The 57,671-nt window shown below is 70.5% G+C and carries 41 protein-coding genes (1 of these 41 cut by a window edge); 12 read left to right on the top strand and 29 right to left on the bottom strand.

The window, feature by feature from the left end:
* Nucleotides 1-116: 116 nt before the first annotated feature.
* From O1R50_RS09685 to gsmA, 4 genes are all read right to left on the bottom strand, one after another.
* Nucleotides 117-329 (bottom strand): hypothetical protein, encoded by a 213-nt coding sequence (locus O1R50_RS09685; RefSeq protein WP_270109788.1) that lies wholly within the window; start codon nt 327-329, stop codon nt 117-119.
* Nucleotides 330-470: 141 nt separating this feature from the next.
* On the bottom strand, nt 471-1,079 hold the full coding sequence (locus O1R50_RS09690; protein ID WP_270109789.1) for a prepilin peptidase: 609 nt from the start codon (nt 1,077-1,079) through the stop codon (nt 471-473).
* Between the two features lie 165 nt (nt 1,080-1,244).
* The gene (uvrA, locus tag O1R50_RS09695; protein ID WP_408612668.1) at nt 1,245-4,154 is read right to left on the bottom strand and encodes an excinuclease ABC subunit UvrA; all 2,910 of its coding nucleotides are present in this window, start codon (nt 4,152-4,154) and stop codon (nt 1,245-1,247) included.
* Nucleotides 4,155-4,495: 341 nt separating this feature from the next.
* The gene (gene gsmA / locus O1R50_RS09700) at nt 4,496-5,590 is read right to left on the bottom strand and encodes a sporangiospore maturation cell wall hydrolase GsmA (RefSeq protein ID WP_270109792.1); all 1,095 of its coding nucleotides are present in this window, start codon (nt 5,588-5,590) and stop codon (nt 4,496-4,498) included.
* A 144-nt stretch (nt 5,591-5,734) separates the two neighbouring features.
* Here gsmA and typA point away from each other — a divergent pair, with 144 nt between their 5' ends.
* Complete coding sequence (gene typA, locus O1R50_RS09705; protein ID WP_270109793.1) at nt 5,735-7,606, top strand: translational GTPase TypA; 1,872 nt, start codon at nt 5,735-5,737, stop codon at nt 7,604-7,606.
* Between the two features lie 93 nt (nt 7,607-7,699).
* On the opposite strand, the gene O1R50_RS09710 is transcribed toward typA, so the two are convergent.
* The 5 genes from O1R50_RS09710 to mraZ all read right to left on the bottom strand — a co-directional run bounded on the left by O1R50_RS09710 (nt 7,700) and on the right by mraZ (nt 12,903).
* Nucleotides 7,700-8,614, bottom strand: a complete 915-nt coding sequence (locus O1R50_RS09710) for a proteasome assembly chaperone family protein (RefSeq protein ID WP_270109794.1) — start codon at nt 8,612-8,614, stop codon at nt 7,700-7,702.
* Between the two features lie 89 nt (nt 8,615-8,703).
* Nucleotides 8,704-10,902 carry a peptidoglycan D,D-transpeptidase FtsI family protein gene (locus O1R50_RS09715; RefSeq protein ID WP_270109795.1) on the bottom strand — a complete coding sequence of 733 codons (2,199 nt, stop codon included), beginning with the start codon at nt 10,900-10,902 and terminating at the stop codon, nt 8,704-8,706.
* 8 nt (nt 10,903-10,910) lie between these two features.
* Nucleotides 10,911-11,489, bottom strand: coding sequence for a hypothetical protein (locus O1R50_RS09720; RefSeq protein WP_270109796.1), 579 nt, complete (start codon nt 11,487-11,489; stop codon nt 10,911-10,913).
* Entirely contained in the window at nt 11,486-12,454 is a 969-nt protein-coding gene (gene rsmH, locus O1R50_RS09725; RefSeq protein ID WP_270109797.1) for a 16S rRNA (cytosine(1402)-N(4))-methyltransferase RsmH, read from the bottom strand. The genes O1R50_RS09720 and rsmH overlap by 4 nt, the downstream gene beginning before the upstream one ends.
* A 17-nt stretch (nt 12,455-12,471) precedes the next feature.
* Nucleotides 12,472-12,903, bottom strand: a complete 432-nt coding sequence (gene mraZ / locus O1R50_RS09730) for a division/cell wall cluster transcriptional repressor MraZ (RefSeq protein WP_270109927.1) — start codon at nt 12,901-12,903, stop codon at nt 12,472-12,474.
* Between the two features lie 570 nt (nt 12,904-13,473).
* Here mraZ and O1R50_RS09735 point away from each other — a divergent pair.
* The 6 genes from O1R50_RS09735 (at nt 13,474) to O1R50_RS09760 (ending at nt 20,637) form a co-directional block, all read left to right on the top strand.
* Nucleotides 13,474-14,718, top strand: a complete 1,245-nt coding sequence (locus O1R50_RS09735) for a Mur ligase family protein (RefSeq protein ID WP_270109798.1) — start codon at nt 13,474-13,476, stop codon at nt 14,716-14,718.
* Nucleotides 14,719-14,743: 25 nt separating this feature from the next.
* Entirely contained in the window at nt 14,744-15,460 is a 717-nt protein-coding gene (locus O1R50_RS09740) for a type 1 glutamine amidotransferase (RefSeq protein WP_270109799.1), read from the top strand.
* Between the two features lie 147 nt (nt 15,461-15,607).
* Nucleotides 15,608-17,518 (top strand): beta-galactosidase, encoded by a 1,911-nt coding sequence (locus tag O1R50_RS09745; protein ID WP_270109800.1) that lies wholly within the window; start codon nt 15,608-15,610, stop codon nt 17,516-17,518.
* A 62-nt stretch (nt 17,519-17,580) separates the two neighbouring features.
* The gene (locus tag O1R50_RS09750; protein WP_270109801.1) at nt 17,581-19,188 is read left to right on the top strand and encodes an MDR family MFS transporter; all 1,608 of its coding nucleotides are present in this window, start codon (nt 17,581-17,583) and stop codon (nt 19,186-19,188) included.
* A 33-nt stretch (nt 19,189-19,221) separates the two neighbouring features.
* Complete coding sequence (locus tag O1R50_RS09755; RefSeq protein WP_270109802.1) at nt 19,222-19,836, top strand: NADPH-dependent F420 reductase; 615 nt, start codon at nt 19,222-19,224, stop codon at nt 19,834-19,836.
* Nucleotides 19,837-19,947: 111 nt separating this feature from the next.
* Nucleotides 19,948-20,637 (top strand): aspartate/glutamate racemase family protein, encoded by a 690-nt coding sequence (locus O1R50_RS09760; protein ID WP_270109803.1) that lies wholly within the window; start codon nt 19,948-19,950, stop codon nt 20,635-20,637.
* Between the two features lie 9 nt (nt 20,638-20,646).
* Here the strand turns inward: O1R50_RS09760 and O1R50_RS09765 are convergent, their stop codons facing one another.
* From O1R50_RS09765 to O1R50_RS09805, 9 genes are read right to left on the bottom strand one after another with little or no spacing between them, the layout of a single operon-like run.
* Complete coding sequence (locus tag O1R50_RS09765; RefSeq protein ID WP_270109804.1) at nt 20,647-21,300, bottom strand: acVLRF1 family peptidyl-tRNA hydrolase; 654 nt, start codon at nt 21,298-21,300, stop codon at nt 20,647-20,649.
* A gap of 2 nt (nt 21,301-21,302) precedes the next feature.
* Nucleotides 21,303-21,641, bottom strand: coding sequence for a metal-sulfur cluster assembly factor (locus tag O1R50_RS09770; RefSeq protein ID WP_205325677.1), 339 nt, complete (start codon nt 21,639-21,641; stop codon nt 21,303-21,305).
* Nucleotides 21,638-22,096, bottom strand: coding sequence for a Fe-S cluster assembly sulfur transfer protein SufU (sufU, locus tag O1R50_RS09775; protein WP_270109805.1), 459 nt, complete (start codon nt 22,094-22,096; stop codon nt 21,638-21,640). The genes O1R50_RS09770 and sufU overlap by 4 nt, the downstream gene beginning before the upstream one ends.
* Nucleotides 22,096-23,364, bottom strand: coding sequence for a cysteine desulfurase (locus O1R50_RS09780; RefSeq protein WP_270109806.1), 1,269 nt, complete (start codon nt 23,362-23,364; stop codon nt 22,096-22,098). Before O1R50_RS09780 ends, sufU begins: the two co-directional genes overlap by 1 nt.
* A 19-nt stretch (nt 23,365-23,383) precedes the next feature.
* The gene (sufC, locus tag O1R50_RS09785) at nt 23,384-24,145 is read right to left on the bottom strand and encodes a Fe-S cluster assembly ATPase SufC (RefSeq protein ID WP_270109808.1); all 762 of its coding nucleotides are present in this window, start codon (nt 24,143-24,145) and stop codon (nt 23,384-23,386) included.
* 11 nt (nt 24,146-24,156) lie between these two features.
* Nucleotides 24,157-24,495 (bottom strand): non-heme iron oxygenase ferredoxin subunit, encoded by a 339-nt coding sequence (locus O1R50_RS09790; protein WP_270109809.1) that lies wholly within the window; start codon nt 24,493-24,495, stop codon nt 24,157-24,159.
* On the bottom strand, nt 24,496-25,704 hold the full coding sequence (gene sufD / locus O1R50_RS09795; protein ID WP_270109810.1) for a Fe-S cluster assembly protein SufD: 1,209 nt from the start codon (nt 25,702-25,704) through the stop codon (nt 24,496-24,498).
* A gap of 34 nt (nt 25,705-25,738) precedes the next feature.
* Nucleotides 25,739-27,172, bottom strand: a complete 1,434-nt coding sequence (sufB, locus tag O1R50_RS09800) for a Fe-S cluster assembly protein SufB (protein WP_270109812.1) — start codon at nt 27,170-27,172, stop codon at nt 25,739-25,741.
* A gap of 27 nt (nt 27,173-27,199) precedes the next feature.
* Nucleotides 27,200-27,922 carry a helix-turn-helix transcriptional regulator gene (locus O1R50_RS09805; protein WP_270109928.1) on the bottom strand — a complete coding sequence of 241 codons (723 nt, stop codon included), beginning with the start codon at nt 27,920-27,922 and terminating at the stop codon, nt 27,200-27,202.
* Between the two features lie 165 nt (nt 27,923-28,087).
* Here O1R50_RS09805 and O1R50_RS09810 point away from each other — a divergent pair, with 165 nt between their 5' ends.
* Nucleotides 28,088-29,062, top strand: coding sequence for a COX15/CtaA family protein (locus tag O1R50_RS09810; protein WP_270109814.1), 975 nt, complete (start codon nt 28,088-28,090; stop codon nt 29,060-29,062).
* A 294-nt stretch (nt 29,063-29,356) separates the two neighbouring features.
* Nucleotides 29,357-29,896 carry a hypothetical protein gene (locus tag O1R50_RS09815; RefSeq protein WP_270109815.1) on the top strand — a complete coding sequence of 180 codons (540 nt, stop codon included), beginning with the start codon at nt 29,357-29,359 and terminating at the stop codon, nt 29,894-29,896.
* A gap of 49 nt (nt 29,897-29,945) precedes the next feature.
* On the opposite strand, the gene O1R50_RS09820 is transcribed toward O1R50_RS09815, so the two are convergent.
* Nucleotides 29,946-32,417 (bottom strand): alpha-L-arabinofuranosidase C-terminal domain-containing protein, encoded by a 2,472-nt coding sequence (locus O1R50_RS09820; protein WP_408612663.1) that lies wholly within the window; start codon nt 32,415-32,417, stop codon nt 29,946-29,948.
* 136 nt (nt 32,418-32,553) lie between these two features.
* Here O1R50_RS09820 and O1R50_RS09825 point away from each other — a divergent pair, with 136 nt between their 5' ends.
* Genes O1R50_RS09825 through O1R50_RS09835 form a run of 3 tightly spaced genes read left to right on the top strand, consistent with a single transcriptional unit; the run spans nt 32,554 to nt 35,783 of the window.
* A complete protein-coding gene (locus tag O1R50_RS09825) occupies nt 32,554-33,510 on the top strand; it encodes an ADP-ribosylglycohydrolase family protein (protein WP_270109818.1) in 957 nt (318 codons plus the stop codon).
* 51 nt (nt 33,511-33,561) lie between these two features.
* A complete protein-coding gene (locus O1R50_RS09830; RefSeq protein WP_270109819.1) occupies nt 33,562-34,203 on the top strand; it encodes a phosphatase PAP2 family protein in 642 nt (213 codons plus the stop codon).
* Nucleotides 34,200-35,783, top strand: a complete 1,584-nt coding sequence (locus tag O1R50_RS09835) for a phospholipase D-like domain-containing protein (protein WP_270109820.1) — start codon at nt 34,200-34,202, stop codon at nt 35,781-35,783. Before O1R50_RS09830 ends, O1R50_RS09835 begins: the two co-directional genes overlap by 4 nt.
* Here the strand turns inward: O1R50_RS09835 and O1R50_RS09840 are convergent.
* From O1R50_RS09840 to O1R50_RS09885, 10 genes are all read right to left on the bottom strand, one after another.
* Complete coding sequence (locus tag O1R50_RS09840) at nt 35,780-37,933, bottom strand: hypothetical protein (RefSeq protein ID WP_270109822.1); 2,154 nt, start codon at nt 37,931-37,933, stop codon at nt 35,780-35,782. The genes O1R50_RS09835 and O1R50_RS09840 overlap by 4 nt on opposite strands.
* Nucleotides 37,934-38,071: 138 nt before the next feature.
* Nucleotides 38,072-39,208, bottom strand: a complete 1,137-nt coding sequence (locus tag O1R50_RS09845) for an NAD(P)-dependent malic enzyme (RefSeq protein WP_270109823.1) — start codon at nt 39,206-39,208, stop codon at nt 38,072-38,074.
* A 111-nt stretch (nt 39,209-39,319) separates the two neighbouring features.
* Nucleotides 39,320-41,281 (bottom strand): hypothetical protein, encoded by a 1,962-nt coding sequence (locus tag O1R50_RS09850; protein ID WP_270109824.1) that lies wholly within the window; start codon nt 41,279-41,281, stop codon nt 39,320-39,322.
* Nucleotides 41,278-42,438, bottom strand: coding sequence for a VWA domain-containing protein (locus tag O1R50_RS09855; protein WP_270109825.1), 1,161 nt, complete (start codon nt 42,436-42,438; stop codon nt 41,278-41,280). The genes O1R50_RS09850 and O1R50_RS09855 overlap by 4 nt, the downstream gene beginning before the upstream one ends.
* Nucleotides 42,438-44,720: a DUF5682 family protein gene (locus O1R50_RS09860; protein WP_270109826.1), complete on the bottom strand. Its 2,283-nt coding sequence runs from the start codon at nt 44,718-44,720 to the stop codon at nt 42,438-42,440. The genes O1R50_RS09855 and O1R50_RS09860 overlap by 1 nt, the downstream gene beginning before the upstream one ends.
* Nucleotides 44,717-45,808: an ATP-binding protein gene (locus O1R50_RS09865; protein ID WP_270109828.1), complete on the bottom strand. Its 1,092-nt coding sequence runs from the start codon at nt 45,806-45,808 to the stop codon at nt 44,717-44,719. The genes O1R50_RS09860 and O1R50_RS09865 overlap by 4 nt, the downstream gene beginning before the upstream one ends.
* 13 nt (nt 45,809-45,821) lie before the next feature.
* Nucleotides 45,822-47,957, bottom strand: coding sequence for a DUF4132 domain-containing protein (locus O1R50_RS09870; protein ID WP_270109831.1), 2,136 nt, complete (start codon nt 47,955-47,957; stop codon nt 45,822-45,824).
* 145 nt (nt 47,958-48,102) lie between these two features.
* Nucleotides 48,103-51,420, bottom strand: coding sequence for a DUF4132 domain-containing protein (locus tag O1R50_RS09875; RefSeq protein WP_270109832.1), 3,318 nt, complete (start codon nt 51,418-51,420; stop codon nt 48,103-48,105).
* A complete protein-coding gene (locus tag O1R50_RS09880; RefSeq protein WP_270109833.1) occupies nt 51,410-54,700 on the bottom strand; it encodes a DUF4132 domain-containing protein in 3,291 nt (1,096 codons plus the stop codon). The genes O1R50_RS09875 and O1R50_RS09880 overlap by 11 nt, the downstream gene beginning before the upstream one ends.
* 82 nt (nt 54,701-54,782) lie before the next feature.
* Nucleotides 54,783-57,671, bottom strand: the 3' portion of a protein-coding gene (locus O1R50_RS09885) for a DUF4132 domain-containing protein (RefSeq protein WP_270109834.1). It continues 408 nt past the right edge of the window; only the last 2,889 of its 3,297 coding nucleotides appear in the window; its start codon lies off the right edge, out of view; it ends in the stop codon at nt 54,783-54,785.

The following is a 57,671-nucleotide window of genomic DNA, read 5'->3' on the forward strand; positions in this document are numbered from 1 at the left end:
CCCCCGGGTGGGTCCCCTCCGCGCCCCCCTGCCCTCGGGCGGGCCCGGGCCGCGGCGCCCGGCCGCGGCGAGGGGCGGCCGCCGGTATCGAAAGCGGCCGCCCCTCTGCTTGAGCGCTAGTCGACCGCGACGAGCTTGTCGAGGTTGAGAACGTCAGCGCCGACGACCGACGCGACGATGTCGTCCGCGCCACCCACCACCGCGGACAGCACGCTGCTCGGCTCGCCGGACTCGACGGTGCCGGCCGCGAACACGGGTGTCGCCACCCCGGCGGCGAGCATTCCAGCGGCTCCGGCCGCGATGGCGGTTCTGGCGATGAAACGAATCATGGTCACCTCTCAGTGTCGGTGTCGATATTGACCCTTTTGTAGCGAGCCAGCCCCGAATATAACGACTGGGTCGTGTCGGATATAGGGAATCGACAAACCAGACTCATCAGGCTCGAACGTCCTGGAAAGCGGGCCTTCACCTCACCAGAAGATCCACGGCTCCGTCGCGATGGCCGCGGCGGCTCCGGTGAGCATCGCCGGGCCGTAGGGGAAGTCCTTGCGGCCCATGGCCATGACGGCGACCGCCTGGCCTCCTCCGAAGAGGATCGCGGCCGCGAGCGCCAGGGCCGCCGCTTCCCAAGCGGCCCAGCCGGTGACGAGGCCGAGCAGCCCCGCGAGCTTGACGTCGCCGAAGCCGATCTGGCCGGTCGCGCAGCCGATGCCGTACAGCGCCATGGCGATCGCGGCGCAGGCGACGGCCCGCAGCAGCATGTCCGGGTCGCCGGTGGCGATGAGCAGCGCTCCCGCGAGGGGGTAGGCGGGCAGGATGAGCACGTCGGGCAGGCGTCGCTGGTAGACGTCGATCCAGCCCGCCGCGATGCCGACCGCGGCGACTGTGCCGAGTGCGACCCCGTGCAGCAGTCCGTCTGCGCGCCAGGCGATCAGGAGGGCTACAGCGAGGCTCACGCTCTTGACGAGGCGCGGGTCGGGATGGCGGTCGGTCGCCAGGGCGACGCAGCGGCCGAGGCCTGGGCCCGCGAGGAGGGCGGCCGTGGCCGCGCCGATATAGAGAGCACCGGGGAAGAGCACGCTGCGATGCTCGCATTCCGTTGGGGCGGAATACGGGAGCGACGCGGGCGCGGTCGGGCGCGGGGCCCGCGGTGGTCGGGTTGAGTTGGGGCGCAGGGTCACCGGGGATGCGGCGGCAGTGCCGCGGGAAGCCGTTGGGGCACCGCGGGAGCGAGGCGGCCCGGACTACCGCTTCGCGGCGGTCTTGCGGCCGTTGCCCGCCTTGGCCCTGCGCGCGGCGGCACCGTCGCCGTTGCCCTTGCCGTCGAGGCCGAGCAGCGGGCGGAGGTACGCGCCGGTGTGGCTGGCCGCGATCGCCGCGACCTCTTCGGGCGTGCCCGCCGCGACGAGCGTGCCGCCCTTGTCGCCGCCTTCGGGGCCGAGGTCGATGACCCAGTCGGAGCATTTGATCACTTCGAGGTTGTGCTCGATGGTGATCACGGTGTTGCCCTTGTCGACCAGGCCGTCGAGGACCCCGAGGAGCTTGCGCACGTCCTCGAAGTGCAGACCGGTGGTCGGCTCGTCCAGGATGTACACGGTCTTGCCGGTCGAGCGCTTCTGCAGCTCGGACGCGAGCTTCACGCGCTGCGCCTCGCCGCCGGACAGGGTCGGCGCGGGCTGGCCGAGCCGCACGTAGCCGAGTCCGACGTCGTTGAGCGTCTTCAGGTGCCGGTGGATCGTCTGGATCGGCTCGAAGAAGTCGGCGGCCTCCTCGATGGGCATGTCGAGCACGTCGGAGATGGTCTTGCCGCGGTAGTGGACCTTGAGCGTGTCCCGGTTGTAGCGGGCGCCGCCGCACTCCTCGCACGGCACGTACACGTCGGGCAGGAAGTTCATCTCGATCTTGAGCGTGCCGTCGCCGCTGCACGCCTCGCAGCGCCCGCCCTTGACGTTGAAGGAGAACCGGCCCGGGCCCCAGCCGCGCACCTTCGCCTCGGGTGTGCCCGAGAAGAGCTTGCGGACCTTGTCGAACACGCCGGTGTACGTGGCCGGGTTCGAGCGCGGGGTGCGCCCGATCGGCGACTGGTCGACGCCCACGACCTTGTCGACCCCGTCGATGCCGGTGATCGTGCGGTGCCGTCCCGCGACGATCTTCGCGCCGTTGACCTCGGCCGCGAGGGTGTTGTAGAGGATCTCGTTCACGAGCGTGGACTTGCCGGAGCCGGAGACGCCGGTGACCGAGACGAGGCAGCCCATCGGGAAGGCCGCGTCGATGCCCTTGAGGTTGTTCTCCCTGGCGCCCTTGACGACCAGTTCGCGGCCGTGGTCGGCCGGGCGGCGCTGCTCGGGCACCGGGATGTGCTTGCGGCCGGACACGTAGTCGCCGGTGATGGAGCCATCGGCCTCGGTGAGGCCGGCGACCGGTCCGGAGTAGATGACGTGGCCGCCGTGCTCGCCCGCGCCGGGGCCGATGTCGACGATGTGGTCGGCGACGCGGATGGTGTCCTCGTCGTGCTCGACGACGATGAGCGTGTTGCCGAGGTCCCGCAGCCGCTCCAGGGTCGCGATGAGCCGGTTGTTGTCGCGCTGGTGCAGGCCGATCGAAGGCTCGTCGAGCACGTACAGGACGCCCACGAGGCCCGCGCCGATCTGCGTGGCGAGCCGGATGCGCTGGGCCTCACCGCCCGAGAGGCTCCCTGCGGCGCGCGCGAGCGTCAGGTAGTCGAGGCCGACGTCGAGCAGGAACTGCAGGCGGGCCTTGACCTCCTTGACGATCGGCGCGGCGATCATCGAGTCGCGGTTCGAGAGCTTCAGCGCGTCGAAGAACACCGAGCAGTCCGCGACCGAGAGCGTGCAGACCTCGTGGATGGACAGGCCCTCCACGGTGACCGCCAGGACCTCGGGCTTGAGCCGGGTCCCCTCGCATGTCGAGCACGGGATCTCCCGCATGAACTGCTCGTACTTCTCGCGGGTCCACTCGGAGTCGGTCTCGTGGTGGCGGCGCTCGACCCACGGCACGACGCCTTCGAAGCGCGTCTCGTAGGAGCGGCGCTGGCCGCGCTTGTTGCGGTAGGAGACCTGCAGGGTCTCGCCGTAGCCGTAGAGCACGGCCTTCTGCGCCCGGGCCGGGAGGTCGGCCCAGGGGGTGTCGACGTCGAAGCCGACCGCCTCGCCGAGGGCGACGATCTGGAACAGGAAGTAGTCCCCCATGCCGACCGAGGACCAGGGCGCGAGCGCGCCGTCGCGGATGCTCGACTCCTGGTCGCGGATCACGAGCTCCGGGTCGACCTCCTTGCGCACGCCGAGGCCGTGGCACACCGGGCAGGCGCCGAAGGGCGCGTTGAAGGAGAAGGTTCGCGGCTCGAGTTCGTCGAGCGAGAGCGGGTGGTCGTTGGGGCACGCGAGCTTCTCGGAGAAGCGGCGGGTGCGGTTCGGGTCGTCCTCGGGGACGTCGACGAAGTCGAGCACCACGACCCCGTCGGCGAGCCCGAGCGCGGACTCGACCGAGTCGGTGACGCGCTGGATCGCGGAGGCCTTGACGGCGAGGCGGTCGATGACCACGTCGATGTCGTGCTTCTCCTGCTTCTTCAGCTTCGGCACGTCGGTGAGTGCGTACACCTCGCCGTCGACCCGGGCGCGGGCGTAGCCCTGCTGCTGGAGGTCGCCGAAGAGGTCCACGAACTCGCCCTTGCGCTTGCGCACCACCGGGGCGAGGACCTGGAAGCGGGTGCCCTCGGGCATCGCCATGATCTGGTCGGTGATCTGCTGCGGCGACTGGCTGACGATGGCCTCGCCGCACTGCGGGCAGTGCGGGACGCCGATGCGGGCGTAGAGGAGGCGCAGGTAGTCGTAGATCTCGGTGATCGTGCCCACCGTCGACCGCGGGTTGCGGGAGGTGGACTTCTGGTCGATCGACACCGCCGGGGACAGGCCTTCGATGAAGTCGACATCGGGCTTGTCCATCTGGCCGAGGAACTGGCGGGCGTAGGCCGAGAGCGATTCGACGTAGCGGCGCTGGCCTTCCGCGAAGATCGTGTCGAACGCCAGGGAGGACTTGCCCGAGCCGGACAGGCCGGTGAAGACGATGAGCGAGTCGCGCGGGAGGTCGAGGTCGACGTCCTTGAGGTTGTGCTCGCGCGCGCCGCGCACGACGATGGTGCCCGCTGCGTGTCGTTCGGAAGCGGAGCGCTGAGGTCCGGATTCGGGAGTTTCGGTGTCGATCAGAAGGTGCTCGTTGGCCACGGTGGGAATCTAACGTTCGGGTCCGACAGTTCTGGGAGCCCCGCTGTTCGAAGGAGGGCCGCCCTACGAGGCTACTCCCCCGCGTAGTGCGGATTCGTACGCCGATGTGACCTTTGACTCAGGCTCCACGCATACGAAAGCGGGCCCGGTGGCGGCGCGCATGCATGGCTCGCGAGTTTCGCCGAGAATGCCGCCGCCTTGACCGGACCCGCCTTCGATGGCAGGAATCAAGCCTTGTGGGTGACCCGTCCGGTTCAGTCGAACCGGTAGAGGTCGTAGTCGTCCATGATCCCGATGAGCTTGTCCGAGTACTGCGGGTCGGTCGCGTAGCCGGCCTTGTGGATCTCTCGGGCGAAGCGCTTCGCGTCGTCCGCGTGGTCCATGGCGGTGGCGTAGCGGGACCAGTTCGCGAGCAGGTCGCCGTGGTCGCGGTAGGAGTCGGCCACGTTCCTGTAAGCGCGGAACGTCGCGTCCATGTCGAAGCAGCCGCCGGTCGGACTGCACTCGAAGGTGGCGTAGTCGCGGCAGCCGATGGCGTGGTCGCCGGGCGAGCCGAAGCACTTCATGCCGAACAGGTTGTGGTCCTCGCGGGCCAGTGCGCCCTTGCCCCAACCGGATTCGAGGATCGCCTGCGCGATGGTCACCGAGGCGGGCACGCCGGTGGCGCGGTCGCTGGCCTGCGCGGCGGAAGCGTGCGCGTCGATGAAGCCCGCGGTGCCGCCGCGCGGGACCGCGGGCGGGGCCTGGCCGCACCAGGGCAGCCACGGCTCGCCGGCGCTCCACTTGATGTAGGCGGCGGAGACGTAGCGCTTGTCGCCGATCAGGTACCAGGCGCCCGTCTTGCGGGCGGGGCCGGTGACCTCCTGGCCCCAGACCTGGCATTTGACGGAGATCCCGGTGCCGTTGGCGAAGGTGCCCTGCCTGTCGGAGGTCGAGTTCGCGGCGGCGCGGATGTTGAGTTCGCCGCCGTCGGTGCTGACCATGGCGTTGGTGGCGGCCTTCGTGGCGGCGGAGCACCACGGCACGGGCTGCGGGGGCGACCAGTTGACGTACGAGTTGGAGATCCAGCGGTTCTTGCCGATGCGCAGCCAGGTTGACGTGGTGCGGACGTAACCGCTGATCTCCTCGCCGCGGACCATGCAGAACACCTCGGGGTTCGCGCCGTTGGCGAGGGTCCCGGCGGTCTTCTGGTCCGTGGCCGGGCCGGTGCGGACGTTCAGCGTGCCGCCTTCGGTGGCGATGATCGCACCGGTGATCTTGGCCTGTCCGGGGGCCGCGCCGACGAGGATCACCCCGGCGGCGAGCGCGAGAACCGTAACGAACCGGATGTATATTTGGAATACGCCCATAGTGGGCAGCCTAGATAATGAGGGATTTTCTGTCATTGAAAGGCTCAATGTGAACAAACTTCAGGCATCGGACGAGGTTTCTGGTGTCCGCGATCACCTGGGTTGACGCCAGGTCCCTCTCGTGCTTAAGCGACAATGGTCGTCGTGTCTACACGCTCTGATCTGCGCAACATCGCCATCGTCGCCCACGTCGACCACGGCAAGACCACGCTCGTCGACGCCATGCTCAAGCAGGCCGGCGCCTTCCGCGAGGGTGCCGCCGTCGACGACCGCGTCATGGACTCCGGTGACCTTGAACGCGAGAAGGGCATCACGATCCTCGCGAAGAACACCGCGGTCCACTACACCAACCCGGCCGACGGCTCCCAGATGGTCATCAACATCATCGACACGCCGGGCCACGCCGACTTCGGCGGCGAGGTCGAGCGCGGCCTGTCCATGGTCGACGCCGTCGTGCTCCTGGTCGACGCCTCGGAGGGTCCGCTCCCGCAGACCCGCTTCGTGCTCCGCAAAGCGCTCACCGCGCGCCTGCCGGTCATCTTGTGCATCAACAAGACCGACCGTCCGGACGCCCGCATCGACGAGGTCGTCAACGAGACCTACGACCTGTTCCTGGACTTGGACGCCGACGAGGACCAGATCGAGTTCCCGATCGTCTACGCCTGCGCCCGCGACGGCGTCGCCTCGCTGAACAAGCCCAAGGACGGCACCGTTCCCGAGGACTCCGACAGCCTCAAGCCGTTCTTCGACACCATCATCGAGCACGTGCCCGCACCCGAGTACGACGAGGCGAAGCCGCTCCAGGCCCACGTCACGAACCTCGACGCCGACAACTTCCTCGGCCGCATCGCGCTGTGCCGCGTCATGGAGGGCGAGCTGCGCAAGGGCCAGACCGTCACCTGGATCAAGCGCGACGGCACCCAGCAGAACGTGCGCATCACCGAGCTCATGATGACCGAGGCGCTCACCCGCAAGCCCGCCGAGAAGGCCGGCCCCGGCGACATCTGCGCCATCGCGGGCATCCCGGACATCATGATCGGCGAGACCCTCGCCGACCCGGAGAACCCGATCGCGCTGCCGCTCATCACCGTCGACGAGCCGGCGATCTCGATGACCATCGGCACCAACACCTCGCCGCTGGTCGGCAAGGGCGGCAAGGGCCACAAGGTCACCGCCCGCCTGGTGAAGGACCGCCTCGACCGCGAACTGGTCGGCAACGTCTCGCTCCGGGTCCTCCCGACCGAGCGCCCCGACGCCTGGGAGGTGCAGGGCCGCGGCGAGCTGGCCCTCGCGATCCTGGTCGAGCAGATGCGCCGCGAGGGCTTCGAGCTCACCGTCGGCAAGCCCGAGGTCGTCACCAAGCAGATCGACGGCAAGACCCACGAGCCGGTCGAGCGCCTGACCATCGACTCCCCCGAGGAGCACCTGGGCGCGATCACGCAGCTCATGGCGACCCGCAAGGGCCGCATGGAGACCATGACGAACCACGGTTCGGGCTGGATCCGCATGGAGTGGCTGGTGCCCTCGCGCGGTCTCATCGGCTTCCGGACCGAGTTCCTGACGCAGACCCGCGGCACCGGCATCGCGCACTCGATCTACGAGAAGCACGAGCCGTGGTTCGGCGAGCTCAAGACCCGCAACAACGGCTCGCTGGTGGCCGACCGCGCCGGGGCCGTCACCGCCTTCGCGATGATCAACCTGCAGGAGCGCGGCACGCTGTTCGTGGGCCCGACCACCGAGGTGTACGAGGGCATGATCGTCGGCGAGAACTCGCGCTCCGACGACATGGACGTCAACATCACCAAGGAGAAGAAGCTCACCAACATGCGCGCCGCCTCGGCGGACTCGACCGAGAACGTGGTCCCGCCGCGCGCGCTGTCGCTGGAGCAGTCCCTGGAGTTCTGCCGCGAGGACGAGTGCGTGGAGATCACCCCGGACACCGTCCGCATCCGCAAGGTCGTCCTGGACCAGAAGGAGCGCGGCCGGAGCGCTTCGAAGGCCAAGCACGGCAAGTAAGCCCTGAACGCGGAAAGCGGGCCCGACCTTCCGGTCGGGCCCGCTTTCCGCTGTTATTCGGTCGCCGTCGCGCTTGCCGCGCACCACGAGGCGCTACTTGTCGTCCTCGCCTCGCTGGCGCTCGGCCAAGAAGTGCTCGAACGCCGCTCCGAGTTCGTCGGCGGTCGGCATCCGGCCGTCCTGGAGCATCTCGTCGGCCTCGGCGGCCTCGGTGAACGAGTCGTACTGCTCCTCAAGGGTCTTCACCACGTCGGCGACCTCCTCGGATTCGGCGACCTGCTCGGCGATGTCCGAATCCACTTGCGCGCGTTCGACTTCCAGCTCCTCGTCGGAGGGCAGGTCGAGGCCGGTGGCCTCGCGGATGCCCTCGAGGAGGCGCAGCGAGGCGGCCGGGTAGGTCATCTGCATGACGTAATGCGGCACGTGCACCGAGAGGCCGATCGCGTCGCGGCCGGACTCGCCGAGGCGGTACTCCAGCAGCCCCGCGGCGTTGCCGGGGACCGTGACCTCGTTGAACACCGGGCGGTTGTCGAAGACGAGTTCGGGCCGGGTGGCGTGCACGGTCATGCCGAGCGGCCGGGTGTGCGGCACCCCCATCGGGATGCCCTGGAAGCCCAGGGTGAGCGGCACATGCCAGTGCTCGACCAGGTCCTCCACCGAGTCCACGAAGCGTTCCCAGGCGAAGTCGGGCTCAGGGCCCGTCATGAGCAGGAACGGCTTGTCCGCCGCGTCCCGCATCAGGTACACCACCAGCTGCGGGGCCTCGAAGTCCGACCAGCGGTCGATCGAGAACGTGAGGTTGGGCCGCCGGGAGCGGTAGTCGATGAGCTGGTCCACGTCGAACGACGCGACCGGGGTGTGCTCGCAGGTCTTGAACAGGTGGTCCACCACCCCGCGACCCGCTTGGCCTGCGTCCATGAACCCGTCGAGGAAGTGCAGCAGCACCGCTCCCCGCGCCTCGGCCGGTTCCGCCAGGACCTCGCACAGTGCCCAAGGGTCAACGTTCAAAACAATCGGCTCCTTCTTCCTTGACGCCTTCGATGCTAACGCCCTGGGCCGACCCCCGATTCCCGCTCGCGGAGAACTTCGGAGAAGCGTCACCCCCAGACGTCGAACTCCGGCGCGGGCTCGGTCGCGGGGCGAACCCCGAAGTACCCCAAGGCGAACTCGTTGATCTCCTTAAACGCCTCGCCCGTGGTGGAACCGCCGCCGCCACCGCCGGGAACGTAGACGCTCACGGCCACCACGTACTGCGGATCCTCGGCCGGGGCGAATCCCACGAACGAGGTGATGTTGCCGGGCGCGTACGCGCCGTCGACGACGAGGCTGCCGGTGCCGGTCTTGCCGGCCAGGTGGTAGTTCTCGAGCGCCGCGTTGCGGCCCGTGCCGGTCTCGGCCGCGATGGGCGCCTGCAGCAGGTACTGGAGGTTCTCGGCGGTCTCCTTGGAGATGACGCGGTGCGTCTCGGGTTCGGGCTGCTCCACGACGGTGCCGTCGGCCTCGATCTTCTGGTCGACGAGCGTGGGCTGCACGTAGACACCGTCGTTGGCGATGGCGCCGTAGAGCGCGGCCATCTGCATGATCGTGGTGGTGCCCTCGTGGCCGATCGGGACCGAGCCGTACGAGGTGCCCGACCAGTTCTGGGGTTCCTGGAGGATGCCCGAGGCCTCGCCCGCGATCCCGACGCCCGTGGGCTGGCCGAGGCCGAAGGCGAGCTGGTACTCGTAGAGCTTCTCCTTGCCGATGCAGTCGGCGAGCTTGATGGTGCCCACGTTCGAGGACTGCGCGATGATCCCGGCGAGGCTGAGCACCGCGTCGCCGTGCTCGTAGCCGTCCTTGTAGACGGTGTCGCCCTTGGTGATCGTCTGCTCGAGAGGCATCGTGCCGTCGGGCTCGATGCAGCCCTCCTCGAGGGCCGCGGCGAACACGATCGCCTTGTGGATCGATCCCGGGTCCACAGTGGCCTGAGTGCCGTAGTCGCGGTACGCCTCGGGGTCGTCCACGTCGAACGGGTTGGCCGCGTCGTAGGTCGGGGTCGAGGCCATCGCCAGCATCTCGCCGGAGCCGACCTCCATGACCATCGCCGAGCCGAACTCGGCGTCGTGCTCCTTCACCGTCTCCTGCAGGATGTTCTGCACCTGGAACTGGAGCTTGTCGTCGAGGGTGAGCTGGATGTCGTTGCCCGGCACCGCTTCCTCCTCGCGGTAGAACGCGCCGGGGATCGGCTGGCCGGACTGGCTGCGCTCGTACGAGACCTCGCCGTCCTCGCCCGAGAGCCAGTCGTCGTAGGCGGCCTCCAGGCCGACGAGGCCGTTCCCTTCGCCGCCGGTGAAGCCGATGACGTTGGCGGCCAAGTCGTGTCCGGGGACCATGCGGCTCTCGTCCTCGCCGATGATGAGGCCCGGGTTCTCCATCTCGCGGATCCGGTCGCCGACCTCGAGGCTGACGCCGCGCTGCAGGTACGCGAAGCGGATCGCCTCGCCCTGCGCGGTCTCCTTGGTGGCGATGATCGGTTCGATGTCGGAGGCCTTCCGGCCCAGGAGCGGCGCCAGGGTCGCGGCCACCTCCGCGGGGTCGCCCTTGACCATGCCGGGATCGACGGCGATGTAGTTCGCCTCGATCGAGTAGGCGAGCCGGTTGCCGTTGCGGTCGAGGATCGCGCCGCGCTCGGCGGGCAACGGCTCGGTCGTGAGGCGCTGGTTCAGGGCCTCCGCCGCGTAGGCCGCTGAGTCGGTGACCTGGAGCTGCACGAGCCTGGCGCCCGAGACGAGCAGCAGGATCATGACGAAGGCCGCGGCCATGCGCAGCCGCCGCCGCGGGTTGCCGATGCGCGGCAGGCTCGCGAGCGGCCGCACCTCGATCGGCCCGGTGGCACGGAGCGTGCCGCGCGGTCCGCCGCGGCGCGGCGGGTTGACCGGACCGGTGCGCCTGGTCGGCGCCGGACGGACGGTCCCGGTGCGGCGCACCGGCTCCGAGCGGTCGGCGGCGGTGCGCTTCGGTTCGGGTTCGGGCCTGCGGGGCTCGGTGATCGTGCCGGTCTCGCGCTGGCGGCGCTCGCGCGAGCGGGCCGCGGCCTCGCGGCGCCTGCGCGCCGCGAGGTCGTCGGCCTCCTGCTGCTGCGAGGTCCGGTTGCGTTCGCGGCGCGCGGCCTCGCGGTCGCGCGCCCCGTTCTCCCGGGCCCGGTTGTCCTCGGACCCCTCCGCCGCCTCGCGGACGGTGCGCCCGCGAGGCGTGTAACGGCGCGCTCGACTGATCGATGAGGGGTCGCGCCGTCGACGGGGGTCGGATTCGGTCATCGACGTCCTTACTCTTCGTTCCAGGGCACCTCGACGGTCTCGCCGCCGGGCAGGTACAGGAAGGTCACCTTCTCCGGGTGCACCATGCCGTACAGCTGCGCCTGGGCCTGGAGGTACACCGGCGTGTCGAGGTGCGACAGCTCGTCCTCGAGCGCCTGCTCGGTCTGGTCGAGCTCGCCGGCCTGGGTCCGCAGCTCCTGCAGCCGGTAGGCGTCCTCGTTGATGACCGTGTTCAGCACCAGCAGGCCGAAGATCCCGGCGACCACCAGCGCGAGGATGCCGCCGACGAACGCCGGGCGCGGCACCTCCACCGGCTCCGGCGCGGGCTTGGCCTTCGTCTCAGTCCGGGTGCGCGGGAGCACCACGGTCTCGCGCTGCGGCGCGGCCGGGGTCTCGGTCTCCGCCGGAGGCGCCTCGACCGGGACGGTGGCGGGCTGGACGGCGAGGTTCCCCTCGAACACAGGCGCGGAGTCATCGGCGTCGCCGACGAGGCCGCGGCGTCGCGAAGACGCGGCGCGGGCCCGCCGGCGGGCGGCCTTGATGATCTCGTCGGGGTCGGCTTGCGCGCGACGGTACTGGTCGCTCATGGTGCGCCTCCTGCTCCTGTGGACGGTGCGATGCGTTCCGCGGCGCGGAGCCGGGCGGGCGCCGCGCGCGGATTGCGGTCGAGTTCGGTCTGGGTCGGTTGCTGGGCCTTCTTCGTGAGGAGTCGAAAGGTGGGTTCGGTTCCGGGGAGGTCGACGGGGAGGCCGGCCGGGCTGGTGGAAGTGGCCCTTCGGGCCAGCTCCTGCTTGGTGATGCGGTCTTCGAGCGAGTGGTAGGAGAGCACGACGACGCGGCCGCCGGGGGCCATCACGTCGAGCGCCGCGGGCAGTGCGCGCTCCCAGGTCTCGAGCTCGCCGTTGACCTCGATCCGCAGGGCCTGGAAGGTCCGCTTGGCGGGGTTGCCGCCGGTGCGGCGGGCCGCGGCCGGGATCGCGTCCCGCACCAGGTCCGCCAGCGCGCTGCTGGAGGTGATCGGGGCCTTGGCCCGGGCCTTGACGATGCTGGAGACGACGCGGGTCGCGAACTTCTCCTCGCCGTACTCGCGCAGGATGCGCACGAGGTCGCCCGGCTCGTAGGTGTTCACGACGATCTCGGCGGTGAGCGGGTCGTCGGGGTTCATGCGCATGTCGAGGCGCGCGTCCTGGCTGTAGGCGAAGCCGCGGTCGGCCTGGTCGAGCTGCATCGAGGAGACGCCGAGGTCGAACAGGACGGCGTCCAGTGATGCGAAGCCGTTGTCCTCCAGGACTTCCGGGATCTCGTCGTAGACGGCGCGGGCCGGGATGAAGCGCTCGCCGAAGTCGGCGAGGCGCTTGGAGGCGAGTTCGAGTGCGGTGGGGTCGCGGTCGACGCCGATGACCGTGAGGCCGGGGTGGGCGGTCAGCAGCGCCTCGGTGTGCCCTCCGGCGCCGAGGGTCGCGTCGACGGCCAGCGCCCCGGGGCGCGAGGCGGCGGGCGCGAGGTATTCCAGCACTTCGTCGAGCATCACCGGGATGTGCGGTGCGTTCATTCCGCTCACCTCCTTCTCTACAGTCCTTCGGGCAGGTCGCCCTCTTCGATGTCGGCGAAGGCCTCTTCCGAGGCCTCCAGGTAGTCGTCCCAGGTCTGGGTGTTCCAGATCTCCACGCGGTTGGAGGCGCCGATGACCGCGAGTTCGCGGTCGAGGCCGGCGTATTCGCGCAGCCGCGGGGGGATGGTGACGCGCCCCTGCTTGTCGGGGACCTCGTCGTGGGCCGAGGCGAAGAACACCCGGCTGTAAGCGCGGGCGGTCTTGCTCGACATGGGGGCCTGCTGGAGCGCTTGGGCGATGCGCGTGAACTCCGTTTCGGGGAACACGTACAGGCAGCGTTCCTGGCCCTTGGTGATCACGACTCCTTCCGCCAGTCCTTCCCTGAACTTCGCGGGGAGGATGACGCGGCCCTTGTCGTCCAGGCGCGGGTTGTGGGTGCCGAGGAACATCGGCGCCACCCCCCGTGACTCTCAGGCTGCGCGGCCGCTCCGACCGCGTCGATGAGGCGACGGCCCCACCATTGCGCCCCACCTTACTCCACTCTCCCCCACCCTTGGGGGTTGTTTCCGCGTGGCATCCGTGGTGGGCGTGGCGTTAGGGCTGGTCAGGGTTGGTGGAGGACAGTGGAGTGACGAGTGCGCAACACGTGCCCCAGAAGGCGAATTCCGTTCATCCTTCACCACCGCGGGTGGCAAGCGGCCCAAGAGGACCCGGTTGTCGGCGACGCATCGGGCACGGAGGGCGACGGTCACGGGCACAGTGCGCGCCCGTGCGATCACTGTGGAGCGAGGGGTGGCGGGGAGTGGAGGCGATCCGGGGGCGTCCGCGCTGCCCGGTGCGGGCGGCGCATCGGCGTTCGTCGCTGCCCCGGGTAGCACTCGTGCCGATCGGCGGCCCGCAAGCGTCGCCGATCCCCGGTCCACCTCACGCAACGCCGCCACTCATCACGGGTTCCGGTGCGCATGTGACAAACTCTTGTGCATAGTCACCGGTTCCGATCAAGCTGAAAGCGAGCCCGCATGAGCGCGAATCTGACCCCACGCGCGAAATTCGCCACCACGCTCCTCAGGACCGCGGCGGCGCTCTCGCGGGCCACGGGCCGCGGCGACGGCTCGGTGATCGGCGGACGCGTCGGGTTGATCGTCGAGCCGCGGCTGCTGGAGCTGCTGGCCGAGGGCCGCCATGTCGTGCTCATCTCGGGCACGAACGGCAAGACCACGACCACCCGGTTCACGACGGCCGCGATCGAGGCGATCGGGAAGGTCGCCACGAACTCGTTCGGCGCGAACATGCCGACGGGCCACACGACCGCGCTGGCGAAGGCGCCCAAGGCGGAGTACGCCGCGCTCGAATGCGACGAGCACTACCTGGGGCAGCTGCTGGACGCGGCGAGCCCGAAGGTCGTGGCCCTGCTCAACCTCTCGCGCGACCAGCTCGACCGGGCCATGGAGGTCACGGCGCTGGCGGCGAAGTGGCGCCAGACCCTGCAGACTTCGGCCGGGCAGTCGACGATCGTCGCGAACGCGGACGACCCGCTCATCGTGTGGGCCGCCTCGGTGTGCCAGCGCGTGGTGTGGGTGGCGGCGGGCCAGTCGTGGACGGCGGACTCGGCGATCTGCCCGAACTGCGGTTCGCACCTGGACCGGTTCGGCGAGTTCTGGCGCTGCACGAACTGCGGCCTGAACCGGCCGAGCCCGCAGTGGTCGGTGGCGCAGGAGGGCGAGGCGGTGGTGGGCCCGGACGGACGCCGCTACGAGCTGAACCTGCAGCTGCCGGGCCGGGTGAACCGCGCGAACGCCGCGACGGCGCTGGCCGTTGCGAGCCTGTTCGGGGTGGATCCGGCGCAGGCCGCGCCGCGCCTCTCGGAGGTCGCTTCGGTGGCCGGGCGGTACGCGAAGGTCGAGCGGGAGGGCCGCCAGCTGCGGCTGCTGCTGGCGAAGAATCCAGCCGGGTGGCTGGAGTCGTTCGACATGATCGAGCCGAACCCTCCGGTGGTCTTGTCGCTGAACGCGCGCGAGGTGGACGGCTTCGACACGTCGTGGATCTACGACGTGGACTTCACGTCGCTCGCGGGCCGCAAGGTGGTCGTGACGGGCGACCGGCGCACCGACCTGGCCGTGCGCCTGGAGGTCGACGGCGTCGACTTCATCGTGGTGGACGACATCAGGGCGGCGATCGCGGCGGTGCCGCCGGGGCAAGTGGAGGTCGTCGCGAACTACACGGCCTTCCAGGACATCCGCGCCGAATTCAACCGGGTCAACTAGCGAGAGAGAGCGTCCCATCGTGGCTATGAGCACCCTGCGCATCGTCTGGCTCTACCCCGACCTCTTGTCCACCTACGGCGACCGGGGGAACCTGCTGGTGCTGGCCCACCGGGCCCGCGCCCGGGGCATCGACGTGGAGCCCATGCAGGTCCGCAGCGACCAGCGCGTCCCGCACACCGCGGACATGTACCTGATCGGCGGCGGCGAGGACGGCCCGCAGGCCGTGGCGGCCGACCGGCTGCTGCAGGACGGCGCGCTGAACCGGGCCGCCGAGGCGGGGAAGCCGATCCTCGCGATCTGCGCCGGGTATCAGCTGCTGGGCGCGTCGTTCTACGCCAACGGCCGCGCGTACGAGGGCTTGAACATCCTGGACCTGCGCTCGGACCGGGGCCCGTCGCGGGCTGTGGGCGAGATCGCGGGCGAGGCGGCGCCGCAGCTGGGGATCGGGCCGATCACCGGATTCGAGAACCACGGCGGGCGTACGCACCTGGGCGAGGCGGTGCAGCCGCTCGCGCGGGTCACCGCCGGGATCGGGAACGACGGCGCGACCGAGGGCGCGTGGGCGGGTCACGTGATCGGCACGTACATGCACGGTCCGGGCCTGGCGCGCAACCCGAAGCTCGCTGACCTGCTGCTGGCGTGGGCGATCGGGGTGGACCCGTCGCAGCTGCCGCCGGTCGACGACACGTGGCCGGAGCGGCTGCGCGCCGAGCGCTTCCAGGCGCTGTCGGCAGCGCAGTAGCCTCCCCACCGGAGCCCTTACGGACGGTACTCCCGCTCGCATTAGGCTGGCGAAACCACCCACATGCGGTTAGTTTTGTCAGACAACTAATTGACCCCGGCGCGGCCTCCCCCGCCGCGCCGGTGCGATGCGCGCGAGGAGAACCCCATGGACTGGCCCAAAGGCGTCGAAGGCCTGAGCTACGGCGGCGACTACAACCCCGAGCAGTGGCCTGAGGACGTCTGGGACGACGACGTCATGCTCATGCGCGAGGCGGGCGTCAACCTCGTCAGCGTCGGCGTCTTCTCGTGGGCCAGACTCGAACCGCGCCAAGGCGAGTACGACTTCGGCTGGCTCGATGCCGTCCTCGGCAAGCTCCACGCCGGGGGGATCGCCGTCAACCTCGCCACCCCCACCGCCTCGCCCCCGCCGTGGTTCACCCTCGCCCACCCCGACGCGCTCAACACCCGCCCCGACGGCGTGCGCCAGGTGCACGGCTCCCGCGACACCTACGACATCTGCGCGCCCGCCTACCGCGAGGCCTCGCGCACCATCGCCGCGAAACTCGCCGAGCGGTACGCCGACCACCCCGCGCTCGCGATGTGGCACGTGCACAACGAGTACGGCTCCTCCACGTACTCCGAGCACGCCGAACGGGCGTTCCGCCTCTGGCTGCAGGCGAAGTACGAGAGCCTCGACGCCCTGAACGCCGCCTGGTGGGGCTCCTTCTGGAGCCAGCACTACAGCGAGTGGGACCAGATCCTCGCGCCCCGCGCCACCCAGTACCTCCAGAACCCCGCTCAAGAGCTCGACTTCAAGCGCTTCACCTCCGACGCGATGCTGGAGCACTACAAGGAGCAGCGCGAGATCCTCCGCGCCGCGAACCCGGAGGTCCCGATCACCACGAACTTCGTGTTCGGGCAGTGGGTCCCGGTCGACCACTGGAAATGGGCGTCCGAAGTGGACGTCGTGGCGTTCGACTCGTACCCGTCCGCGCCCGATGAGCGGGCCGAGCAGCAGAGCGCCTTCCACGCCGACCTCTGCCGCTCCTGGGCCGGCGGCGGCGACTGGCTCCTCATGGAGCAGGCCGCCGGAACCCTGCACTCCAAGGACGGCCGGATCGCCAAGGCCCCCGGGCGCATGGCCCGCCACTCGATGATCCACATCAGCCGCGGCTCCAAGGGCGCCATGTTCTTCCAGTGGCGCGCCGGACGCGGCGGCGCCGAGCAGTGGCACTCCGCGCTGGTCCCCCACGCGGGCAAGAACACCCGCGTGTTCCGCGAAGTCGCCGAATTCGGCAACACCCTCCCGAGCATCGCCCACACCGTCGAGGCCCCCGTCGAGACCGACGTCGCGATCCTGTGGAGCCCCGACTCCTGGTGGGCCACCCACGGCGGCGTGCACCTGCCCGGGCAGGTCGACTACCTCGAGAACGTCGCCCAGATCCACCGGGTCCTGCGCGACCGCGGCGTCATCGCCGACTTCGTCGCCCCTGAAGGCGACCTCTCCAAGTACAAGACCGTGATCGCCCCTACCACCTACGTGCTCAGCCGGGCCGGGGCCGAGAACCTCCGCTGGTTCACCGCCGGGGGCGGGCGCCTCGTCGCCTCCTACCTCACCGGCGCCGTCGACGAGCACTGCCAGGTGTGGCTCGACGGCTACCTCGGCGGCATGACCGACCTCTTCGGCATCCGCGTCACCGAGCACCTCCCCCAGCCCGCCGGCGAACTGCGCGCCCTGTGGAACTTCGGGGCCGCCGAGCGCTTCTGCGAACTCGTCGAACTGCGCGGCGCCCAGTGCGTCACCCAGTACGCCACCGGGGACGTCATCGAGAACCAGCCCGCCGTCACCGTCAACCCCTTCGGCGAGGGCGAGGCCTGGTACGTCTCCTGCAAGCTCGTCGACGAGGCCTGGGACCGGCTCTTCGAGGAACTGAAACTCAGCGGCCCGGGCCGCCCCGGACTCGACGTCGTCGACCGCGGCCAGTGGCGGTTCATCATCAACCACACCGACAAGGAAGAGCAGGTCGGGCACGTGATCGTCCCCGCCGGCTCCTGGGCCGTCGACCGGAAGGTCTGACAGACGGCCCGAATGGGGCATTCCGGCCCGCCTCCGCGGAGGCGGGCCATACGCTCAGGCGCATGAGCGACGACAACGCCTGGACCGGCCAGCGCCTCAGCGGCCGCGAACTGTTCACGCTGTTCAGCGCGCTCATGCTCACCATGCTGCTGGCCGCGCTCGACCAGACGATCGTCGGCACGGCCCTGCCCACGATCGTGGGCGACCTCAACGGCATGGACGACTACACGTGGGTCGTCACCGCCTACCTCATCGCGACCGCGGCCACCACCCCGCTGTACGGCAAGCTCTCCGACCTCTACGGGCGGCGGCCGATCATCCTGCTGGCCATCACGATCTTCCTGGTGTCCTCGGCACTGGCGGGCCTGTCGCAGAACATGCTCCAGCTCGTGCTGTTCCGCGGCCTCCAGGGCGTGGGCGCCGGCGGGCTCATGACGCTGGCGTTCACCATCGTCTCGGACGTGCTGCCGCCGCGCGACCGCGGCAAGTACCAGGGCCTGTTCGGCGCGGTGTTCGCGCTGTCGTCGGTCGCGGGCCCGGTGCTCGGCGGCTGGCTGGCCGAGGTGGACTGGCGCTGGATCTTCTACATCAACCTGCCCACCGGCCTGGTCGCGCTCGTCGCCGTCAACGCGGTGCTGCGCAAGCACCCGATCCCGACGCGGCAGCACAAGATCGACTACCTCGGGGCGATGTTCCTCGTCCCGGCCGTGACCTGCCTGCTGCTGGCGACGACCTGGGGCGGCCAGGACTACGCGTGGACCTCCGGGGTCATCCTCGGCCTGTTCACGGCCGCGGCGGTGCTGACCGCGGCGTTCCTGGTGGTGGAGACCCGCGCGGAGGAGCCGATCCTGCCGCTGCGGATGTTCCACCAGGGCACGTTCAGCCTCGCCTCGGTGATCGGGTTCGTCTTCGGCATCGCCATGTTCGCCGGGATCGTCTACATCCCGCTGTTCTTCCAGATGGTGCGCGGCTACACGCCCACCAAGTCGGGCCTGCTCATGCTGCCGATGATGGTCGGCATGGTCGCGACCTCGATCCTCTCGGGCTTCGTGATCTCCAAGGCGGGTCGCTACAAGTGGTTCCTGGTGGGCGGCGCGGTCGTGTCGACCGTCGGGCTGTCGCTGTTCACGCAGGTGCACGTGGACACGCCGCTGGCGACGAGCGCCGTGTACTTGCTGGTCCTCGGCCTCGGCATGGGCATGTTCATGCAGCCCTTGGTGCTCGCGATGCAGAACATCGTGTCGATGGCGGACCTCGGCGTCGCCACCAGTACGAACACGTTCGCGCGGACCCTCGGCGGGGCGGTCGGCACCTCGGTGCTCGGCGCGGTCATGAACGCGACGCTCGACCGCGAGCTCACCGCGAACCTCCCCGCGGCCCTCGCGCAGCTCTCCCCTCAAGAGGCCGCCGCGTTCGGCGGCTCGGACCTGTCGGCGCTGACCGAGTCGCCCACCGCCGTCCAGGGCCTGCCGGAACCGGTGCGGCTGGTCGTGCAGCAGGCGTTCACCGACGGCATGGACGACGTCTTCCTCGTCGCGGCGGTCATCACCGCCGTCGCGATCGTGCTGACCCTGTTCCTGCCGGACCTCGTCCTGCGCGGCGCACCTGACGCGCGGACCGAGGAGCCCGACACCGCGGCTGACCAGATCCGGGCCGACACCCTTCCGTAAGCGAGTTGTCCGACCGGAAACCAAGGAGGAGCAATGGAAGTACTGATCGTCGGAGCGGGCGGCATGGCCCGGGGCATCGGCCTGCGGCTCGTGCGCGGCGGGCACCAGGTGCGCATCGCCCACCGCGAACCCGACAAGGCCGCGGACCTCGCGGCGGAGCTCGGCGACAACGCCTCCGGCGAGCCGCTCGACAGCGCCGCCGGCGCCCAGGTCGTCATCCTCGCCCTGCCTTACGAGGGCAGCAAGGAGATCGCCGAGGTCTGGGCCGACCGGCTCGCGGGCAAGATCATCGTCGACATCAGCAACCCCGTCGACTACGAGACGTTCGACCGGCTCGTCACGCCGCCCGGCAAATCCGCGACCGACGAGATCGCCGAGGCCGCGCCGGGCGCGAAGGTCGTCAAGGCCTTCAACACCACGTTCGCGTCCCGGCTAGCGACCACCGGAAAGCTCGACGTCTTCATCGCCGGGGACGACGGCGACGCCCGCAAGCAGATCGCGAGCCTCTGCACCGACGCCGACCTACGCCCGATCGACGTCGGCGGCCGCAAGCACGCCGCCACCCTCGAGGCCATGCAGCTGCTCCACATGAAAGTGCAAGGCGAGATCAACGGCAACTGGTCCACCGCGCTCACCTTCGCCCCCTGACCGCGATGCGGAGGGGAGGGTGCCGCCGCCGCGGCGACCTCCCCTCGCATCCCAAGAGCTCTCGGCCGCTACTCACTGGCGCGGTAGCGCCCCGGAGTGGAGAATGAGCGGATGCGCACCATCGGCCTCATCGGCGGCATGTCCTGGGAGTCCTCGGCGGAGTACTACCGGTTGATCAACGAGGGCGTCCGGACCCGCCTGGGCGGGCAGCACAATGCACGCAGCCTCATGGTCACGGTGGACTTCGCGGAGATCGAGGCGATGCAGCGCGCCGATGACTGGGACCGAGCCGGGAAGGTCCTTGCCGAGGCCGCGACGGCCCTCGAACGCGGCGGCGCCGACATGATCGCCCTGTGCACCAACACGATGCACCTTGTCGCCGACCGCATCGAAGCGGTGTCCCGGGTGCCGTTCGTCCACCTGGTCGACGCGACTGCCGAGCGCATCACGGCAGCCCGGATCGAGCGGGTCGGGCTGCTCGCCACCCGCTTCACCATGGAGATGGGCTTCTACGCCGAGCGGATGGCCCGGCACGGCGTCGAGGTCATCGTGCCGCCCTCCGGGGACCGCGAGACGGTCCACGAGATCATCTACGGCGAGCTGACGCTCGGCGTGGCCGAGGACGACTCGCGGGCGTCCTACCGGCGGATCATGGCCGATCTCGCGGAGCAGGGCTGCGAGGGGATCATCTACGGCTGCACCGAGATCACGCTGCTCGTCGACGAATCCGACAGCCCGGTCCCGGTCTTCGACTCGACGCGCCTGCACGCGGAGCGGCTGGTCGGCCTCGCACTCGAATGACCCCGCGCCTCAAGCGATGCGGATGGCGAAGCCGATGGCGCGGTAGGCGTTCTCGGTGAGGAGGGCCTGCTTGGGTTCGGCGATGTCGCCGAAGTGGATCGCCGGTTTGAGCTTCGCGAGCCTCGGGTCTTCGAGGATGCCCTCCACGGGGCCGCCGGTCACGAGGGCGTCGAAGTCGGCGTTGCCGAGGACGGCGACGACCGCGTCCCGGGCGCGCTTCTCAGCGGCGTGGGCCTGCCCTTCGCGCCTGCGCGCGAAGCGCTGCTGGGACTGGCCGCCCGCTTTCGTCTTGCCCTGGACGTAAGCGGTGTCGGTCTTGGAGACCGTGACGCGGCCGTCGACGATGATGCCGACCGAGTACGCGCCCTTGCGGGCCAGCAAGACTGCGATGCGGCGGGGTTCGAGGGCGTAGTCGCGAAGGTGCTCGGCGGCCTTGAGCGGGTCGTCGTCGAGCAGCCAGCCCGCGGGCAGGCCGCCGGCCAGCGTCCATACGACACTGGCCGACGTTCCCTCGTTCGATTCGATCGTCCAGGCGTCGCCTTCGGCGTGATGGCTCGCGATGCCGCCGTTGCGCGTCGCGAAGTTCGCGACCCACCTCGGAAGCCGTTCGGGCTCGACTTCGACGATCTTGCCGCCGCCTGAAGCGGGGCGGATCTTCACCATTCCTAGACGTTGAACCCTAGAGCGCGAAGCTGGTCGCGGCCGTCGTCGGTGATCTTGTCCGGGCCCCACGGCGGGATCCACACCCAGTTGATCTTGAGGTCGGCGGCGAGGCCGCCTTCCGGGCCGCTGCACAGGGCGGAGCGGGACTGGTCCTCGATGACGTCCGTCAGCGGGCAGGCCGCCGAGGTCAGGGTCATGTCGAGGGTGACCACGTTCTGCTCGTCCACGTGCACGCCGTAGATGAGGCCGAGGTCGACCACGTTGATGCCCAGCTCGGGGTCGACCACGTCTTTCATGGCTTCGAGGATGTCGTCCTCTTTCGCCTTCACGGTGTCGGTCATGCGTCGGTCCTTCCGGGGATCGAGGCTTCAGCTCTGACTAGGGCGTCCTGGAACGCCTTCCAGCCCAGCAGCGCGCATTTGACGCGCATCGGGTACTTCGAGACGCCCGCGAACGCGACGGCGTCCTCGAGCGACTCCTCGTCGCCCTCGGACTGGCCCTTGGAGTTCATCAGCTCGGTGAACTCGGCCAGCTTCGCCAGCGCGTCGTCCACCGTAGTGCCGTTGATGAGCTCGTACATCACGGAGGCCGAGGCCTTCGAGATCGAGCAGCCGACGTTGTCGTAGGAGACGTCGGCGACCTTGCCGTCCGCCACGTGGACCCGGAGGGTGATCTCGTCGCCGCAGGTCGGGTTGACCTGGTGCGACTCGCCCTCGTAGGGTTCGCGCAGGCCCGCGCCGCGCGGGCGCTTGTAGTGGTCCAGGATGACTTCCTGGTAGAGCTCGTCGAGATTCATCAGCCGAACACCTTTCGCACCTGGCCCAACGCCTCCACGAGCCGGTCTATTTCCTCATGGGTGTTGTAGAGGTACCCGGAGGCGCGCGTGGTGGCGTTGACGCCGAAGCGGGCGCAGGTGGGTTTGGCGCAGTGGTGGCCTACCCGGACCGCGATGCCCTCGGCGTCGAGGATCTGTCCGACGTCGTGCGGGTGAACCCCTTCGAAGGTGAAGGAGACCGTGGCGCTGCGCCCGATCGGGACGCGCGGGCCGATGATCTCAAGGCCGTCCACGGTCTCGAGCCTGTCGAGCATGTAGCCGGCGAGCTCCTTCTCGTGGGAGCGCACGTTCGCCATGCCGAGCTTGTCGAGGTAGTCGACGGCGGCGGCGAGGCCCACGGCCTCGGCGATCGGCGGCGTGCCGGCCTCGAACTTGGCGGGCGCGTCGGCGAAGGTGGTGTGCTCCATCGTGACGGTCTTGATCATCGAGCCGCCCGTCAGGAACGGGGGCATGGCGGCGAGCAGGTCCGCTTTCGCCCACAGGACGCCGATCCCGGTCGGGCCGAGCATCTTGTGTCCGGTGAAGGCGATGAAGTCGACGCCGAGTTCGGTCACGTCCACGGGGAGGTGCGGGACGGACTGGGAGGCGTCGAGCCCGACGAGGGCGCCGACCTCGCGTGCGCGCCGCGTGATCTGCGAGGTCGGGTTGACCGTGCCGAGCAGGTTGGCGACGTGGACGAACGAGATGACCTTGCAGCGTTCGGTGATGACCTCGTCGACGGTGTCGAGGTCGAGGCGGCCGGCGTCGGTGATGCCGATCCACTTCAGCGTCGCGCCGGTCCGCTGGCAGAGCTGCTGCCAGGGGATGAGGTTGGCGTGGTGCTCCATCTCGGTCACCACGACCTCGTCGCCGGGGCCGAGCTTGAAGCGCGGGTCGGCGGCGGGGTCGAAGGCGGCGTTCTGGAACGCGTAGGCCATCAGGTTGATCGACTCGGTGGAGTTCTTGGTGAACACCACTTCGTCGGGGCTCGGGGCGCCGATGAACGCGGCGACCTTGGCGCGGGCGCCCTCGTAGGCCTCGGTGGCCTCGGAACCGAGCGTGTGGACCGAGCGCGAGATGTTCGCGTTCGAGTGGTCGGTGAAGTGGCGCATGGCCTCGACGACCTGGACCGGCTTCTGCGAGGTCGCGGCCGAGTCGAGGTAGGTCAGGGGCTTGTCCCCGATCCTGCGCTGCAGGATCGGGAAGTCGGCCCTGATGGCCTCGACGTCGAGCTTGCTGGCAGCCTCCACGGCTCCTTCTTCCTGTTGGCTAGGCGGCCTTCGTGCCGACGTAGGACTCGTAGCCTTCGGCTTCGAGCTTGTCGGCGAGTTCGGGGCCGCCCTCTTCGGCGATCTTGCCGTCGACGAAGACGTGGACGAAGTCGGGCTTCACGTACCGCAGGATGCGCGTGTAGTGCGTGATGAGCAGGACGCCCGGGTTGCTCGTGGCCTTGGCGTGGTTGATGCCCTCGGAGACGATGCGGAGGGCGTCGACGTCGAGGCCGGAGTCGGTCTCGTCGAGGATCGCCATCTTGGGCTTGAGCAGCTCCATCTGCAGAATCTCATGGCGCTTCTTCTCGCCGCCGGAGAATCCCTCGTTCACGTTGCGGTTGATGAACGCCTCGTCCATCTTCAGCTCGGCCATGGCGCCTTTGAGGTCCTTCATCCAGGTGCGGATCTTGGGGGCCTCGCCGTCGACGGCGGTCTTGGCGGTGCGCAGGAAGTTGGAGACCGAGACGCCGGGGACCTCGACCGGGTACTGCATGGCGAGGAAGAGGCCGGCGCGGGCGCGCTCGTCGACGGTCATCTCGAGGACGTCCTCGCCGTCGAGCAGGACGGAGCCGGAGGTGATCTCGTACTTCGGGTGACCGGCCAGCGAGTAGGCCAGAGTCGACTTGCCGGAGCCGTTGGGGCCCATGATGGCGTGGGTCTCGCCGGAGCTGATGGTCAGGTCGACGCCGTGCAGGATCGGCTTGGCGCCCTCGTCGGTGTTGACCGAGACGTGCAGGTCGCGGATCTCGAGCTTGCTCATAACTGTTTCCTTCAGGCGTTTTCGGTGGTCTTGGGCTTCAGGCTGAGATAGACGTCGCCGTCGCGGATCTCGATCGGATAGGTCGCGACCGCGGTCGTGGCGGGCGGGCCGGACGGCTTGCCGGTGCGCAGGTCGAAGGTCGACCCGTGCAGCCAGCATTCGATCGAGCAGTCCTCGACGTCGCCCTCGGAGAGCGCCACGGCCGCGTGGGAGCACTCGTCGTAGAGGGCGAAGGCCTCGTCTCCTTTGCGCACGAGCACGATCGACGTGCCGTGGATGTCGGCCGCGATGGCCTCGCCCTCCGGCAGTTCGTCGAGGGCGCATACGCGCAGGAAGTCGTTGTCGGTCATTTACGCACCGGCCTCGACATCCGCGGGTGCGAGGAATCTGCCGGCGTCCAGGCGGGCGACGACGAGCTCGGTGAGCTCCTCGCGCAGGCCCTCGTCGGGGATCTTCTGGACGATCTCGTTGAAGAAGCCCTTGACGACCAGGCGGCGGGCCTCCGCTTCGGGGATGCCCCTCGACTGGAGGTAGAACAGGTGCTCCTCGTCGAAGCGGCCGGTGGTCGAGGCGTGGCCGGCGCCGACGATCTCGCCGGTCTCGATCTCGAGGTTCGGCACCGAGTCGGCGCGGGCGCCGTCGGAGAGCACGAGGTTGCGGTTGATCTCGTACGTGTCGGTGCCGGTGGCCGCGTCCTGGATGAGGACGTCGCCGATCCACACGGTGTGCGCGCCGTCGCCTTGGAGGGCGCCGCGGTAGTTCACGTTGGAGCGGCAGTCGGGGACCGCGTGGTCCACGAGCTGGCGCTGCTCCAGGTGCTGGCCGGCGTCGGCGAAGTAGAGGCCGAAGGCGTCCACGGACCCGCCCTGGGCGGCGTAGTCGACCGACAGGTACTGGCGGACCAGGTCGCCGCCGAGCGTGACGGCGATGTGGTCGAGCTTGGCGTCGCGGCCGAGGCGGGCCTTCTGGTGCTCGACGTGGGTGGACTCGCGGTCCCATTCGGCGACCACGACGAGGCGCAGGTGGGCGCCGTCGCCGACGGCGATCTCCACGTTGTCGCCGAGGCGGGCCAGGCCGGTGTGCCGCACGATCAAGGTGACGTCGGCGTGGTGGCCGACCTCGATGAAGGTGTGGGCCCAGGTGGCGCCGTCGAGGCCGCCGCCCGTCACGTCGATCCAGACCGGTTCGGTGACCTGCGCTTCGGGCGAGATCGCGACGAGCAGGGCCTTCTCGCTCTTGGCCCACGCGATGGCGCTGGGCCGGTCGAAGGGCTTGAGGATGGAGCCCAGGCGCTCGTCGTCCTTGCCGACGGCCTCGGCGCTGACCCCTTCGGGCAGGCTGCGGATCGCGTACTCGGCGGCCTTGGCCGCCGGGGCGGTCTCGAGGCTGTCGAGCCCGGCGAGGCGCTTGATGGGCGTGAAGCGCCAGTCCTCCTCCCGGCCGGTGAGGGCCGGGAAGTCCGCTGGCTCGAAGGAGCGCAGCAGCTGCGACTTGGTCTTCGGGGGCGCCTCGCCCGCGCCGTGGGTGTGCGGCTTGGCGACTGCCAATTCGATGCTCATGAAATCTCTGGTTTCCTCGTCCTAGCCGGGCCGCTTAACCGACGGCGCCTTCCATTTGAAGCTCGATCAGGCGGTTGAGCTCGAGGGCGTACTCCATCGGGAGCTCCTTGGCGATGGGCTCGATGAAGCCGCGCACGATCATGGCCGCCGCCTCGTCCTCGGTGAGGCCCCGGCTCATGAGGTAGAACATCTGGTCCTCGCCGATCTTGGACACGGTGGCCTCGTGGCCCATGTCGACGTCGTCCTCGCGGATGTCGACGTACGGGTACGTGTCGGAGCGCGAGATGGTGTCGACCAGCAGCGCGTCGCACTTCACGGTGGACTTCGAGTGGTGCGAGCCCTCGTCGACCTTGACCAGGCCGCGGTACGAGGTGCGGCCGCCGCCGCGCGAGATCGACTTGGAGACGATCGTCGAGGAGGTGTGCGGCGCCGCGTGCGTCATCTTCGCGCCGGTGTCCTGGTGCTGGCCCTCGCCCGCCATGGCGACGGACAGGACCTCGCCCTTGGCGTGCTCGCCGACCATGACCACGGCCGGGTACTTCATGGTGACCTTGGAGCCGAGGTTGCCGTCGACCCATTCCATGGTCGCGCCCTGCTCGGCGATCGCGCGCTTGGTGACCAGGTTGTAGACGTTGGACGACCAGTTCTGGATGGTCGTGTAGCGGACGCGGGCGTCCTTCTTGACGATGATCTCGACGACCGCGGAGTGCAGCGAGTCCGAGGAGTACACCGGGGCGGTGCAGCCCTCGATGTAGTGCACGAACGAGCCCTCGTCGGCGATGATGAGCGTGCGCTCGAACTGGCCCATGTTCTCGGTGTTGATCCGGAAGTAGGCCTGGAGCGGGATGTCGACGTGGACGCCCTTGGGCACGTAGATGAACGAGCCGCCCGACCAGGTGGCGGTGTTGAGCGCGGCGAACTTGTTGTCGCCCACCGGGATCACGGAGCCGAAGTACTCCTTGAAGATCTCCGGGTGCTCGCGCAGGCCCGTGTCGGTGTCCATGAAGACGACGCCCTGCTGCTCCAGGTCCTCGCGGATGGAGTGGTAGAGCACCGTGGACTCGTACTGGGCGGCGACGCCGGAGACGAGCTGCTGGCGCTCGGCCTCGGGGATGCCCAGCTTGTCGTAGGTCTTCTTGATGTCCTCGGGCAGGTCCTCCCAGGACTCGGCCTGCTTCTCGGACGCCTCGACGTAGTACTTGATGTTGTCGAAGTCGATGCCGGACAGGTCGGCGCCCCAGTTGGGCATGGGCTTGCGGCCGAAGAGCTTGAGGCCCTTCAGGCGCAGGTCGAGCATCCACTCGGGTTCGTCCTTGCGCGCGGAGATGTCGCGGACGACCTCTTCGGTCAGCCCGCGGCGCGCGTTCGCGCCGGCGGCGTCGGAGTCGGCCCAGCCGTACTCGTACCGCTCGAGGGAGGCGAGGGCCTCTGCTTGGCTCAGCGGCTCGGACTTCTGCGTGTCGGTCATCTCAAGTCTCACCTTTGACCTGTCGGGTTATCGGTCTGCGCGTTCGGGGTCTGGCAATGGCACCGGGCCTTCGGCGCCCGCGGCCCGGAGGCCGCGGTTCGTGCCGGGCACGTGGGTGGTGCACACCCCGTCCCCGTTGGCGATCGTCGCCAGGCGCTGGACGTGAACGCCCAGCAGGCGGCTGATCACCCGCGTCTCCGCCTCGCACAGCTGCGGGAACTCCGCGGCCACGCCCGCCACCGGGCAGTGGTGCTGGCAGATCTGCCCGCCTGAAGCGATGACCGACGCAGTTGCGGCGTAGCCCTCGCCTGACATGGCGGTGGCCAGCGCCTGCGCGCGGGCCATCGAATCGTCCGAGTCGACCGCGTCCATGGCGGCCCGGCAACGGGCCTCCAATCGCGCGACCTGCTCGGCGGCGAAGCCGCCTACGGCGTCCTCGCCTTCGAAGCGGCGGATCCAGCGCAGCGCCTCCATCGCGAGGTCGTCGTAGGTGTGGCCGAAGTTGGTGCGGGCGGCGGGCGTGAGCTGGTAGCTCTTGGCGGGCCTTCCGCGACCGGCGGTCTTGACCACGCGGGTCTCGACCTGGCCTTCGGCCTCCATCGCGTCGAGATGGCGGCGGGTGGCGGTGGCGGTGATGCCGAGGTCCTGCGCGAGGTCGGCGGCCGTGGCTTGACCGCGTTCGAGCAGCAACCGGGTCACTCGGCGGCGGGTGTCCCCGTCCGTCGAGTGGCTGGTCGCCCTCGTCACCATTTCCACAACACAAAGCTTACTTAATTCGGCGCGGCACGTCGAGATGGCCGCCGGTGAGACGGGGCACGCAGGTTTGCCTAACCTCACATTCCTCAGGTGCCGCTCCAGCCCACACCTCGAGGCCCGGCCCGAAGCCGTGACCGGGGACAGGGATAAATTCGCGGCGTGAACCTGTTGCAGCGGTGGTTTGGCAGACCGGGCGCGGTGCGCCGGTGGGCGCTCGCGAGCGTCATCGCGAACGTCGGCATCATCGTGACCGGCGGCGCGGTGCGGCTGACCGAGTCGGGTCTGGGCTGCCCCGAATGGCCCCAATGCACAGCCGACTCGCTGGTGGCGACCCCTGAGATGGGGATCTACGGCGCGATCGAATTCGGGAACCGGGTCCTGACCTGGGTGCTCGTCGCGATCGCGATCGGCGCGCTGGTGGCGGCGTGGCGGCGGATCCCGCGGCGGTCGTCGCTGGTGAAGCTGGCGTTCGGCGCGTGCCTCTATGTGCCGGTTCAGGCGATCCTCGGCGGCATCACGGTCTGGACGGGCTTGAACCCGTGGGTCGTGGGACTGCACTTCCTGGCCTCGATCCCACTGGTGGCCCTCTCCGTGGCGCTGTACGTGCGCTCGGGCGAGCCGGACGGCGAAGTGGTGCCGCTGGTCCCCCGCCCCGTGCAGCTGCTCGCTCGCGGCCTGGTGGGGGTCGCCTTCGCGGTGATCGTGCTCGGCGTGGTCGTGACCGGTTCGGGCCCGCACGCGGGCGACGCCGAGACGCCTCGCAACGGTCTGGACCCGGCGCTGATGTCGCAGCTGCACGCGGACCTGGTGTGGCTGCTGCTCGGCCTCACGGTGGCGCTGATCGCGGCCCTGCACGCGGTGAAGGCCCCCGAGGCGGCGAAGCGCGTGGCGTACACGCTGCTCGCGGTCGAGCTTCTGCAAGGGGTCGTCGGCTACACGCAGTACTACCTGGATCTGCCGGTGCTCCTGGTCGGCCTCCACATGTTCGGCGCCGGGGTGCTCTGGGTCGCGGCGGTGGCGGTCCCCTTCAGCCTCCGCAAACGCGAACCGAGCATCGAAGCGGTCCCCCTCCACTACGAGATCCACGGCGACCGGGAAGGCGACCGAATCCTCGACCCCGAACCCGTCGCCTGACTCGCTCAATCCGCAGGTGCACGAATCCGGCTGCCAGGAGTGACGGGGGTGGCCGGCGAAAGACCGGGGGCGCTGGACCGGGGCCGGGTCGGCTTGAGGCGAGGTTCAACCAGCCACCAACGGAACGGTGCGGCAGCGGCGGCGCCTTGTCGGTGCATCCCGAGGCCACGTTTCGTTCGCATGCCCGCCGGTGGGGTCGCCGAGATGCCGCACGGATTCGGGTGAATGGTGCAACCGTCGACCGCGGTCACCGCGTATAGCCGGCATCAGAACTTCCCATAGGAAGGTGGTTGCATGACGGCGATGGAGTCCGGGTTGGCCGGGGCGGCCGGCCGTATGGAGTCGAGCGCGCGGTTGTTGCGCGGGTATCGGGTCGCGTCAGCGCTCAATCTCGTCGCCCTGCTGGTCTATTACTGCGTCAGCTCGACCGTCGAGATGATCGTGGGCGACCCGAACGAGGGCATCTCGTGGCAGGACCCGATCCTCGTCACGGCAGTCGCGGTTCCGGTGGCGCTGTTCCTGGGCGCGCATCTGCCGCTGCTGCGCGCAGCAGCGCGACGGGTGGACGGTCTGCGCTCAGGTGAGGAGGGCGCCCGCCGGTCGGCGCACGTCCTGTCGTACTGGTTCGCGGTCGCGTGGGGCTTGACCGCCTGGCTGATCACCTACGTCTTCCACGTGGAAGAGAACGGCTTCGGCCTCGACGAGTCGAACTGGCCGAGGGACGGCTTGCTGCACGCCGGCGGCTGGCTCGGTGCGGCGGTCGTCGTGTTCTCGGCGGCGCTGACCATCGGTGCGCTTGCGGTCGCCGTGGCGACCCGTCGCGTGCGCGACTGAATTCGAGCAAGGCGCGGCCCTGGGCTTTCGCCCGGGGCCGCGTTCGTTCTTAATGGCGCCCTTGTGGTTTCAGGGTGATGAAGGTGACGGAGTAGGGCTCGAACTCGTAGGTGAACTCGTTGCCGAGGCCCTTGACCTCCTCGGTGGCCGGGTAGACGACCTGGTCCTGGCCGAGGAGGTTGTCGCAGCCGGGTTCGCAGGCGATGGTGGTGACCTCGGCCGTGCTTCGGAGGCTCTGCCCTTCGATTTCGACGTCGGTGGCGACCGCTTCGCTCTGGGCGTTGACGACCTTGAGGGTGACCTCGCCGGTGTCCTCGTTGCGGGTGACGACCTGGTAGAGCGGTTCGACCGCCTCCTTGTCCTCGAACGTGAAGGCCTGCACGCCGTCCACGTAGCCGGTGACGGTGCGGCCCTCGACCTCGATCTTGAGGTCGTAGGTGCGGCCGGTCTCGATCACGGTGTCGTGGTTGAGGAGCGTGGACTTCGCGCCGTTGCCGGCCTTCTCGACGGCGCTGGTGGTGTTGTTCCAGCCGCCGAGGTTCCACCAGTAGTAGTCGTCGGAGCCTTCGACGCCGAACATGACAAGGAAGCCCTCGCTGCCGGCGGTCTTGGTGGCCTTGACTTCATACGTGTAGTTCGACCAGTCCGCCGAGCCGGCGGTGCTGCGGGCGTCCTCGACGAGCGCGGTCTGGCTGTACGAACCGTCTGCCGCCGACCAGGCGCCGGCGGCGTTGCCGCCGACGGTCCAGCCGTCGGCGCCCGTGGAGAAGTCGTCGCTGAAGAGCTCGGTGCCGTCGGCGGCGGTCACCTTCACGTCATCGTAGGTCGCGGCGGTGTTCCAGGTGGCGAGGCCGATGCCGCCCTGGATGTCGGGCGAGGCGATCGGCGTTGCTTCCAGAGTGGAGGCCAGCACTTCGTCTCCGGCGTTGGTGCTGAAGAGCTTCTGGACCTCGTAGCTGGCGGACTTGACGGCCTGGTGGTTGTCGTACCAGATCATGTCCGGCGCCCAGTCGATGTAGTCGATGTTGGACAGCAGCGGGGCGTAGGAGGCCATGTCGACCACGTCGCCGTTGCGTTCGATGCCCGTCAGGTAGGAGGCCTCGGAGAGGGCGCTCCACCAGGTGTTCGAGCGGGAGGCGTACTCGCCGACGAACACGTGCGGGCCCATCCGGTCGTAGCCGTCGTAGCGCGTGTTGTTGGAGAAGAACCACTCGGGCGAGTTGTAGTAGTGCTCGTCGACGAGGTCGACCTGCTGCTCGCGCATGAACTCCCAGCTGCGGTCGAAGACCGCGCCGGAGTCGTCGATGCCGGAGTTGCCGACGATCTCGATCTCGGGGTGGGCCTCGCGGAGCGCTTCTTTGAAGGCCGGGAAGTTCACGTAGAACTGGTCCTTGTACTCCTCGTTGCCGAGGCCGATCTTGGTGAGCCCGAAGGGCTCCGGGTGGCCCATCGCGGCGCGAAGCGAACCCCATTCGGAGTCGGCGGGGCCGTTGGCGAACTCGATGAGGTCGAGCGTGTCCTGGACCCAGGTCTGGAGCTCGGCGGCATCGGTGATCTCGGCGGACTGGCCGCAGCCGGTCACGCCGACCGGGACGACGGGCAGCGGCTGCGCCCCGATGTCCTCGGCGAACTGGAAGTACTCGTAGTAGCCGAGGCCGTAGGTCTGGTTGTAGCCCCAGAAGTTCTGGTTGGTCAGGCGCTCCTCGACGGGCCCCACGGTGTCTTTCCAGTTGTAGGCGCGCTCGCGGCCCTCGCGGTCGAAGTCGCCGGTGTTGACGATGCAGCCGCCGGGGAAGCGCAGGAAGCTCGGGTCGAGGTCGGCGATGAGTTCGGCGAGATCCTTGCGCAGGCCGTTCTCCCGCCCGAGGAAGGTGTCCTGCGGGAAGAGCGAGACCATGTCGAGGTCGGCGGCGGCGTCGGTGGTGACCGCGAGGCGGCCGTTCACAGTGGAGGCGCTGGCGTTGAGCACTGTGGAGAGTTCCACCCATTCGCCCGCGCCGGTGTTGACGGTGGCGGTGCCGCTGACCGGGTTGCCGTCGGCGTCGAGGAGCCGGGCGGTGAGGTTCGCGTTCTGGTCGGCGCGCGCCCAGACGCTGAAGTCGTAGGTCTCACCGGCTTCGATCGCCATGCCGCTGTTGTAGCCGGCGTTGACGATCGCGGTGCCCGCTTCGGCGGCGAGGTAGTGGACGTTGTTCTCGTGCAGGCCGTCCGTGTCGGCCACTGCGGCCTCGCCGTTCACGGTCCACGAGGTCAGCGAGTGGTAGGAGCCCTCGTCGGCCGGGCTGAACTCGAAGGAGCGGTTTTGGACGAGCTCGGCGTAGAGGCCGCCGTCTGCGGCGTGGTTGATGTCCTCGTAGAACAGGCCGTAGAGCTCGTCGGAGATCGCGGTGGCGTCGTCGAGGTCGACGCGGATGCTCGCGTCGGCCTCCTGCGCCGACGCTTGGGAGGCGGAGAAGGTGGAGAGCACGATGGCCGCCGCTGCAACGACGGTCACCGTTCTCGTTCTGGTCGGAGGCTTCATCGTCTTCCGTCCTGATGTGAGGGAGGGTCGAAATATGTCGATGTATTGTGCATGTTAACGGTCACTCGCGTCAAGAGTCCGCACTTGGACCGATCTGCCGGAGGCCCAAGGGGCTTGGACGCCATACAATCCCGGCGTGACTCAAGCGCTCTCGCGGCACGACCGCGTTCTCGGATGCCTCATCGGCGGGGCGGTCGGCGACGCCCTCGGATATCAGGTCGAGTTCAACCACTGGGACCGGATCAATGTGTCGTGGGGGCCGGAAGGAGTCACCGAGCTCCGCCGCAACCAGATCTCCGACGACACCCAGATGACCCTCTTCACCGCCGAAGGACTCCTGGAGGCATCGGCGGGCGACGAGTTCGAGTCGGTCAAGCGCGCCTATATGCGCTGGTACGCGACGCAGAAGGAGTACCTGCCGCCGAGCGGCGCGCGGGGGCTGGCCGCCGAGCCGTGGCTCTACGACCGCCGCGCCCCGGGCAACGCGTGCCTCTCAGGCCTGCGGGCCGGCGGCGGGCCCGGCGTCAACATGGACTCGAAGGGCTGCGGCACCGTCATGCGCTCAGCGCCGTTCGGATTCCACTTCGGACCGGATGAGGCGTTCGCGCTCGCCGAGCGGTGCTCGGCCCTGACCCACGGCCACCCGACCGCCGGGGCCTCGGCGGGCGCGTTCGCGATGATCGTGGCGCACTTGATGAACGGCGAGACGCCGCAGCGCGCCGTCTCCGCGACCCTGCTGCACCTGCGCGGCGGCCTCGACCGCTCCGAGACCGCTGACGCGCTGCAGCAGGCGTACCGGTTGGCGGGCAACGTCCCTCCCGGACCGAACACCTGCGCGCCGCTCGGCGAAGGCTGGATCGCCGAGGAGGCCTTGGCGATCGCCGTCTACTGCTTCCTCGGCACCGACGACGTGCGGAAGGGCCTCACCGCCTCCGTGAGCCACAGCGGCGACTCGGATTCGACGGGTGCGATCCTAGGGAACCTCTACGGCGCGGCGTACGGCCATGCGGCCCTGCCGAGGGAATGGGCCTCGCAAGTGGAGGGACGGGACACGATCACCGCATTGGCCGCCCGAATGGAACCCGTTGCCTGAGCCCGAAACCGGCGCATGACGGGGAAGGCGTACCTGTGCCAAGCTGGACGGATGACCGCACGCCCCCTCCGGAGCCGGCGCGAGATCATCGCCCTGCTCGTCCTCGTCGCCGCTCTCGCGGGCCTGTCCACCTGCTATGGAGCGCTCAACCACGGCCCCGAGGACATGGTGCTCCGAACGCCCCTCGACGAGCGCATCCCGCTCGTGCCCGCGTTCGTCATCCCCTACCTGTCCGTGTTCGCGCTCGCGCCGCTCACCTTTCTCGTGTTCGGTCTGCGCGCGGCCGACCTGCTGCTGAGCACCCTGCTCGCGGCGGTCGTGCTGCTGCTCATCGCCTACACCGTCTACCTCACCGCGCAGACCTACGTGGCCCGCCCCGACGAGCTCGGCACCGGCCCTCTTTGGGACGGCCTGCGGCTCGTCTACGGCAATGACGAGCCCTACAACGCCTTCCCCAGTCTCCACACTGGATTCTCGACGGTCTTCGCGATCCACTGGCTGCGCTTCGGCGGCCGCGTGGGGATCATCTGCACGACCTGGTGCGCGCTCGTGGTGGTCTCCACGGTGTTCGTGCACCAGCACTACCTCGCCGACCTCGCGGGCGGCATCGCCGCCGCGAGCCTGGCCTCGTTCGCCGCCTGGCGCTGCCGAGGCCTTTGGGCCGCACCGGATGGCGAGACGGCGAATCCATGACCGCCGCAGTCGTCCAGGGACCGCGCCCGAGCCGCGGGAACCGCGTCGAGTTCCTGATCGACAACGAGGCCGCCTGGGGACGCCTCGCCGAGGACATCGCAAGTGCGCGGACCTCCCTGCGCTGCATGCTGTTCATGCTCGACCTGCCGCACGTGCGCCTGGGCTTCGCCGAGGACCCGGCGGGCCGCCCGGGAGCCCCGGGCAGCGTCCGGATGGAGGAGGCCCTGCTCGCGGCCGCCCGCCGCGGTGTCGAAGTCGACGTGCTGCTCAACGACGTCCGACCCGGCTGGTCCCCCGCCAACACCAGCCGGGCCGTGGAGCGGTACTTCGCCCGGCACGACGGCACCGGCCGCATCCGGTTGCGGCGCTTCACGACACCGCAGGCCGCCCCGATCCACGCGAAGCTCTTCATCATCGACGACGCGCTCGCGTACTCGATCGGGTCGATCTTCGCCCAGGAGTACTTCGACGGCCCCGCCCACGCGGTCGACGACCCGCGGCGCGGCCACCTGCGCTGGCGCAGTTCGGTACTCGCCCCCAATCACGACGTCTCCGCCCGCGTCACCGGGCCCGCCACCGCCGACCTGGACGCGGTGTTCCGCCTCCACTGGGACCACTGCGGGCCCGACGACCGCACCGAGCGCAAGCCCGACGACCGCACCGGAACGATCCCGGTCCAGGTCACCCGGACCCTGCACGGCGGCCGCTTCGCCGCACTGCCGCAAGGCGAGACGGGCGTCCACGAGTCCTACCGGACGGCCCTCGCCGAGGCCGAGGAGTTCGTGTACCTGGAGAACCAGTATCTGACCTCGACCGCGATCGTGGACGAGCTCGTCGCGGCCTTGCGACGCAGCAGGGACCTCCAGGTGATCGCGCTCCTCAACAGCCGCCCCGACATCCCCGGCTACCCGCGCTGGCAGGCTGAGGCCCTCGAGCGGCTGTGGACGGGCGTCCGCAGAGCGGGCGCGGCGAACCGGGTCGGCGTGTACACCGCCTGGAGCCACGAGGGCCGCTCGATCATCCGCACCCACATCCACTCGAAGGTCGCCATTGTGGACGACCGGTGGCTGACCGTCGGCTCGGCGAACCTCGACGGCTTGTCCACGCTGGCTTCCGACCACCGCCGCCGGGCTTCGCTCCCCGTCCGCTGGCTCGGGCGGGTGTCCGGGGTCTTCGGACCCGAGGCTCCGGAACTGGTGCGCGCCACCGAGGTCAACCTCTCGATCGCCGACTTCGACGGCGGGGACGGCGCGGCGGTGCGGCACCTCGCCTCCGGATTGCGGCGCCGGCTGTGGGCCGAGCACCTGGGCCTCGACGACGCCGAACTCGTTCGCCCCGAAGGGGGTTGGGCGGCGCTCTGGCGCGAGCGGGCCGAGCTGAAACTGCGGGGACTGCGCGAGGCGCCGGGCGAGCCGGTGGCCTCTCGGATCCTGCCGTTCCCGCACGAGGGCACACGCGTGCCGCTCGGCCTCGAACGACCGGAGGCGTACCTGCGGGCGCTCGGCCTCGGGACCGAAGGCCTCGACGTGCGCCGCAGGTTGCGGTCGTTCCGGTTCGACACCGGGGCGTGGAAGCCCTAGGCCCGCTCCAGCTCCTTCGCTCCCCGCGCCGCGATGGCGGCGGCGATGTTGGCGTGTCGGAACTCGTAGGTGCCGCCCGCCTGCCGCCGCAGGATGCCGCACTTGTGGGCCTCCTCGAGGAAGTGCATGACCTTCCACGGCAGGTGCCGCTTCGGCGCGAGCACCAGGATCGCCAACGCCAAGTGCACGAAGGCGACGGCCCCGGCCTTGCCGCCTCGCAGTGCGAGCGCCCATTGCGCGCCGTAGAGCAGCGCTCCCGCTAGCGCGCAGGCGATCGCGAAGGCCACGCTCAACCAGATCCGGTCGGAGGTCACGAAGGCGACGACGAAGGCGGGGACGGCGTAGGCGGCACCGAAGACGTAGCCGACCCGCAGGTCGCGAGTGAGCAGCAGGCGCGGGTTGGTCGCTTTCGCGGCGGGGTCGGGGGTGACGAGGGCGTACATGGCGCCGATCGGGAGGGCGAAGCCGAAGCCGATGAGCGGGCCGCGTTCGGGGCCGAGCATGGCGACCCCGGCCACGGTGGCGAAGAGGAAGATCGGAATGCCGCTCTTGAGGGCGGTCATGAGCTGCTTGCCGTCGGTGTGGACCTGGGTCTCGGCGGGCAGCGGCGGGCGGTTGCGGTAGCAGAAGTAGCCGAGGAGGCAGGCGGCGAAGAGGCCGAGGAGGCCGCCGACGAGCCAGGCGCCGCGCGGGTCGAGCCCGGCCTGCTCGAAGCCGATGCGGCCGCCGAGGCCGACGGCGGCGAGGGTGAGGGCGAAGCCGATGGCGCCGGCGGCGATTCTGGTCGGAGTGCGGGCGAGCATGGACAGCTCCCACCACCGGATGGCGTCCCAGGTGTCGCCGTTGCGGGTGTTCGCGGCGAGGTATTGGAGCGAGCGCATGGCCTCTTCGCGGGCGAGTCGGCCCTTCTTCCGTTCGATCTTGCTGGGGCGCTGTTTGAAGCGGGTGGGCGCGAATTCGCGCAGGACGAAGGCGGTGACGGCGGCGGCGTCGGGGAAGCGGCGGCGGTCGGTGAGATGGGCCGGTCGCATGTCGGTCTTCTCCCAGATCTCGATGGTGAGCCTGAGGACGAGCGGTGAGGTGAGTGCGAGGAGGGCCGGGTTGCCGCGCCGGAACGGGAGGTCGCGGAGGTCGTTGAAGACGGGCCGCCATTCGTCGTGGGCCTCTTCGAGGATGACGCGTTCGAGGTAGGCGCGGACCTGCTTCTTGGTGAGCGGCTGGAGTTCGATGACGGTGGCGTCGTCGAGCGGTCCGCCTCTCCTTTCGGCTTCGGTGTACTCGGGGGTGCGGGAGGAGAGGATGAGGCCGGGCAGTTCGAGGGCGGTCTCGTTGAGCGAGGCGATGAGCTGCTTGCGCAGTTCGAGGGAGGTGTCGCCGGTCGGGCCGCCGGTCTCGGTCGCCTTGACGCTGATCTCGTCGAACGAGTCGAGGACCGGGAGGATGTAGCCGCCGCGGATGAGGAGGGCGGGGAGGTCGGGGCCGTAGTCCTCGGCGGTGAGCCAGGTGTGCTGGTCGGTGAGGCGGGCGATGAGCCAGTCCTCGAAGCTGTCGGGGGTGTTCCAGTCGGCGAGGGTGAAGAGGACGGGGACGCGTCGGGCTTGGGGGCCGCGGGTCTTGAGGAGGCGGAGGGTGAGGTAGACGAGGGAGGCGCTCTTGCCGCTCTCGGGACCGCCGAGGAGGACGAGCCGCGGTGAGCCGTGTGCGGCCAGGTCGTCGAAGAGGCCGGGGAGTTGGGTGAGGGTGCGGTCGCGGCGGCTTCTGGGGGCGCGGCGTCCGGCGGCGTCCCAGTCGAGGTCGATGAGGTCTTTGGCGCGGTTGAGTTTGAGGTTGGTGGCCTCGCTGAACCACTGCTCGCGGACGGCGGCGGCGAGGCGGTCGGCGGCTTTGCCGAGGCGGACTTCGTCGGCGGGGTCCTCGGGGCGTCCTCGGCGGCGGATGGCGCGACGGGTGCTGAGGAAGACGAAGGGCAGCACGAGGACGGCGACGACGGCGATGCGCAGGTACAGGTTGCCTTGGAACCAGGGCTCGGCGGCGGGCAGCAGCATCGGGATCGCGACCACGGCGAGCATCGCGGTGGAGACGCGGGTGAAGAGGCTGTCGTCCTTGACGGGCTTGTGCTGGTCGGGTGCGTCCGTGGGGGGCTGGGTCACCGGGGTCCTCTCGCGGCTGGGCAGCACGTTCGTTTCCCCCGTCATCGCAGTATGACATCGGCGCGCCGGGCGTGCTCGCCTCGCAAGGGAAGCGAAGGGGCGGCCCGGCGTGTGCCGGGCCGCCCGTTCATGTGTCCGCTAGGCCGCGGCCCGCACTGCCGCCGCCACCGCCGGGGCGACCCGGGGGTCGAGCGGGGACGGGACGATGCGGTCGGCGGCGAGGTCTTCGGCGGCGATGTCCGCGATCGCCTGGGCCGCGGCGAGTTTCATCGCTTCGGTGATCTGCGGGGCGCCCGCGTCGAGGGCGCCGCGGAAGATCCCGGGGAACGCGAGGACGTTGTTGATCTGGTTCGGGTAGTCGCTGCGGCCGGTGGCGACGATCGCGGCGTACTCCGCGGCGATCTCGGGTGCGACCTCCGGTGTCGGGTTGGCGAGGGCGAACACGATCGCGTTGTCCGCCATGCCTTCCAGGGCCGATTCGGGGACGGAGCCGCCCGAGACGCCGACGAGGACGTCGGCGCCTTTGAGCGCCTCGGCGACGCCGCCGCTGCGGCCGGATCGGTTCGTCGCGGTCGCGAGCCGCGCCTTCACCGGGTTGAGGCGGTCGCGGCCCTCGTGGATGATCCCGGTGGAGTCGCAGACGATGAGGTCGCCGACGCCCGCTTCGCTCAGGATCTTGGTGATCGCGACGCCCGCCGCACCGGCGCCGACGACGGCGACCGTGAGGTCTTCGGCGCGGCGGCCCTGGAGGCGCAGTGCGCTGGTGAGCGCGGCGAGGACGACCACGGCGGTGCCGTGCTGGTCGTCGTGGAAGACCGGGATGTCGAGGAGGGCCTTGAGCCGGTCCTCGATCTCGAAGCAGCGCGGAGCGGAGATGTCCTCCAGGTTGATGCCGCCGAAGGACGGCGCGATGGCCGCGACGGCGGCCACGATCGCGTCGGGGTCCTTGGTGTCCAGGCAGATCGGGACCGCGTCGACGTCGGCGAACTGGCGGAACAAGGCGGCCTTGCCCTCCATGACGGGGAGGGAGGCGGCCGGGCCGATGTCGCCGAGGCCGAGGACGGCGGTGCCGTCGGTGACCACGGCGACCACGTTGGAGCGCCAGGTGTGGGTCCGCGCCAGGGACTCGTCGGCGGCGATGGCCTCGCAGACGCGGGCCACGCCGGGCGTGTAGGCGACCGCGAGGTCCTCGCGGCTGGCGAGTGGAACGGTGGTGGAGGTGCGCAGTTTGCCGCCCTCGTGGGCGACGAAGATCGGGTCTTGCAGGTCGATCATTGGTCAAGCCTCATTGCTTCGATGATGATCGCCGACTCTGCGTACGCCGAACGGATGGCTCCGGCTGAGATTTGAGTGGCTGAAGTTACAGACTGGGGATTGCCCAGGCGGTCAGTGTAGCTCAGCGGTGACCAGTATTCGGACAACGGCGGCAGTCCAGGCGGCGCATTTCGCGGTGTCGTCCCCGCCGGCCAACGATTTGGACAGGTGCACGAAATCGCTTGCGGCCCTTTGCAGTCCGACCCGCTGGAGTTCGGCGGCGGTGGCGTCCACGCGGCGCCGGGACGGCTCGCGGGCGCCCCGCAGGCCCTGGTGCGCGAGATCGGCGCATGCGGTGAGCGCGCCCTCGATCGCGGCGGCGACCGGGTCGGTTTCGGCCGCCGCGTCGACGGCCGCCAGCTCGGCCGTGTCGTCCCCCGGCGCGAAGTCGGGGATCACGGGGCCGTCCTCGGTGAGGAGCGCGGTGGGCTCGACGATGAGCTCGCCGCGGTGGCGGTGCACGTGACCGGCGACGCCGATGACCCCTTTGAGCAGGGCCTGCTCGGCCGCTTCAAGGGCGCCGGGTGCAGCGCCGCGATGGGGGACGCGAAGGATCGCGGTGCCGCCCTTGGGGGCGCTGATGCGGGCTTCGAGGCACTGCGAGGCGGGATCGTAGCCGAGGAGCCGGGCCTCCTCGACGGCGATGACGCGCAGGGATTCGGCGGCCACGCGCGGGCGCACGAGTGCGGGCGGGCGGGCGGCGAGTTCCTCGGCCAGGGCGTCGAGGTCGGTGGTGCGGAGCGAGTCCGGGAGGTCGTTCCAGGCCAGGCCCAGCGGCAGGACCTGGGTTTTGGCGAGTCGGCCGGTGCCGAGTCTGAGCGCGCGGGCCGCCGTGCGCGAGGCGGCCTCGGTGACGGTGTTCCCGGAGGCCAGAGCGCCGATCTTGCATCCGGCGAGGCGGCGCGAGGCGAGCTCTGATCCGGTGGGGCCGCCGTTCTCCGCGACGGGCCAGTCGCGCTGGACCGCGAGGACCATGCCGGTCTCGGGCTGCGCGAGGTAGATCTCGAGGGTGCGCGTGTCGCCTTCGGTGCCGACGCGGGCGCCGAGGCCGGTGAGGCGCACGAGGGTGAGCGGGGTGGCGTCGGCTTCCTCGCTGCCGAGAACCTGGGCGGTCGGGGTGCCTTCACGGTGTCTGGCGGCGCGGGCTCGGGCGGGGAGTTCGGCAAGGAGGACGGCGAGCCGCTGCGGGTCGTACGCGGCTGAGCGTTCCTCGTAGCGTTCGAGCTGGTCGATGAGGTCGTCGACCGCTCCGGCGGGCCAGTGGGCGCGGCGGCGGGTGAGGGCTTGGGACTCGCGTTGGAGCGCGGCGCGGAGGACGCCGTCGGCACCGACCGCGCCGTCGAGGAGGACGCGTTCGGCGAGGGTGAGGGCCTGGTCCAGGGCGGCGCCGAGGGCGGCGTCGAGGCCGTCGGTGGCGACAGCGCCGCCGACGCTGACGGTGATCGCGTCCGGTTCGGCGTCTCGGAAGGCCCAGACGGCGAGGACGATAGCGGCGTCGCGGGCGGGGCCGGTGGCGTCGGTGTGGACGTAGCCGAGGCCGGGGACGAGGAACTTCACTGTCGCCGCGGGGAGTTCGGCCGCGGCTGGCCGGTCGGGGCCGGGCCAGGTGAGGCGGGCGGTGTATCCGGCGCGGCGGGTCTGCTCGGCGGCTTTGAGGGCGTGGTGGCCGAGGGTGCCGCGGAGCTCCTCGTCGGTGATGGCGGCGGGGCTGGCGACCGGTTCGGTTGCTGCCGGAGCCGTTTCGGGCGCCGCTTGTGCGCGCTGGTAGGCGAGGACGGCGCCGACGCGGTGGCGGCACTTGCCGGAGGCGCCGCAGGTGCAGGTGGAGGCTTCGAGGCCGCCCGCGGCCGGGAGCGCGGTCTCTGCGCCGTCGGGGAAGACGGCGGTGAGGGTGCCGTCCTCGGCGAGCGTGACGGTGGGGGCCGTCCCGGCGTCGAGGTCCTTGGCGGCGCGTTTGACGAGGCCGCGGTTGGCAAGGGCCGCAAGGGCGTCGGGGGTGAGGGCGAGGAGGTCGTGCCTGGGTTCCGCGGTCACGTGCCGAGCCTTTCCGCAACGAATTCGACCAGGTGGGAGGGGGTCATGGCGCCGACGTGGGCGCCGGCCTTGGTGAGGCGGGCGGCCATGTGGCGGTCGAAGATCGGGTTCGCGTCCTCGTCGAGGGCGGCGAGGCCGAGCACCTGGGTGCCCTGATCGCAGAGCTGCTTGACGAGGTGGACGAGCCGGGCTTCGCTGCCGCCTTCGTAGAAGTCGCTGATGAGGGCCACGATGGAGCGGCGCGGGTTCTCGATGAGTCCGGCGCCGTACTCGACGGCTCGGGCGATGTCGGTGCCGCCGCCGAGCTGGACCTTCATGAGCAGTTCGACCGGGTCGTCCACATCGGAGGTCATGTCGACCACGGCGGTGTCGAACGCGATCAGGTGGGTCTTGAGGCCGGGGAGGGCGTGCAGGCATGCGGCGGTGACGGCCGAGTGGATCACCGAGCCGGTCATGGACCCGGACTGGTCGACGAGCAGCACGAGCTGCCACTGCTCCAGGCGTTTGGAAGTGCGCGAATGGAACTGCGGGCGTTCGATGGCGACGCGCCGCTCCTCGGGCTGGTAGTGCTTGAGGTTGGCGCGCAGCGTGCGTTTGAGGTCGAAGTCGCGGGAGCGGCGGTGGAAGCTGGGTTTGCGGGTGCGGCTGCCGGTGAAGACGGTGCGCACCTGCACGGAGAGCTTCTCGACGAGGCGCTGCACGACCTCTTCGACGATGCGGCGGGCGGCGGCGAGCACCTGCGGGTTCATGAGGTGCTTGGTGCGCAGGACGGCCTTGAGGAGGGCCGGGCTCGGCTCGATGCGCTCCAGCACATCGGGATTGGTGAGCACGTCGCTGATCTCGTAGCGTTCGATCGCGTCGCGTTCGAGCCGTTCGATGGTCTCCTTGGGGAAGAGCCGGTGAATGCCGTCGAGCCAGTCCACGGTGGTGAGCTGCGACGGCGAGTCGTCCGCGCCGCGCTGGCCGTCCCGGTCGCCTCGTGCCCCGCCGCGTCGGACGCCGCGCTTGCCGAGGTCGTCGTCGCGGCTGTAGAGCCAGTCGAGGGCGGCGTCGCGCCCGGCGTTCTCGGCGCTGAGGCCGCCGGTGCAGCTCTCGGCGGCGGGCCCGAGGATGAGCCGCCAGCGTTGCAGGTCGGCTCCGTTGTGCTCGTCCCCCATCAGGACTCCCCTCCGAATACGAGGTCTTCGCGGGCGAGGGCGGCCTCGACGCGGGCTTCGAGTGCCATCGCGGCGGCCATCACGACCGGGTCGACGGCGAGTTTGCGGGTGAGGCTGCGGGCGTCGCCGCCGCCTCGGACCGCTACGAGGCGTTCGGCGATGAGGCCGCGCTCACGCGGCGGGAACATCGCGAACGCCTGCCGCAGGGCCGGCAGGGCGATGAGGAACTCGTCCTCGCTGAGGTCGGCCACCAGTTCATCCACAGCGGACACGACACCCTGCTCCTCGGCGAGGACCTCTTCGCGGGCGACGGCGAAGAGCCCGGCGAGCCAGTCGCCGAGGCGGTCGGGGTCGGCCGCGCCCGCGGCGGCTTCGGCGGCGTTCGCGGGCGCGCCGAGCGCCCAGGCGAGGCCGAGGGCCGCGCCGCGCAGGTCGGGCGGGGCCTGGCCGTCGATCGCGATCCTTTGGGCCGCAGCGGCGACCGAGGCGGCCGGGGGCGTGAGGCCCGGGGCGTGGCGCACGGCGTCGCGCAGGGCGCGCATCGCGCGGAGGCGTCCGTGGTCGGCAGGGCCGGGCCCGGCGTGCAGGCCTTCGGCGAGCCACAGGAGGCGGTTCGCGCACGCGGTGACGACGGCGGCGTAGAGGTCGCTCCCGGCGGTGCCGAAGAGGTGGTCGTGGCGCCACAGCGCGAGCACGGTGGCGAGTGCGGGTCCGACCTCGCCGAGGTTGCCGCTGTCGTCCACAGCGGATTCGACGGCGGCGCCGAGGCGGTCGGTGAGGTGCGCGCGGCCGCACAGGGCGGCGTCGAACAGCATGGCGGCCAAGGCGTCGAGCGCGGTCTCGGCGTCGGCGCGCTGCTCGAGAACGGTCTGGGCGGCGTCGCCGAGGGTGGCGCCGAGCGCTCCGGACTCGATGAGCACTGGGAGCCGGTCGGCCCTCGAGTCGAGCGTCCAGTGCTCATGGGCTTGGACGTCCGCTCCCGCCGTGGGACCCTCGTCGCGCTTCACTCCGGGGAGGCGCAGGAGCCGCATGCAGTGGAGGACGCGGCTGCGTTCGAGGTCTTTGGGTTTGGCGAGGTCGAGGCGGAGCGGTCCGTCGCCGTCGAGGCGGAGGCGGGCCATCTCGGCTTCGGCGTCGTCCACGAGCGGAGGCCGGGGCGTGTCCGGGTGGAGGCGGCCGACCCGCTCGCCGGTGAGGGCCGCGGTCATCTCGACCACGACCGGATGCGTTCCGGCCGTGAGCAGTCCGCGGCGGGTCCACGGGAGCGGCTGCTCGAGGTCGTCGCTGATGAGGGCGCTGGCGAGGCCGTCGAGGAGGTCGGTGCGGCCGGGCCGTTCGTGGCCGCGCAGGCGCGCGAGGCCCTCGGTGAGGCTGCGTGCGCCGATGAGGTCCGAAGTGGAGACGTGCAGGCCGCGGAGGCGCAGGCGGGTGGTGATGCGCTGCACGAGCGTGGCCGCCGCCTCCTCGGGCCCGGCTTCCCAGAGGCGCTGGTAGTACTCGGGCGAGGGCATCCCGGACTGGTATCCGGCGAAGGCGTCGAGGCGCTTGAAGGAGTAGGGCACGAGGTAGCCGCCGGTCTCGGTGCCTTCGGGGGGTTCGGGCAGCGGAGGAGGGGCGGCGTCCTCGTTCTCGGTGGCGGCGAGCGCGACGAGGCGGCGCAGCGCGGGAGCGTGGAAGCCGCCGCAGACGACGAGCACGGGACCGTCGGTCGCCGCCAGCGTCGCGTGGATCCACTGGGCCATGAAGGCTTCGCGGGCGGTGTCCACATCGGCGGTCTCGGCCTCGCCGCGCACGAGGTCGAAGTACCGGTCGAGCCGGTCGGCGAGCCCTTCAGGGTCGGCGACCTCGACGAGGTGGTCCCAGAGTGCGTCCACATTGTCCACGGCGAAGGCGCGGCAGAGCCGGTCGGTGGCCTCGGTGTAGCGGCGCTCGGCGTCCGAGTACCGGTTCTCGACGCCGTCGAAGGCCTGGTGCCAGGCGGGAAGGTCGATGAAGCGGACCTCCGCCCCGGCGCGGCGGCCCTCGGCGAGCGCGACCCACTCGGGCGAGTAGTCGCACATCGGCGCCCAAGTGCGGCGCACCGCGAGGTCGGTGCTCGCGTACGAGTAGATCGCCACGGGCAGTTCGTGTTCGAGGGCGAGTTCGCCGAGGCGGTCGTTGAAGTCCGCCGGGCCCTCGATGAGCACGGCGGCGGGCCGCAGCTCCTCGATCCGCTCGGCGACGAGGCGGGCGCAGGCGGGCGAGTGGTGCCGCACGCCCTGGACGTGGAGGCGCTCGATCATCCCGGCAGCAGGTTCCGCGCCTGGTAGAGCGATTCCCAGTGCGGGCCTTTGCGTTTGGGGGCCTTCTGCTCGAGGTAGCGGCGCAGGCGCGCGAGGTCCTCCGCGTTGTCCTTGGCGGCGGCCCCGGCCATGCAGTCCACGATGTCCCCGGCGACGGCGGTGCCGCCGCGCAGGTACCAGGCCTTGATGCCCACGGCGTGGGCGACGGAGACGGCTTCGGCGGTCGACATGACCGCCTGAGGGCGGCCGGAGTTCGCGTCGCCGGTGCGGAGGTCGCGGAAGACCCGCACGAGCACTTCGAGCACGTCCCGCGACGGGGGCGCGGGCACGCCCGAGCGGGAGAGGGCAGCGGCGGCCTCGGTCTCGACCAGGTCGAGCTCGGTCTTGAAGTCGGCGATGGGGAAGACCGTCTCGAAGTTGAAGCGGCGCTTGAGGGCCGCGCTCATCTCGTTCACTCCGCGGTCGCGGGTGTTGGCGGTGGCGATGATGTTGAAGCCCTCGCGGGCGAACACCATCGAGTCGCCGTCGAGCTCCGGGATGGCGAGCACGCGGTCGGACAGGGGCGAGAGCAGCGAGTCCTGGACTTCGAGGGGGCAGCGGGTGATCTCCTCGAAGCGCACGACCCGGCCCTCGGACATGCCGCGCAGCAGGGGCGCGGGCACGAGCGCGCGTTCGGTCGGCCCCTCGGAGACCAGCAGGGAGTAGTTCCAGGAGTAGGCGATCTGGTCTTCCGTGGTGGACGCTCCACCTTGGATGGTGAGGGTGGAGTCGCCGGAGACGGCGGCCGCGATGAGCTCGGACAGCAGCGATTTCGCGGTGCCGGGCTCCCCCACGAGCATGAGGCCGCGGTTGGTGGCGAGCGTGACGAGCGCCCGGTCGATGAGCGAGGGGTCGCCCACGAACTTGCGGCTGATGCCGCGCGATTCGTCGCCCACGATGAAGGTGCGGGCGGCCTGGAGGCTGAGGGCCCACCCGGGCGGGCGGGGCGACTCGTCCTCGGCGGCGAGCTTCTCGAGCTCGGAGGCGTAGCGGCGCTCGGCGGGCGGGCGTTGGAGTTTCGGCTCTGCTGGGAGTGCGGTGGCGGTCATGGCGGCTTTCTGCTCAGTGGTGGATGCCGGTGGCGCGGCCGAGTCCGGCGAGGATCTCGGCGACGAGGACGGGGTCGAGGGCGTCGCCGCGCAGCGTCGGGACGCCGCGGCGGCGGTTCTTGGTGGGCGAGAACCAGATCCAGAGGATCCGGTGGCGGCCTTCGGGATCGGGGTCGTCGTAGTCGGGGCTGGGGTCGATCTCGGCGAGGAGGTGGGCGTTGTAGACGATAGCGGCGCTCTCGGCGTTCAGCGCCGCGCGCGGGAGGTCGCGGGCGAACAGGTAGGTGAACGGCCTGGAGGCCCAGTCGGGCAGCTCGTCCCAGTGGAGCCGCTTCCAGTCCAGCACCTCGTTCAGAGCGCCGAACGCGGCGGTCGCACCGGAGAACCGGTCGAGGACGCCGGTGCGGGCCTCCTCCGGCGTGAGGGTGAGCGCCGGGCGGGCGAGCTGGTCGAAGGGCTGCAGGATCTCGTAGTCGGCGAAGATCTCGGTCCAGAGCGGCAGGTCGGGGCCGAGCAGTACGGGGTGCGCGAGGCGGACGCGGGCGCCGTCGAGGAGCTGGAGCGGTTTGTCGTCGACGGCGGCGAAGCTGCCGTCCTCGGCGAGGCGGAAGCCTTGGGGCCCAGCGGCGGTCTCGCCGATCCAGAGGAGTCCGCGGGCGAGGGAGGCGAGCACCGGGTGCGCGGTGAGGTGCGCGAACTCGTCGGCCGCCCAGACGCGACTGTGGAGCATCGCGTCCTTGAGGCGGTCGCTCTGGAAGGCGAGCTCGGCGGTGAGGTCCTTGGAGAGCTTGCGAAAGCGGGCGATCGAGGCCTTGGCGGTCTCGGCGTCGTCGCGGACTCCGGGGCGGGGCACGCGCGCGCGGCGCTTTCCCGCGGCGTCGGTGACGCTCAGCTTGAGCCGTTCGTCGGCCTTGATGTGGAAGACGCGCGACCCGAAGTCGAGCGTGAGCCGAGCGGGGTCGTCGAGGCCGAGCGCACGCGCGTCCCGGTCCGCCAGCGATTCCACTTCGGACCCGATCCGGGCGGCGACCTTGGCGGCGTGGGAGGTGGCGAGCTCCCGCACCGATTCGTGCTGCTTGCCTCGGGAGAGGCGGTACAGCGCCGGGAACGCGAGCTCGGCGGGGAATGCCGGAAGGGTCTCCAGTGCCATGGCGGTCCCGTCGAGATAGCGGGCGCTTGATGCCGCCGACCACCCCTCGACCAGCGCGGCGGCCTCGGCCCCGCCGAAACGGGCGAGCTGGCCGACCGACCAGTCCGCATAGCCGTAGTGGTTCACCAGCGCGAGCGAGAAGCGGGCGAGCGATTCGCGGTCGCAGGCCTCGGCGACGGTCTCGACGGCGGGGTACGGCGTGCGGGGGGACCACTGCGAGAGGACGGCGATGAGGTGCGAGACGGCGGTGGACGGCAGGAGCGCGGAGCGGTCGGCGGTGAGCACCGGAGGGAGCGGCTCGCCGATGTCGGGGGAGCCCGCGTTGGGGTTGTTGAGGAGCGGCCGGTCGGGGTAGTCGGCGAGCACTGCGGTGACGCCCGCGACCGCTTCGGGCCCATGGGTTTCAGCGCCTTCGATGACGGCCTCGGGGCCGTAGCGCCAGGCGAGGAGTCGCAGCGCGCCTCGTGCGGTGGTGCGCTGGTAGCCCTTGGGGCCGAAGGCCTCCGGGACGAGTAGGGGTACGGCGTGGAGGCCGTGGCGGTCGAACCAGTCGAGGCCGGGGCCGCGTCCGGCGTCGAGGCGGAGAAACCAGTGCGCGGCGAGGGCGGCGGCCGGGGTGCTGCGGATCGGGAGGAGGGCGCGGCCGGCCCAGGGGGAGTCGCGGAGCACTTCGACGGCTTCGTCGGCGATCGACGGGCCTCGGCGGGCGAGCTGCGAGAGGACGCTCTCGGCGAGTTTCCAGCCGTAGGAGTAGCTGATGCCGACCTGCTGGTCCCAGTAGGTGTCCGGGTCCCATTCGACCAGGTCGGGTTCGATGGCCATGGCGCGCTCGAACTCGTCGCCGCGCCCGACGATCTGCGGTGCGGGGGTTTCGAGCCCGGGGATCTCGCGGGGCGGGCGGCTCCGGCGCGGCTCGGCCCAGGGCGGGGAGACGAGCACCTTCGGGAGGTCCGCAAGCGCCGCCTCGGGGAGGCCGAGCGGCGGCGACTCGATCGTCACGTCGAGTTGCTTTTCTTGTGGCGCAAGGTGATCGGGCATGTCCGGCTTTCGGGAGGCGGCTTCGTTCTGGAGAGCATAAGAGAACGGTGCGACACGCCTCCGGCCCGCCGCTGTTCGAACGGCGGCGGGCCGGAGGGGGGCGGGCTCAGGACAGATCGGTGGCCCTCGCCAGCGCCGCCAGCGTCTCGGAGGCGACCACCGGGTCGACCGGGCCGAAGCCGGCCTTCGGCCGGGGCACGCTCCAGCCGTCCAGACTCTGCCGCGAGAGCACCACGGTCCGCAGTGTCTGGTCCGGGCACTGGTCGATCGCGCCGACCCAGATTCCGGGATCGAGGCCGAGCACGAGGTATCCGGCGCCGTGCATGACGCACGACATGCCCGCTTCGATCCCCGCGTCCATCGGCGAGGACCGTTCCCAGCCCTTGCTCGTGAGCCCGAGGAGTCTCCCGACGGGGACGGTGATCCCCTCGAAGCGTGTCAGGCGGCCCGTCCGCAGTTCTTCCTCGGTGAAGGCCATCACCGGCCGCCCCAGTTGCGGGAAAGGCTGCAGGATCTCGTAGTCGGCGAGGATCTCGGCCCAGGCTTCGACCTCGTCGCCCATGATCGCGGGGTGGGCGAGCCGGACGGCGGCGTTCGCGGGGAGTGTGTACTCGTTCTCTTCGACGTCGGTGCAGCCCTTGTCCTCCGCGAGGCGGAAGGTCGTGCGGGTCCCGTCGGTTTCGGCCGTCCACACGAGTCGCCTCGCGAGGTGCCACACGAGCGGATGCCGCACGAAATGCTCCTCGAATTCGGCGGGCGTCCAGGTGCGGCCCTGCACCATCGCGCGTTCGAGCCGCTTCACCTGGTCGGCGGCGACGGTCCGGAGGTCCTTCCGGAGGGCCGCGAACCGCTTGTAGGCGGCGTCGGCGAGCAGTTCGTCGTCCTTCGCCGCGGGTTTCGGGAGGCTCTTGCGCGGTTTGCCGTCCATGTCGGACACGAAGGGTTTGAGCGCCTCGTCGAAGCCGACCTTGAACCGCCTCTGCCCGTAGTCGAGTACGAGCGCTGATTCCTCGCGCAGCCCGAAGTCGGGCACGAGCCGGTCGCCGAGCTGGTCGGCGGTGAGGCCGAGATTCGCGGCGATCGTTTCGATCTGCTCTCTCGCTTCGGCTTTGATCGCGGCGAACTTGGCCTTCTCGGCGATCTGGTTGATCGCCCGCAGCGCGGCCTCGGTGCCGATCGCGCCGAGCGCCTTGAGGCCTTTCACCGCCCGCTGGTGCTGGCTCTCGCCGGGCCACTTCGCGACGAGCGGCTGGAGGAGGCGCACGGCCTCGTCGTCGGCGAAGTGCGCGAGCTGCGTCAGCGCCCAACCGTCCTCGGAGGGCGCTCCGGCGGTGATCCACTGCTCGAACAGCGCGAGGGAGAAGCGGGCCAGGGAGATCCGGTCGCAGGTCTCGGCGACGACCGCGACGCCCGGGTAGTGGTATTCGGGCGTGCCGAGGGCGAGCACGGTGACGAGGTTGCGGACGGCGGCGTTCGGCAACGCCCGCTCGCGCCCGTTGAGCAGGACCTGCGGCAGCGTCATAGGCGACGCCCAGGCGCCGGCCTGCGGGATCTGGACGCCGACGGGCATCAGCGGATCGATGTCCACCAGCGCTTTGATCGCGGCGGCGGCCTCGTCTCCATATTGGACGGCGGCTTCGCGCACCGTGTCCGGGCCGTGCGTCGAGGCGAGGTAGCGCAGCGCGACCTCGGCGGCGGCCCGGAGCTTCTTGGCCTTGCCGAGCGCGTCCGGAACGAGCAGCGCGGCGGCGTCGGCGCGGTGCCGGTCGAGCCACGCGAGTGCGAAGGGCCGCATGGTCTTCAGCCGTGCGAGTGCGTCGGCGGCGTACCGGGCCGCGGCGAGGTTCGCCACGGGCACCAGCAGGAGTCGGCGCTGTTCCATGTCGTAGCTGGTCGCGCTCAGCAGCTGTGGTGCCGCGTCGGCTCCCAGGTTCGCCGCGATGCGCTGGAGGATCGCGGTGCTGAAGTAGTGGTGCTCGGGTCGCCAATGCGGCAACAGGTCGGCGGCGATCGCTCGGGGGGCCAGAGCGAGCAGGACCGCCTGGTCGCTCACGTGCCTGGCGTCGAACTCCCCCGCCTCGGACTCCCAGCGCGTGCGGTCCCAGTCGCCCTTGCTGTAGCGGGCGAAACCGTGGTGTTGTGCATTGGACCAGGCCTCGTACTCGCCCTCGGCCCAGACCATCCGGTTGATCGGAGCGGGTTCCAGACCCTTGACGACGACCGGTTCGCTCGCAGCGGCGCCGGTGGTCCAGGGAGGCATGGCCAGCAGCGGGGGCACGGCGTCGGACGGTGCCTCGGGGACGCGCTGGAGATCGGCGGTGAGGCTCGCGACGGCCGACCGGGTGTCCGCGTCCATCAGCGGGAGTGCGGTGTCGAGCAGGATCGGGTCGGAGTGGAGCAGGGCCGAGAGCTGCTTGCGCTGGTCGTCGTCGGCACCGGGGACGCGGCGGGCGATCAGTTCCAGTGCGCGCCTGGGGAAGTTCGCGGCGGCCTCCATCGCGAAGCCCATGGCGTCAGCGGCGTCGAGCCGGTCGAGCAGCAGCGTCATGGCACGCTCGCTGGGCAGGGCCGCGAGCGCACGGTAGAGGATCTTCCTGTCGTTCGCGTCGACATAGCCGTTGAGGCGCCCCTCGATGACGGGCAGTGCGGCGACCCCGAGCCGGTGGACGAGGTCGGCTATCTCGGAGGCCGGCAGCCAGTAGAAAGCGGACGCGTCGATCTCGACCGTATCGAGCTGCTGCTCGGTCGTGGCCAAAGCGAGGAACAGGACCGAATAGGACGCGTTCGGCGCCAGGGACCGGTGCTCTTCGCAGACCTCGTTCAGCCAGGCCTCTTCGTCGGGGACGAGGACGCTCACCGCCAGCCTCAGCTCGGGGCTGGTGCGGCGCTCGGCGAGCGCGGCCACGACCGCCTCGTAGTCGGCGGCGGCCGCGATGAGCGCCCTGATCTGGCGGACTTCAGTGTTGTCGTAGAGGTGCGCCCAGCCGGACTTCGCGAGCGGACGCCGGTTGAGGCCGAACTTCTGGCCGTTCTTCTCCTGGTCGAGGGCGAAGGCCTCGGCGAGCGCGGCCGCGGCGAACGGCAGGCCGTGATCGGCCGCCAGCGCGTCGAACACGGGGCGGAATTTCGTCGAGCCGTAGTCGAGCTTGGTGAGCCGCAAGGCGACCGCCGCACCCAGGACGTCGGCTGCCCCGTCGAGGAAGGCCGAGCAGGCGACGGCGAACTCGTCGTCGGGTTTCACGAGCCTGAACGATCGGAGCCGGTCGGCGTGCTCGCCGAGGAGGGCGCGACCGGCTTCGGGGTCGCGCTTGATCTTTCGCGGCTTGGCGGCGCCGCGGCGGGGCTGCACGAAGCGCTGCCAGGTTTCGGGGAAGGCGGGTCGGTCCTCGTCGGGCAGTGCTACCGCGATGACGTCACTGGCCACTTTGCACTCCGTTCAGGCTGGTGAGGGCGCCCAGGATCTCCGAGGCGGTAACCGGGTCGATTTCAGTGGAGAGGCCTCCGCCCGCGCTTCGCCAGTTCGGCCGCCAGTACTCCAGGCGGTCGGAGAGGAAGATCCCGTCGAGGCGCTGGATCGGGTTCTCGGCGATCATGCCGACCCAGATGCCCGGGTCGAGCGCGATGGTGACGTAGCCGCCTCCGGGGATCGGGTAGTAGATGCCGGGTTCGACCCCGGCGTCCTCGGGCGCGGCACGGTGCCAGCCGCGCTTGGTGAGCGCCAGGAGGCGGCCGATCTCGACGTCGGCGCCGTCGAAGCGGGCCAGGTGCCCGGAGGCGAGTTCCTCATCGGTGAACGCCATGACGGGACGCGAGAGCTGCTCGAAGGGCTGCAGGATCTCGTAGTCGGACAAGACCTCCGCCCAGGCGTCGATCTCCTTGGGCTCCAAGTGGACCGGGTGCGCGAGCCGGATCACGGCGTCGTCCGGGAGCGCCACCGACTCGTCGTTCACGTCGCTGTAGGTGCCGTCCTCCGCGATGCGGAACCCGGTGTCGCCGGCCAGCCAGACCAGCCTGCGCGCCAAGTGCTTGACGAGCGGGTGCGCCGCGAAGAACCGTTCGAACTCCTCGACGGACCAGGTGCGGGAGTCCGCCATGGCCGCTTCGAGCCGGGAGACCTGGTCGGCGGCGGCGGTGCGCAGTTCCTTCTTCAGCAGCGCGAACCGCTGGTATGCGGCTTCGGCGAGCTCGGCGTCGTCCTTCGCGCCCGGCTTCGGCAGCGCCTTGCGGGGTTTCCCGGTGTCGTCGGTGACGTACGGGCGCAACTGCTCGTCGAAGGCCACCGTGAATCGGCGCGGACCGTAGTCGAGCACCAGCGGCTCCGCGCCGAGCCCGAAGTCGGGGACGAGGCGGTCGGCCAGCTGCGCGGAGCTCAGGCCGAGCCCGGCGGCGATCAGTCCGATCTGGACACCTGCTTCGGCCTTGAGCGCCTTGAACTTCACCTTCTCAGAGATGCCTTGGATGGCCCGCAGCGCCGTCTCGGAGCCGATCGCGCCCAGCACGCCGAGACCGTTGACCGCCCGTTTGTGATGGCTCTGACCGGGCCATTGGCGGACCTTCGCGGCGAGCAGCCGCACCGTGGCGTCATCGGCGAAGTGGGCCAGCTGGGTCAGGGCCCAGGCGTCCTTCGACGGCGCGCCCTCCGCCAGCCACAGCTGGAACAGCGCCCTGCTGAAGCGGGTCAGCGAGCCCCGGTCGCAGGTCTCGGCGACCACTTCGAGGCCCGGGTACGGATAGTCGGGAGTGGCCAGCGCGAGCACGGTGATCAAGTGCGGCAGCGACGATGACGGCAGCGCCCGTTCGCCGTCCGCAAGGAGGACCTGCGGCAGCTGCGCCGGGTCGATCCAGGATCCGGGCTTCGGGACTTTCACGCCCGGTTCGAGCGGGTCGCCGTCGAGGAGCGCGGCGATCGCGGCCGCGGCTTCCGGACCGTACGCTTCGGCGGCGCGGAGGACCGCGTCGGGGCCGTGGCGCAGCGCCAGGAACACCAGGGCGTTCTCGGCGAGCCGACGCGCTTTCTTGTCCTCCCCCAAGGCGTCCGGGACGAGCATGCGGGCGCCTTCGGTGCCGTGCCGGTCGAACCAGGCGATCGCGCTGGCCCGGGCGGTCTTGAGGCGGTCGAGCCAGTCGGCGGCGAGCCGGGCGGCCGCGAGGCTGTGGATCGGCGGCAGGGTCGCGTGCTCGATCGGATCGTTCCGCAGCGACTCCACCAGGCGGGCCGCGGCCGGGGTGCCGAAGCGGGCGAGGATGGTCTTGCCGTAGTCCGTGGTGTACGGGGGGATGCCGCCGGTCCATCGGTCGAAGGCCTTGGCGGCGATCGCATCGGGCGCGTGGACGAGGAGGTCGCAGTTCATCCGGCCGTGGTCGCGATTCCCGAGGCTGCGCAGCCGGTGCTCCCATTCCCCGTCGGTGAGGCGGCTGTGATAGCTCTCCGCGGGGACCGCCCAGCGCTCCTGTTCGCCTTCGGCCCAGACGATCCGGGTCTCGGCGGGCGCTTGGAGGCCCGCGATGACGGCTGCTTTGCGCTTGGGGCGCTTCTGCGTCCACGGCGGCGTGGTAAGCAGTGGAGGGAGGGCTTCGGGCGGGGCCTCCGGCGCTTGCGCGGTGTCGACGTTCGCTGTGTCGCGGAGTGCTTCTGGGACGACAGCCGCGAGGGCGGCGAGGCGGGGCCGCAGTTCGGGTGGGGTCGTCTCGGCTGCGGCGGCGATCGCGCGGAGTGCGCGGCGGGGGAAGCGGGCGGCCGCGTCGGCCGCCGCCGGGAAGACCTGCGGTTCGATGAGGTTGCCGACGAGGTGGGCCATGGCCTCGTCGCTCGGGAGGACGGCGATGCCGTCGAGGAGCCACCGCCGCCGGTCCGGGTCGTGCTCGTTGCGGAGGGTTGCGAGCAGGTGCGGGAGCGCGGCGGTGCCGAGGTTGTCGACGGCCGCGGCGATGAGTTTCGGGCTGGTCCAGTAGGGGTCGAGTCGGGAGAGTTTGACGCCGGCGAGCAGCTCGGGCCGGTCGATGACGTACCAGAGGAACGCGTCGAATTCGAACGAGCTCGCGCTGCGGTGCTCAGCGCAGATCTCCGCGGCCCAGGTCTCCTGTTCAGGGAAGAGCGCGGTGGCCACGAAGCGCTGCACGGGGGTGGTCCGGAAGGTCGCGGCCCCGGCGAGCGCCTGGTCGTATTCGGTTTCGGAGGCGGCGGCGAGCAGGCCCCGCACGACGCCGATGCCGTCGGGGATCTCCTGGACGATCCGGCTGAGGTTCGCGACGGTGCCGTCGCTGATCTGTCGGTCCGCGATGTTGTGGACGCGGGTGCGGTAGTCGGTGGCCCAGGGGTTGAGCGAGAGCTTGGCGATGGCGGCGCAGACCGCGAACGGCAACCCGTGCTCGATCGTCCAGGCGTCGACTTCGGGGCGCAGGAGTTGCCCGGACCCGTGCTTTTCAGTGCTCAGCAGGGCGGCCGTGGCCCCTGCGCCGTACGCGTCCGCCTCGCCGTCGAGGTGGCGCAGGATCGAGGGGGCGACGGCCTGGTTGAGGGGGTTGGCCATCGCCGCGCGGAGGTCCTTCTCGTAGCGCGCGGTGCGCACGCGGAGCGTGTTCGGCGCTTCGGGGTCGAGCGTGACGGGTTCGCCGATCCGCTTGCCGCGCTTGGGCAGCAGGTAGCCGGACCAGCTTTCGGGGAGCTCGAGTCCGTCTTCTCGGGGTGCGGGTGTCGCTGTCATCGGGGTCCTTCAGAGGGCTGGAGGGGTGCCGCCCCGAGCATAGGGCCCGGGGACGGCGCTCCCTCGTGTCGGTCGGTTCGGTTCAGGCGCTGGTGAGTCGGGAGAGCGCGGCGAGGATCTCGGAGGCGGCGACCGCGTCGATGTTCTTGGGCGGCACCGGTACCGGGTCGCCGTGCCACGGATAGGCCTCTGCGCTGACGAGATGGACGCCGCGCACGGTCTGCTGCGGGTACTCGGCCGGGTAGCCGACGGCGATGCCGGGTTCGACTGCGACGGTGGCGAAGCCGCCGCCCGGCAGGGCGAAGGCGAGCCCGGGGCACATGCCGCCGGTACGGGGTTCGGCGCGTCGCCAGCCGCGGCGGGTCATGCCGAGGAGGCGTCCGACCTCCACTGTGGCCCCTTCGAAGCGCTCAAGGCGGCCGGTCGCCAGGTCGTCCTCGGTGAACGCGAAGACGGGCCGGGCGAGCTGCGGGAACGGCTGCAGGATCTCGTAATCGGCGAAAAGCTCGGCCCAGTCGGCGAGCCGGTGCCCAAGATGGACGGCATGCGCCAATCGCACGGTCGCGTCGTCGGCGAGCGTGAACGCCTCGTCGTCGGCGTCGCTGAACGAACCGTCCTCGGCGATGCGGAACCCGGCGTCCCCGGCCAGCCACACGAGGCGGCGCGCGAGGTGCCCGGTGAGCGGGTGCTCGGCGAAGTACCGCCGGAACTCCGCGGCACTCCAGGCGCGGCCGTCGACCATCGCGGCTTCGAGCCGCGACACCTGCTCGGCCGCGACGGCCTTCAACTCCCGCTTCAGCGCCGTGAAGCGCGCGTACGCGTCGTCGGCGACGCCCGGGGCGTCCTTGGCGCCGGGCTTCGGGAGGCTCTTGCGCGGCTTTCCGGACTCATCGATCACGAACGGCCGCAAGTGCTCGTCGAAGGCCACGGTGAAGGCGCGCGTCCCGTAGTCGAGCACGATCGTGGCCTTGTCGCCGAGCCCGAAGTCGGGGACGAGCCGGTCCGACAACTGCTCCTGGTCGAGGCCGAGCTCCCCCGCGATCGCCTCGATCTGGCGGGTGGCCTCCGCCTTGAGCGCCTTGAACTTCACCTTGTCGGCGATCTGCTTGACCGCGCGCAGCGCCTCCTCAGTGCCGATCGCGCCGAGTACCTCGAGCCCGGCGACGGCGCGCCGGTGCTGGCCTTCGCCGGGCCAGTCCCGGATGCGCGGCGCGAGCGTCCACACGGTCGCGTCGTCGGCGAAATGGATGAGCTGCGTCAGCGCCCAGGAGTCCTTCGCCGGTGCGCCGATCGCCGTCCACCGGTCGAACAGGGCCCGGCTGAACCGGGCGAGTGAGGCGCGGTCGCAGGCTTCGGCGACCACCACGACCCCGGCGTAGTCGTACTCCGGAGTGCCCAGGGCCAGCACGGTGATCAAGTGCGGGATCGACTCGGCGGGCAGCGCGCGCTCGCCGTCTTTGAGGAGCACCTGCGGCAGGATCAGCGGTGAGACCCAGTTCCCGGGCTGGGGGACCTTGACGCGCGGGATCACTGGGTCGGCCTCGAGCAGGGCCGTGATCGCCTCGGCCGCTTCGGCTCCGTATTCGGCGGCCCCGGCCGTGACGGCTCCGCTGGCGTAGAGCGAGGCGAGGTGGGCCAGCGCGAACTCGGCATACCGGCGCAGCCGCTTGTCGGTTCCCAGGGCGTCGGGCACCAGGTACGGCACCGCGGCGAGCCCGTGGCGCCGGAACCACCCGACCGCGCTGGGACGGGCCGATCTGAGCCGCTCCAGCCGTTCGGCCGCGATGCGGGCGGCGGTCAGGTTCAGGATCGGCCCGGGAAGCGCATCGCAGCGGTGGTCGGCGGCGGGGACCTTGAGCACCCGGTCGATCACGCGATCGCCGTAGCGGGCCAGGACGCGCAGGAGGTCCTCCGACCAGGAGGCGTCCGCCTCGCCCTGCCAGCGCTCCAGGAGCGCCTCGGCCCGTTCGGGGGTCGCGTACGCGAGGCCGTGGGCGAACTGCCAGGGCTCGAGGTCCCGCGCATCGATCCAGACCGGGTCCTCGATCCAGAGCTCCAGGGTCCGATTCCACCGGTCCTGCTCGGCTTCGGTCCACGCCACGTGCGATTCGGCGGGCGGCTCGAGGCCTTCGATGACGACCGGCTTCGCCTTGGGCCGCTTGCGGGTCCACGGCGGGGCGACCAGCAGCGGCGGCAGGTCCTCGGGTGCGGCGGACGGCACGCGGCCGTCGCCGGTGAGCAGGTCGGCGAGGACCGACCGGTCCGCTTCGCTCACATGGACGTGCAGCGCCGGGTCGATGCGGTTCACGACGGCGGCGGTCCAGAGGCGCACGTCGGCGTTCGCGGTCGGGGCGAGCCGCGCGGCGGCGCGGAGGGCGCGGACGGGGAAGCGGGCGGCGGCCTCGGTCGCCGCCTCCCAGACGTTCGGCGAGTCGAGGTGCGCGAACACGAACGCCGTGGCGTCGTCGAGTGGTATCAGGGCGATCGCCCGGTAGAGCTGCTTTCGGAAGTCGTCGTTGTAGTAGTGGCGGGCTTTGTGGGTCTCGAGGAGGACGGGCAGTGCGTCGGTGCCGAGCCCGCCGAGCAGGACCGCGAGGGTGTCGACGTCGGCGATGCAGCCGTCGATCTCGGTGATGCCCGCGGCGGCCAGGTGCTCGGGGCGGCTGGCGGCGTGCGCGACGACCAGGTCGGCCGAGGCCCAGTGCCGGGCCTTCCCGTAGTCGGCGCAGGCTTCGAGAACCCAATCGGTCTCAGTGGGGAGCAGGAGCATGGCGGCGATGCGCTTCGGGGCCGTGTCGCGGTGCGCGGCGACCGCCGCGACGGCTTCGGCGTACTCCTCGTCCGACGCGGCGGCCAGGGTCGACCGCACCGCGGCGATCCCGCCGTGGGCCAGTTCGTGGTCGCAGGTCTCGGGATGCTCGACCTCGTGCTCCTTGGCGATGCGGTGCCCGCTGACGGCACCGCCGTAGTA

The organism is Glycomyces luteolus (genome assembly GCF_027622875.1).
Classification (GTDB): Bacteria; Actinomycetota; Actinomycetes; order Mycobacteriales; family Micromonosporaceae; genus Glycomyces; species Glycomyces luteolus.

Excerpts from the sequence above, each read along its gene's own strand:
- O1R50_RS09815 (WP_270109815.1), top strand. The coding sequence starts at position 29,357 with ATGACGGCGATGGAGTCCGGGTTGGCCGGGGCGGCCGGCCGTATGGAG.
- sufC (WP_270109808.1), bottom strand. The coding sequence starts at position 24,145 with ATGAGCAAGCTCGAGATCCGCGACCTGCACGTCTCGGTCAACACCGAC.
- O1R50_RS09855 (WP_270109825.1), bottom strand. The coding sequence starts at position 42,438 with ATGGGGGACGAGCACAACGGAGCCGACCTGCAACGCTGGCGGCTCATC.
- O1R50_RS09790 (WP_270109809.1), bottom strand. The coding sequence starts at position 24,495 with ATGACCGACAACGACTTCCTGCGCGTATGCGCCCTCGACGAACTGCCG.
- O1R50_RS09880 (WP_270109833.1), bottom strand. The coding sequence starts at position 54,700 with ATGACAGCGACACCCGCACCCCGAGAAGACGGACTCGAGCTCCCCGAA.
- mraZ (WP_270109927.1), bottom strand. The coding sequence starts at position 12,903 with ATGTTCCTCGGCACCCACAACCCGCGCCTGGACGACAAGGGCCGCGTC.
- O1R50_RS09760 (WP_270109803.1), top strand. The coding sequence starts at position 19,948 with ATGCGCACCATCGGCCTCATCGGCGGCATGTCCTGGGAGTCCTCGGCG.
- O1R50_RS09830 (WP_270109819.1), top strand. The coding sequence starts at position 33,562 with ATGACCGCACGCCCCCTCCGGAGCCGGCGCGAGATCATCGCCCTGCTC.
- O1R50_RS09860 (WP_270109826.1), bottom strand. The coding sequence starts at position 44,720 with ATGATCGAGCGCCTCCACGTCCAGGGCGTGCGGCACCACTCGCCCGCC.
- O1R50_RS09820 (WP_408612663.1), bottom strand. The coding sequence starts at position 32,417 with ATGAAGCCTCCGACCAGAACGAGAACGGTGACCGTCGTTGCAGCGGCG.
- O1R50_RS09835 (WP_270109820.1), top strand. The coding sequence starts at position 34,200 with ATGACCGCCGCAGTCGTCCAGGGACCGCGCCCGAGCCGCGGGAACCGC.
- O1R50_RS09735 (WP_270109798.1), top strand. The coding sequence starts at position 13,474 with ATGAGCGCGAATCTGACCCCACGCGCGAAATTCGCCACCACGCTCCTC.
- O1R50_RS09720 (WP_270109796.1), bottom strand. The coding sequence starts at position 11,489 with ATGAGCGACCAGTACCGTCGCGCGCAAGCCGACCCCGACGAGATCATC.
- O1R50_RS09740 (WP_270109799.1), top strand. The coding sequence starts at position 14,744 with ATGAGCACCCTGCGCATCGTCTGGCTCTACCCCGACCTCTTGTCCACC.
- O1R50_RS09805 (WP_270109928.1), bottom strand. The coding sequence starts at position 27,922 with ATGGTGACGAGGGCGACCAGCCACTCGACGGACGGGGACACCCGCCGC.
- O1R50_RS09765 (WP_270109804.1), bottom strand. The coding sequence starts at position 21,300 with ATGGTGAAGATCCGCCCCGCTTCAGGCGGCGGCAAGATCGTCGAAGTC.
- O1R50_RS09715 (WP_270109795.1), bottom strand. The coding sequence starts at position 10,902 with ATGACCGAATCCGACCCCCGTCGACGGCGCGACCCCTCATCGATCAGT.
- O1R50_RS09770 (WP_205325677.1), bottom strand. The coding sequence starts at position 21,641 with ATGACCGACACCGTGAAGGCGAAAGAGGACGACATCCTCGAAGCCATG.
- gsmA (WP_270109792.1), bottom strand. The coding sequence starts at position 5,590 with ATGGGCGTATTCCAAATATACATCCGGTTCGTTACGGTTCTCGCGCTC.
- O1R50_RS09745 (WP_270109800.1), top strand. The coding sequence starts at position 15,608 with ATGGACTGGCCCAAAGGCGTCGAAGGCCTGAGCTACGGCGGCGACTAC.
- O1R50_RS09750 (WP_270109801.1), top strand. The coding sequence starts at position 17,581 with ATGAGCGACGACAACGCCTGGACCGGCCAGCGCCTCAGCGGCCGCGAA.
- sufB (WP_270109812.1), bottom strand. The coding sequence starts at position 27,172 with ATGACCGACACGCAGAAGTCCGAGCCGCTGAGCCAAGCAGAGGCCCTC.
- O1R50_RS09865 (WP_270109828.1), bottom strand. The coding sequence starts at position 45,808 with ATGACCGCCACCGCACTCCCAGCAGAGCCGAAACTCCAACGCCCGCCC.
- sufD (WP_270109810.1), bottom strand. The coding sequence starts at position 25,704 with ATGAGCATCGAATTGGCAGTCGCCAAGCCGCACACCCACGGCGCGGGC.
- sufU (WP_270109805.1), bottom strand. The coding sequence starts at position 22,096 with ATGAATCTCGACGAGCTCTACCAGGAAGTCATCCTGGACCACTACAAG.
- O1R50_RS09755 (WP_270109802.1), top strand. The coding sequence starts at position 19,222 with ATGGAAGTACTGATCGTCGGAGCGGGCGGCATGGCCCGGGGCATCGGC.
- rsmH (WP_270109797.1), bottom strand. The coding sequence starts at position 12,454 with ATGAACGCACCGCACATCCCGGTGATGCTCGACGAAGTGCTGGAATAC.
- O1R50_RS09685 (WP_270109788.1), bottom strand. The coding sequence starts at position 329 with ATGATTCGTTTCATCGCCAGAACCGCCATCGCGGCCGGAGCCGCTGGA.
- O1R50_RS09845 (WP_270109823.1), bottom strand. The coding sequence starts at position 39,208 with ATGATCGACCTGCAAGACCCGATCTTCGTCGCCCACGAGGGCGGCAAA.